Genomic DNA, 57,671 nt, shown 5'->3' with positions numbered 1-57,671 from the left:
AACCTCTGGAGATACGGCAAGACAGCATCCGATATAATGCCTGCATTAGTCGAAGGGTGCGATATCATCTTAGGAAATGAAGAAGATGCCGAAAAAGTATTCGGTATCAAACCCGAAGGTTTCGATGTAGCGCATACAGGCGGAGAAGTCGATGCAGCCGAATTCGAATCCGTATGTACGCAACTGATGAAGCGATTCCCCAGAGCGAAGAAAGTGATTATCACCCTTCGCGGCTCTATCAATGCCAATCACAACACTTGGGGCGGATGCTTGTATTCGGACAAGCTATACCAATCGAAACGCTATGACATCACACACATCGTAGACCGTGTAGGCGGTGGCGATTCCTTTATGGGCGGACTTATCTATGGCTTACTCACCTATCCGCAGGACGACCAGAAAGCGTTGGAATTTGCTGTGGCTGCCTCTTGCCTGAAGCATACAATCTATGGCGATTTCAATCTGGCGACCGTCTCCGAAGTCGAAAATCTGATGAAAGGAGACGGCTCGGGACGTGTATCGCGCTAAATAATAACAAATTAAAACATACGATATGGCTAAGTTCAGTAAAATACATACATACCAGGCAATCGCTCAAACAGCGATCGTACCAGTATTCTATCACAGCGACATCGAAGTAGCAAAGCAAGTCGTAAAAGCCTGTTATGATGGAGGAATAAGAGTATTCGAATTTACAAATCGCGGTGATTTTGCACACGAAGTATTTAGTGAATTAATCAAATGGAGCTCCCGGGAATGCCCACAAATGGTATTAGGTGTGGGATCTATTCTCGATGCAGGTACAGCTTCTTTGTACCTGCAAATGGGAGCCAATTTTATAGTAGGCCCTCTTTTGAATCCCGATATATTCAAGGTCTGCAACCGCCGGCTGATACCTTATATCCCCGGCTGTGCCACGGCTACCGAAGTGGGTTATGCACAGGAATTAGGCGCCGACATCATCAAAATATTCCCCGGTGATGTAGTCGGACCTCAATTCGTGAAAAGCATCAAAGCACCTATGCCTTGGTCGAATCTGATGGTAACGGGAGGTGTATCCCCGACGAGCGAAAACCTGCAAAGCTGGTTCAAAGCGGGGGTTATGTGTGTGGGAATGGGCTCGAACCTTTTCCCGAAAGAAGTAATAGCGGCGAAGGAATGGGATAAAATAACGCAATTGTGCCAAACAACGCTTGCCATAGTAGAAAAGGCAAGAGAATAAATAAAAAGCCTGAAATAATCCATGAAAACATCAAAGAATGTAATTGAGAAAATGACGAACTACCGCTGGACGATATGTGCCTTATTGTTCTTCGCTACTACCATCAACTACCTCGACCGGCAAGTATTGTCATTGTTACAACCAATATTGGAAAAAGACTTCCATTGGACCGACAGCGATTATGGAACGATAACTTCCATCTTCTCATTGGCATATGCCATATCCCTGTTGTTTGCCGGACGCTTTATCGATAAACTCGGCACAAAAAAAGGATACGCCATCGCTATTGCTGTATGGTCTTTTGCTGCCTGCCTTCATGCCCTGTGCGGAACTTTCACGGAGAGTATACTTGGAATCTCCGACACCGAAACGATGCGGAACACGACTGATGCCACATTGATAGCTTCGATAGCCGGAACAAGTATCCTGATGTTCGTCATAGCACGCTCTTTTCTTGCCTTTGGCGAGGCAGGAAACTTCCCCGCAGCCATCAAAGCGACAGCCGATTACTTTCCTAAGCGAGACCGGGCTTTCGCTACCGGTATATTCAACTCGGGATGTAATATCGGGGCAATACTTGCACCTCTTACCGTTCCTTTCATTGCTGCGGCATGGGGATGGGAGATGGCCTTTATCATTGTGGGCGCAACCGGGTTTATCTGGCTGTTCTTTTGGCTATTGCTATATAAATCGCCGGAAAAGAACAACAAAATGAATGATGCCGAACGGGCCTACATCAATCAGGACTATGAGGAAGAAGAACCAACAAAGAAAGAAGAGAAAGTCCCTTTTATCAAGTGTTTCAAATACCGACAGACATGGGCATTTGCACTCGGTAAGTTTATGACCGACGGTGTATGGTGGTTTTTCCTCTTCTGGACGCCTGCTTACTTGGGCGCCGAATATGGGATGGAAACAACCGATATGGCACTACCAATAGGTATTCTCTATACCATTACCGTATTCGGGTCGGTATTCGGAGGAAAGTTTCCGACCTATTTCATCAACAAAGGAATGAATCCTTACGCCGGACGGATGAAGGCAATGCTCATCATAGCCTTATTCCCTATACTGATATTATTGGCACAACCACTCGGACACCTCGCTATTTTGGGAGAGAGCGGCTATTGGATACCAATAATACTTATCGGTATCGGAGGCTCGGCACATCAGGCGTGGTCAGCCAATATCTTTTCTACTGTAGGCGACATGTTCCCAAAAAAAGCGATTGCAACCATTACGGGTATCGGCGGAATGGCCGGAGGACTCGGCTCCTTCTTCCTGCAAAAAGGTAGCGGAATGCTTTTCGATTACAGCTTTGTGGAATGGGGTACTAAATCGACCGGGTACAGTATTGTATTCACATTCTGCGCATTGGCCTATATAGTAGGCTGGCTGATAATGAGATTTCTGGTACCGGCATTCAAACCTATCGACGATTTATAAATATATAATTAACTGAGACAAATCACCAGTCCCTAATGAGTAAAATAAGTATTATTAACCTTAATCTATTTGATTATGAGTATTAAATTAAAACATTTATCCCTATTGCTGCTATGCAGTTTCCTATGCTTATCTGTAAATGCTCAAACCGTAACAAAAAGCATTTCGGGTATAGTATTGGACGAAAAAGAAGAGCCTGTGATTGGCGCTACTGTTGCCGTAAAAGGTACATCGACAGGCGTCATGACTGATCTGGACGGAAGATTCGAATTGGAAGTCCCTACTAAAGGTGTATTTACTGTTTCTTATCTCGGATACCGAACACAAGAGATAACTATCGGAAACACATCTGAATACAGAGTTGTATTGGAAGAGAATGAATTGAGCCTCGACGAAGTAGTTGTTATCGGATACGGTACAGCCAAAAAACGCGATCTGACAGGAGCAATTTCATCTCTGCGAACAGATAAATTGCAGACAGAAGCTCCGCGTTCGGTGCAGGATCTTTTGAGAGCAAACGTTGCCGGGCTTAACATCGGTGTCGATGGAAAAGCAAAAGGTGCATCCAGCCTCATGATTAGAGGAAAAGGGACACTAAAAGACGGTGGCGAACCCCTGATTGTTGTGGATGGAGTGATTTATGATGGTGACCTGAGCGACTTGAACCCGAATGATATCGCTTCGGTAGACGTACTCAAAGATGCCAGTTCGGCTGCCGTATACGGGGCAAAATCCGGATATGGTGTTATTGTGATTATGACTCAAAAAGGGAAAAACACAGGAAAGCCTGTTGTAAACTTCAATGCCAGCATGGGATGGGTTACAATGGCAGACCAACGAAAAGTGCTTAGTCCTGAAGGTTATATAAAAATGCGTCAGGATTTAAAGAACGGCTCGCAATCGGATGCCGATAAACAACGGTTCCCGCAAATGTATACCGATCCGCGAAAACTGGATGGTGTAAGCCAATTAGATTGGTACAACTACAACCAGGGAACACCTGTGCCATCAGTAACAGAAGAAGAACTACTTTTGGCATGGGTAACCCGACTTGATTTTTCAACTCCGGAACAAGAAAACTTTTTAGCCGGAAAAACAACTAATTGGGAAAATCAGGTATTCCACACAGGAGTACAACAAGACTATTCGGCAAGTATTTCGAACCGGAATGAACAGGGTTCTTATTATTGGTCGGTAGGCTGGCAAGACAGAGAAAGCCTTTATGTAGGCGACCGTTTCACAAGATTGACAAGCCGCTTAAACCTGGAGTCTAATATCAATAAGTATATTACAATAGGAATGAACATGAACTTCGCCATGAGAAATGAAGGCTATCTTACTGCCGATTGGGGACAAGCAAGAAGATTGTCGCCATACGCAGCCAATACGATAGGCATCGACGGCGACCCATATCAGCTTTATCCTACTGGTGATACAGCGTCAAAGAACCCGTTCTACGACAATCTGTACACCGACAGGAAAGAAAAAATAACCACTCTCAATGGAACGATGTTCGGAAGGCTGAATTTGCCATATGGGTTCGAATATCAAGTGAACTTTACGCCACACCTCAGATGGAAAGAGTTCTTCAACCACAACTCGACTGAACATATCGGACGAAAAGAGGCTGATGCCGAAAGAACACACGAAAAATGGAGCAACTGGCAAGTAGACAACGTATTCCGCTGGAAGATGGAATTTGACAAGAAACACAATGTAGAATTCACAGGATTGATAAACGCCGAGAAAAATCAATTCTGGAGAACAGAATCCCGTACCAGCCAATTCAGGCCGAACGACCAATTAGGTTATCACCACATGGGAGCCGGAACAATACCAAAAGCTTACAGCAACGATACATACAACACGCGTGATGCATTAATGGGACGCTTGTTCTATTCTTACATGAACAAGTATATGCTCACAACTTCCGTTCGCCGCGACGGGTATTCGGCTTTCGGAAAAGATAATCCGCATGCAACATTCCCGGCTGTAGCCTTAGGTTGGGTTTTCACGGGTGAAAAATTCGGAGAAAAACTTGCTCCTTGGATGACGTATGGTAAATTACGTTTCTCGTGGGGAGAAAACGGTAACAGTGATATCGGCTCATATGCCGCATTAGCCGACTTGACTTCCGGACTGACTCCTATTATCGATACAAACGGAAACATAGAACTGATCTCTCAATTATATGTAAAAAAAATGGCAAACTATAGCCTGAAATGGGAAAATACCGAATCGTATAACTTAGGTCTCGATTTTTCCATATTCCATGATATTCTTGGAGGTTCGATTGATATTTACAAGAAGGAAACAAATGACCTGTTGGTAACACGCGAACTACCAAGAGTTTCAGGTTACCAAAATATTGAAGCAAACTTGGGTAAAATCGATAATAAAGGAATTGAGATTTCATTGAATGCAAAAATTATGAAAATCGATAATTTCGAATGGCATGCTACCGGTACTTTCTCTCTGAACAGACGTAAGCTAACCAAATTGTATGGTGACAAGATTGACATCGTCGACGAGTTCGGGAACGTCATCGGACAACGAGAGGCCGACGACACCAAAAACAGTTGGTTTATAGGACGCGACCCGGATCAGATATACGGCTATGTGCGCGATGGAGTATGGCAGATAGGAGAAGAAACTGAAGCAGCCAAATATGGATTACAACCAGGTGATTTCAAATACGTCGATCAAGATGGAGATGGCTTATTAACAGACAAAGACAAACGCTTCCAAAAGTACAAGACGCCTCGTTTCCGTTGGTCACTTCGCAACAACTTCAGGATATATAATGATTTTGAGCTTTCATTCATGGTATATTCATTATGGGGACAACATAATACCTTTAACGATGCAGCAAACAACTGGTTGGCCGAACGCGAAAGCAATTATGACTACCCACGCTGGACACCGGAAAATCCGATAAACGATTATGCACGTATCAAATCGAATAATAAAGGAACAAACTGGGTAAACAGATCATTCATCCGTCTGGATAATATAACATTATCTTACTATGTTCCTCAGAAATTCCTTAGTAGGTTCCTTGTCAAGGACATGCGATTGACTGGTTCTATTCGCAATGTTGCTGTTTTTGCTCCGGACTGGAAAAATAACTGGGATGCTGAAACAGGTGAACCATACGGAAGGACTTTCACGATTGGAGTTAATTTCACTTTGTAATTTCTAACTAAAAAAATGAGTAATATGAAAATAAATAACATACACAAATGCATAATCGCATCTATTACATTCATAGCCGTATTGGCTGGTTGTAGCGATTCGTGGCTCGATCCGAAACCTCTATCTCTTTATACGCCTGAAAATTCCTTTACAAATGCCGAAGGCTTGTATGCAGGATTGGCCGCTGCCGAAAGGAATATGCGGCACGAATACACCGGCGAAGCAGCGCCGATACAAACCGAAATAATACATTCGGATATTGCTGTGAATGGTTGTACGGATAGAAGTTCGCCACAAAAAAATATGGATATTGCCATTTTACCAGACGCGAACCTCGATGGTACTGACCATACCAGAATAGGTTGGTACTGGAACGAAGGATACAGTGCCATTAAATATGCGAACTTAGTCATTTCAAGACTCGACGATGCCGAATTTAAAGATCAGAATGAAAAAAATGCTGTATTAGGTGCAGCCTATTTCCAACGCGCCTACCGCTATTACAAACTGACACACCAATTCGGAGATGTTCCTTATATCGACTGGGAAATTACCGGCCCAGTTGTAAACCTTCGCACCTATGACAGATGGAGTATCTTGGAAAGGATGAAAAAAGACCTTGAATTTGCTTACGAGTGGGTTCCTCAGAATGTGCTCAGAGGAAAAACATCTAAAGGTGCCTGTGGTATGCTGTTGATGAAAATATGCATCGAATTGGGCGATTACGACAGAGCTATACAAGTAGGACAGGAAGTAACTGCTGCTTATCCGCTGATGACTCAACGATTCACAGCCAATAAGACGAAGCCGAATACCAACCTGATGCACGACCTGCACAGTGTGGAAGCTAAGACAGATCCTGCCAATACCGAAGGTATCATGTATGTAGTATCTTACACAGGTATCGAAGGTTCGACCAAAATGGATATTATGCGCGGTTGCGTACCTTTCTGGAATAGTTCGGCTATAAAAACCCCGACCGGGAAAACAGGTACAACTGAAGGTAAACTTGCTGATGGCGAAACAAATCCGTTAATGAACCTCAACCAGACATACGGACGAGGAATCGGTCGCGTGCGTACTTCCGACTATTTTGCCTATGACATATGGGGACTGAAAGAAGCAAACGACCTGCGAGGTATTTATAACAACGACAGTTGGAAACATACCAGCGACTTGCAATATAACGAGCCTTCGCTGAAAAGAAACAACGACCCTTGGTATGGACAAAATATCCAGTTGCCCGTAAGTATATCCAAACTCGACTCTATGCGCGTATGGTATGCATGGCCTCACTACAAGACATTCGTGCCCGATCCGTTGAGAACAAGATGGGACGGTGGCGATAGCCCTTGGTATATCTATCGTAGCGCCGAAGCCTGGTTATTACTTGCCGAAGCTCATTACTGGAAAGGCGAATTAGGCCCTGCCGCCACAGCTATCAATAATGTGCGCACACGTGCCGGAGCAGATCCGTTGACTGCTGCCGATATCAATATCGGGGAAATACTGAACGAACGTGCCCGCGAGTTATTCTACGAAGAAGCCCGCCACACCGAAATCGTTCGTATAGCCTACACTTTTGCCAAATCAGGAAAATCATGCGAAGTTTTCGGCGGAAGAGTTTACTCTTTAACCGACTTCTCCGGACCGGGCGGAACTAATTCGAATATCAAACAAGAGGGTTACAACTTCTGGTGGGATTGGGTTAATTCACGCAACAACTTCTACAACAAAGTGAATTTTGGGAATAACGCCAACTACAAAATCAGTGTACACCATGTACTTTGGCCGATACCTGCGTCTGAAATATCATTGAATACACAAGGCGTAATCAACCAGAATATAGGCTATCCGGGTGCTGAAAATAATCAGCCACCATTAACGGTACCTCCTACAGGAACGGTTATGGGACCTGCCGGAGTCGACAGATAATTTTCTCATAATAAAAAGGTTAATTTCATTATAGACTGGCAGGTATAATGCCTGTCAGTCTATTAAAAAAAGATGAATACTATGGACGAAATTTCATTAGACAGACGTAATTTTCTGAAGAAAATAGGCTTAGTAAGCGCCGGAACACTCCTGCTCTCGAGCCCATGGCTATCCGCCTTTTCCGAAGAAAAACACACAGGAAATTCCGTCGTCCGCATAGGGATTATAGGTCCCGGTTCGCGCGGACGCCATCTGATGGGTTTCCTGCTCAATAATCCGAAAGCTGAAATTACAGCTATTTGCGATATATATCAGCCTTCGATTGATGAAGCATTGAAGAAAGTGCCTAAGGCTGCGGTTTATACGGATTACCGAAAACTACTGGAAGATAAAAGCATAGATGCCGTAGTGATAGCTACCCCGCTCTATACGCATTGCCAAATCGCATTGGATGCTTTCGATGCCGGAAAACATGTTTTGTGTGAAAAGACTATAGGCTTCAACATCGAAGAATGCTTCAAAATATATAACAAACACAAGTCAACCGGAAAGGTATTCTTCTCCGGCCAGCAACGCTTGTTCGATCCGCGCTATATCAAAGCTATGGAAATGATACATGCAGGCACGTTCGGCGAAATAGAGGCTATACGCACTTTCTGGTACAGGAACGGAGACTGGAGGCGGAATGTACCTTCGCCCGAACTGGAACGCCAAATCAACTGGCGCCTCTATCGCGAATATTCCAAAGGCCTGATGACCGAACTTGCTGGACATCAATTGCAAGTGGGAAGCTGGGCGATGCAATCCATCCCCGACAAAGTGATGGGACACGGCGCGATAACATACTGGCACGACGGACGCGAAGTATTCGACAATATAAGTTGTATCTACGTCTTCGACAATGGTGTGAAGATGACCTTCGATTCGGTTATCTCCAATAAATTCTACGGCCTCGAAGAACAGATATTGGGTAATCTGGGAACCATCGAACCCGAAAAAGGGAAATATTATTTCGAAACCACCCCTCCTGCCCCTGCATTCCTACGCATGGTAAACGATACCGAGCACAGCGTATTCGGCACATTGCCTTTTGCCGGAACAAGCTGGGCGCCCGAAACGGCACAGGAAAACAAAGGGGAATATATTCTGGGTGAAAAGCCGAAATCGGATGGTACAGACCTGTTGATGGATGCTTTTGTTGAAGCTGCTATAACCGGGCAACAACCGCCTAAGATTGCAGAGGAAGGATATTATGCAAGTGCCATGACGCTCTTAGGCGACCAAGCGCTTGTAGAGGAAAGAACACTCACTTTCCCTGATGAATTTAAACTCGATTATCTAAATCACAGAAGACAAACTGTTATCCCATGAAAGATACTATCATCTCAGCCAGACGTAAGAAAATAGAGATTATAACATTTATAATCTGCTTTGTCATTGCCAACCTTGCCAATGTATATGCTATAATGACGTATAGAAATACATCTTTCAGCGAACTATTCACGTCATTAGGCTATGTCACGGTGGCAGCTATTGTGCTATATATCATCTGGAGTATTATCCGTATTATCTTTTACGGAGTGAAATCGCTGGTTAAACCTAAAAAGGCAAGGTAACAAACGTGAAACGAATCGGTAACATATATAAGCAAATCGATACGGACAAGAGCATGCTGTACGCTTGGTTCAGCCTGATGAATACCCGTATCGATATCATATTATGCGACCGGGAGGAAAACGAACTCAAACAAATTGCCGAAACAATATACGACAGGCTGCATCAGTTGGAAAAGACTGCCAATTATTTCGACCCGTCGAGCGAGCTTTCGCTTGTCAATAATACGGCATATCAGCACCCAGTCGCTATAAGCGACGAACTTTTCGGTTTAGTTAGTCAATGCATATCATACAACAACCTGACAGCCGGATATTTCGACGTAACATTCGCTTCGGAGAACCATGCCGCAGACACAATAAAACATATAACCCTATCGGAACAGAATAGGACTATTTCCTTTCGCAAAGAAGGAATAAAAATCAATCTCTCGGGCTACCTCAAAGGGTATGCCATAGAAGCAACAAGAGATATTTTGTATAACCATAACATGGCTAATGCTCTTATAAATATAGGCAACAGCTCGGTATTGGGATTGGGCAACCACCCCCACGGGGTAGGATGGGAAGTCGGATTTGATTCATCTCATTCAGCCAAGAGTGTAAAGCTCGAGAATGAATGCCTCACCACATCGGGCAACAATACGACCGAACGGAAGCATATCGTATCGCCTTATTCGCACCAGTATGTCGAAGGAGCAAAAACGATTTCGGTGAAAACAAAAAAAGCGACCGACGGCGAAGCACTGTCTACCGGCTTGTTTGCCGCGCCCGACAGCTATCAGGAAGAGATATTAAAGAATTTTGAAGCAACAGTAATCAATCATATAAATATTCATTAATAATAAAGAATAAAAAAAATGGTAACACGTAGAAATTTTTTAAGGACAGCAGGATTAGCCGCTGCAGGGCTTACCGTAAACGGAGTAGGCGGTACATTGAAGGCTATGGATGCCGACAGTTATCGGAGAGTGAACGGTGCCAATAAAAAAGTCAATCTCGCTTGTGTAGGTATAGGCTACCGGGGCGGGGATATTATCAAGGAATTTGAAAAAACAGGCTTTGCCAATGTTGTTGCCTTGTGCGACGTAGATATGGGAGCCAAACATACACAGGAGATAATGAATAAGTACCCCAAAGCGAAGCGTTTCAAGGACTTCCGCGAGATGTTCGACAAGATGGGCAACGAAATCGAAGCAGTTTCCGTAGGAACGCCCGATCACTCGCACTTCCCTATCTGTATGATGGCGCTGGCATTGGGCAAGCATGTATACGTGGAAAAACCAATGGCTTGTACATTCTACGAAGTGGAACTGATGATGGAGGCTGCCAAAAAGCATCCGAATGTCGTAACTCAAGTGGGTAATCAAGGACACTCCGAGGCCAACTATTTCCAGTTCAAAGCATGGAAAGATGCCGGTATCATCAAGAACGTTACCGAAGTAGTAGCACACATGAATAACCCGCGCCGTTGGCACGGATGGGATACCAATATCTACAAAGCACCCGAAGGACAACCGATACCGCAAGGTATGGATTGGGATACCTGGCTAATGGCCAAACCTTACCATGATTATAGCAACAAGTATCACCACGGAAACTGGCGTTGCTGGTACGATTTCGGGATGGGCGCTCTGGGAGACTGGGGAGCACATATTATAGACACGGTGCACGAATTCCTCGAATTGGGATTACCATACGAAGTTATCCCGGTCAAACTGGAAGGGCACAACGATTACTTCTTTCCGATGTCCTCTACCATCCAGTTCCGCTTCCCCCGACGGGGCGATATGCCGGCAATGGACATCACGTGGTACGACGGGGTAAACAATATTCCTCCTGTTCCGGCAGGATATGGCGTATCGGAACTCGACCCGAATATTCCAACCGTCGCAGGCGGTAAAATACAACCGGCAAAACTGAATCCGGGTAAGATTATCTACAGCGACGAACTGATATTCAAAGGAGCGAGCCACGGCAGCACATTGTCTATCATCCCTGAAGAAAAAGCGAAAGAAATGGCATCGAAACTGCCTGAAGTACAGAAGAGTACATCCAATCACTTTGCCAACTTCTTGTTGGCCTGTCGCGGCGAAGAGAAAACACGCTCACCATTCGAGATACACGGACCATTGAGCCAGGTATTCTCTTTAGGCGTATTGGTACAACGCTTGAATGCGCCTATCAAATTCGACCGTGCCAGCAAACAGATAACAAACAACGAGTTTGGAAATGCGATGCTTGCCGGTGTTCCACCGCGTAAAGGATGGGAAGAATTTTACAAGATATAAGTTTAACTATTTAAAGGAATAAGACTAAAATGAAGAAACAATTATTATTGCTATTATTGCTACTCCCTTTTGCGGCAGGCGTAACTGCCCAGAATTTCGATAACCGACTCACCGAGCAGGAAATCCGCGAAGGATGGTCACTGCTATGGGACGGGAAAACAACCAACGGATGGCGAGGCGCCAAATTGAGCACATTCCCGCAAAAAGGATGGAGTATAAAAGACGGCGTGCTGAAAGTACACAAAAGTGGCGGCGGAGAATCGTCTAATGGCGGCGACATCGTTACAATTCAAAAGTATAAAAACTTTATACTGAAAGTCGATTTCAAAATCACACCGGGCGCTAACAGCGGCATTAAATATTTCGTCAATTCCGACCTGAACAAAGGCGAAGGCTCGGCTATCGGGTGCGAATTTCAGATATTGGATGACGAACGCCATCCGGATGCCAAAATGGGCGTAAAAGGGAACAGGACACTGGCATCGTTGTACGACCTGATTCCTTCGGAAAGAGGAGGAGCTTTCAAGTTCTATTTCAACGATTTCAATACGGCTATGGTTGTCGTTATGGGCAATAAGGTAGAACACTGGCTGAACGGTGTAAAGGTTGTAGAATACGAACGGAATACCCAGATGTTCAATTCGTTGGTAGCTTACAGCAAATATAAAAACTGGCCTAACTTCGGAAACCTGACCGAAGGGAATATCCTGTTGCAGGATCACGGCGACGAAGTATATTTCAAAAACATAAAAATCAAAGTGTTAGATTAGTTTAATTGTTAGTATTTCAACATAAACGGGGGAAGGTATTCAGAAGCCTTTCCCTGTTTTGTTTTCATGTCACTTTTTGCCTGAAACACAACAATACGAGTTCTGGATTGTTAACTTTGTAGTTCAATTATTAAATCCTGCAGGATGGCTCTCAAACGTTCTACAACTATAGCCCTGACGGTAGCAGTCGCATTTTTCATGCAAAACCTCGACACGACCGCTGTAAATACAGCTGTCCCTGCTATGGCACACTCGTTCGGGACAGACGTTATCCATCTAAGTGCCGGGATTACCTCCTATATGATTGCATTGGCTATATTTATCCCCGTCAGTGGATGGATAGCCGACCGCTTCGGCACAAGAAAGGTATTCTGTGCGGCAATCGTCTTCTTTATTATAGCATCCGTTTTGTGCGGGACATCGCAAAACCTCACGCAGTTTGTTATTTTCCGCGTTATGCAAGGGATGGCAGGCGCTATGATGACTCCCGTAGGGCGTCTGGCTGTATTGAAATCGACTTCTAAGGGGGAACTTGTTTCCGCCATGAATACGATAACCGTACCTGCCCTGATAGCGCCTATATTAGGGCCTCTTATCGGAGGATACCTGACAACTTACTGGTCGTGGCACTGGATATTCCTGCTCAATATTCCTATCAGTATCTTCTGTATTATACTGGCATGGAACAATATGCCTAAAGAAAAAGAAGAAAAAGACATCAAGAAGCGTTTCGATAAAGTCGGATTCATATTGAGCGGTTTGGGCTTTGCCGGATTTATGTATGGCGTAGAGATGTTCAGTCATACGGAAGTGCATTTCTGGATTCCGATAGTGATGATTATTGTCAGTGTATCGCTTATCTATCTGAATGTCAAATACTCGAAGCATACTTCCAACCCGTTGATAGACTATTCTATATTAAGAATCGACACCTATCGCATGACCATCACGATGGGTACTATCACACGCATGATAATAGGTGTAGCGCCTTATCTGGTACCGCTAATGTTTCAGATAGGATTCGGGCTAAGCCCTTTCGAATCGGGGCTATTATTCGTTGCCACAATGGCGGGCAACCTGAGTATGAAAACGGCTACGGTGTGGACAATCCGCCATTTTCCGTTCCGCAACATATTGATAGTGAACGGTATCCTGATGGCATTTTTCACCCTCTGCACAGCTTTCCTGTTACCAACGACGCCCGTCTGGCTGATAGTATTGGTAATGTTCTTGTCGGGGATGACACGTTCGATGCAGTTCACGAGTATTACAACACTGGCATTCAGCGATGTGCCTTCGGATAAAATGACGCCTGCCAACTCGTTATATAGCACCATACAGCAAATGTCGTCGGGGTTGGGTATTGCGATGGGAGCCGTACTCCTCCGGTTCTCAAACGTCCTCAACGGGGGCACTGCGGGGGATTATACCGTTCCCGATTTCCGGTTAGCATTCATATTTGTGTCTATATTGGCGGCAATACACCTTTATGGCTACAGCAAATTGAAACCTGATGACGGAAATTCGGTACGGAATAAAAAGTAAATTGTATTTTTGTCTATCTATATTTTGATAGTATATGCTTAAAACCAGAATAATCCCATATACCCTACAATTCAAACGTCCGGCAGGAACATCGCGGGGCGTTTACAACGAGCATAAAATTTGGTACATCGTCATCTATAACTCCGACGACAACGGCCATTACGGAATAGGCGAATGTGCTCCCCTATTCGATTTGAGTGCCGATTACAACGAGAACTATGAAGCAACCCTTGCCTCCTTTTGTGCGCAATTGGAGGAAAAGCAGGCATTAGATACAGAATCGCTACGAAACTATCCGTCTATACTTTTCGGGCTGGAAACGGCCATGTTACACTACAATCGTAAAAGTTTCGAACTGTTCGATACCCCCTTCACGAGAGGAGAAGCGGGAATACCCATCAACGGACTAATCTGGATGGGTGAATATACTTTCATGCTGGAACAGATAGAGCAGAAAATGCAGCAAGGATTCCAGTGTATCAAGCTGAAAATCGGTGCAATAGATTTCGAAAAAGAGTTGGATTTACTGCGCCACATCCGCAAGCATTTCTCTGCCAAAGAAATCACTTTACGGGTAGATGCTAACGGAGCTTTCGCTCCCAAAGATGCCTTAGAGAAACTGAAACGCCTCTCCGAGCTCGACCTCCATTCCATAGAGCAACCTATCCGCGCCGGACAATGGGAGGAGATGGCGAAACTAACCGCCCAAACACCTCTGCCCATTGCATTAGACGAGGAATTGATAGGCTGGAATAATCCGGCTGATAAAGAGCGACTATTAGACACGATAAAACCGCAATACATCATCCTCAAACCTACCTTGCACGGAGGGTTGAGCGGTGCAACCGAATGGATTAATCTGGCAGAAACGATGCAGATTGATTGGTGGATAACTTCCGCTTTGGAGTCGAATATCGGACTGAACTGTATTGCCCAATGGTGTTCGACCTTCGGCAATACACTGCCGCAAGGACTTGGAACGGGTATGTTATATACCAATAACATCGCTATGCCGCTGGAAATAAAAGGAGATAACTTATGGTTCGATCCGAAAGGGGACTTTCCTGATAATAAACTGTTTGCACTATGACAGGAAGTATAACCATAGAGGGGGTAAAATATACGGAAGAAGCTTTCTTAGGTAATGAACGACCGCCATTTGCCGATAAATCGGCTTTTCATGGCAAATTATATACCTTTCTGCACGAATGGTTCAGCGATTCCCCTACCCTCACCGTGCAAACATCAGGCTCGACGGGAACGCCTAAGCCGATGCAGGTATCGAAAGAACGCATGCTGAACAGCGCCCGATTGACATGTTCATTTCTTAATCTGCAAGCCGGAAACAAGGCCTTACTGTGTCTGCCATTGGACTATATCGCCGGAAAGATGGTGGTCGTTCGCGCGCTTTATGCGGAACTGGATTTATACCCCATCCAGCCGGATGGACACCCGTTAATAGACACTGATATATCTTTCGATTTTGCAGCGATGATTCCCTTGCAGGTGCAAAACTCATTAGAGAATGAAACAGAAAGAGAGCGGTTAGCAAAAATCAACTCCCTTATTATCGGAGGGGGAGCTATCGACGAAGGGTTGGCGACACAATTAGCAGGCATGCCGAACGATATTTACTCTACCTATGGCATGACCGAAACGCTCTCACATATCGCCCTGCGCAAATTAAGCGGGGAGGACAAAAGCGCGGCATATCGCTTATTCCCGTCCGTCACTATCTCATTAGATGCGGACAATGCGCTCATCATCGATGCACCTTTAGTAGCCGATGAACGATTGTATACGAACGACATAACCGAAATACACGAGGACGGTACATTCTCTATTATCGGGCGCAGGGATAATATTATTAATTCGGGGGGGATTAAGATTCAGGCGGAAATGATAGAAAACGAGCTGAAATCCATATTGAAAGATATTCCATTCGCAATCAGTTCGCTACCGGACAGCAAATTAGGCGAAATAATCGTATTGGCTACCGAAAAGGCGATAGACGAAGAAAAATTAGATGCGCTTCCCAAATATCACCGTCCACGGAAAGTGATGGTAACAACAATCCCACTCACCGAAACAGGTAAGATAAACCGAAAGAAACTGAAAGAATTAATCAGTAAAGGGTAAACCGTTCGGGGTGCTTTGCCGTAACGTCGGTGTAGTAGCTTTTTATCGTTTCTATATCCTTGTCGGCATCACCCGTAGGATAGAAAGTATCCATAAAATCCACCACCTTACGCTTATAGTCAATCGATGCTATGACAATAGGCACTTCGGCCGCCACAGCTATAAAGTAGAAACCACGCTTCCATTCGGCATTCGGTTTGCGGGTAGCTTCGGGAGTGATAGCAATCTGGAATTTATCGCGCTTCTTAAATTCCTCCGCAACCTGCTCGGTCAGCGATGTTTTCTTCGACCTGTCGACCGGTATTCCGCCTAACCATCTAAATATCAAATTCATCGGGAAGAAGAACCAATCTTTCTTAATAAAAAAGTACGAGCGGCGTCCCATCGCAGTATAGACCAGCAATCCCACAAACAAATCGAAATTACTCGTATGAGGAGCGACACAAATAACACACTTAGCCGGATAGTCAGTGTTTCCGGCTATCCTCCATCCTATCATACGCAGGATGAGCTTACATATAATTCTCATTTAAAGGGATGCGATTTCTTGGCCTATCTCATTTATCTTTTGGGCAAAATCAGATTTCAGCTTTTTGTAATATTGGCTTACGCGGCCTTTTACTTCTTTTCCTTCGTTGATAGAAACGCGTTTTGTAAATTCAGATTGCACTTCTAACAATTTATCTATAACAGTGTCGGCAGCCTGTTGGTCTGCATCCACAACGTAGAGTTTGTATATCAAACAGTCAGCAAATAAAATACCGATTGTTTTATTTATGTTTTTTTTCAAATTTCGTCTGCTACTCATATCAAAAAATAGTTGTAATTTTACCGGTTCATTAAGAGCCGTTTTTAGAACATTCATATACAAAGATACGAAAAAGACATTGGTCTTCCTCTTTTTATGGAAGATTAACTACAAAAACTTAAAATAGACAAATAAAAAACTATGTCAGATAATAATTACAAGATTGATTATATATTCGAAACCAGTTGGGAAGTTTGCAATAAAGTAGGGGGAATATATACTGTCTTATCGACAAGAGCAAAAGTTATGCAGGACACATACACAGACAAGGTCATATTTATAGGGCCGGATGTATGGAAAGATAAAAAATGCCCTTGGTTCAAAGAAGATAAATCCTTATTGGAAGGATGGAAAAAAACAGCCACACAAAAAGATAACCTGAAAATAAAAATCGGCCGCTGGGATGTACCCGGAGCACCGATTACCGTATTGGTCGATTTCGAGCAATTCTATGCAAAGAAAAATGACATCTATGGCGAGATGTGGAATAAATACCATGTCGATTCATTAGACGCATACGGCGATTACGACGAAGCCTGTATGTTCGCCTATGCCACAGGCGTGGTGATGGAGAGTTTCTACAAACACTTCAAGCTTTCCAAAAAGAATGTCATCGCCCACTTCAACGAGTGGATGCTGGGAATGGGACTATTATATGTAAAATCGCATCTGCCCAAAGTAGGTACGCTTTTCACAACCCATGCCACAACCGTGGGACGCTCCATTGCAGGCAACGGCAAACCGTTGTATAACTACCTCCATTCGTACGACGGCGACCAGATGGCACGCGAACTCAATGTCGTAAGTAAACACTCGGTAGAAAAAGCTGCTGCTCAGAATGCCGATTGCTTCACTACGGTGAGCGAGATTACCGCCCGCGAATGCAAGCAATTGCTGCAACGCGAACCGGTAGTCACTCCTAACGGATTCGAGAAAGACTTCATCCCCGTAGGGAAAGAACATGAGAAGAAACGCAAAGCTGCCCGCAAGACGTTGATTAACGTTGCCGAGAAGCTGTTGGGATATAGTATTGATCCCGATGTGTTGCTGGTAGCTACAAGCGGACGCTACGAATACCGCAACAAGGGATTGGACGTTTTTGTCGATTCCATGGGACGCTTGAACCACATAGAGCAACTGAACAAGGACGTTATTGCCTTTATTATGGTTCCGGCATGGATTGATTCGCCACGGCAGGATTTGCAGGAGGAACTGCGCTCGAAGAAAAAGCCGGAAACACCCCTCATTCATCCCAATATTACGCACTGGCTCAAGAATATGAATCACGATTCTATTCTGAATCAGCTCAGCTACCTGAATATAAATAACAGGAAAGAAGATAAGGTAAAGGTTATTTTTGTCCCTTCCTACCTGAATGGAAATGACGGAATATTCAACAAAACATATTACGACTTACTTATCGGTATGGATGTTACCGTATTCCCGTCCTATTACGAGCCGTGGGGCTATACTCCACACGAAAGTATTGCCTTCTCCGTGCCGACCATCACTACTACCCTTGCCGGATTCGGCTTGTGGATGAAACGCTTGGGCGACAAACGGGGCATGAACGATGGCGCCGAAGTTATTACCCGCGACGACTATAATTTCATCGAAATATCGGAAGATATATGCAATCGCGTATTCGAAATGACAACCAAAAGCGAACAAGATGAAGCCCTCCTGCGTCAGGCCGCCCTCGAACGGGCTGCGTTAGCCGATTGGGCACACTTCTTCAGCTATTATCAGGATGCCTACAATATAGCATTAAACAATCTTCAGAAAGCATAATTACATTAACTATTATACAATTAAAAGATTATGAGAATCAAAACAAGTTCAGCCAATTCACCTACATGGCGCAATGTCTACACACAGGTCAACTTGCCCGACGAGTTGATAAAACTCGAGAAGTTGGCACACAATTTATGGTGGGTATGGAATTACGAGGCAACAGACCTCTTTTATAAACTTGATCCCGAATTATGGAAAAAGACCGAACATAATCCGGTTGTACTGCTTCAGAAATTGTCGTACGACCGCGTACAAGAAATATTGAAAGACAGCGAACTTATGGCGTTGACCAAAAAGGTCGTAAAGAGTTTCGATAAATATATGAGCGAAGAATTCGATACATCCAAGCCATCCGTAGCCTATTTCAGTATGGAATACGGGTTTACGAATGTATTGAAAATATATTCAGGAGGTCTCGGTGTTTTAGCAGGCGACTACCTCAAAGAAGCCAGCGACAGCCATGTCGACCTGGTAGGGGTAGGATTCCTTTATCGTTATGGCTATTTCACTCAAACGATTTCGCCTGACGGACAACAGGTAGCGAACTATATCCCGCAGGACTTCGGCGAACTTCCGATAGAACAGGTATTAAACGAGGACGGAAAACAGATGATTCTGGCAGTGCCTTATCCCGATCGTTCGGTTTATGCCAATGTATGGGTAGTGAATGTGGGACGTATAAAACTATACCTCTTGGATACCGACATCGACCTCAATAGCGAATTCGACCGCTCTATCACGCACCAATTATATGGCGGCGACTGGGAAAACCGTTTGAAACAGGAATACCTGCTCGGTATAGGCGGTATGCATTTGCTCAATAAGTTAGATATAAAGAAAGATATATATCACTGCAACGAGGGACACGCTGCCCTTATCAACGTTCAGCGATTGGTAGACCTTATCGAACACGAAGGGTTGACATTCAATCAGGCACTGGAAGTTGTACGCGCCTCCGGATTATATACTGTACACACACCTGTACCTGCCGGACACGACTATTTCGACGAAGGCCTGTTAGGCAAATATTTAGGCAGCTATCCGGCACGCCTTGGTATTTCATGGCAGGATTTCGTAGATATGGGACGTACAGTACCCGGATCGGGCGAGAAATTCTGTATGAGTACTTTTGCCTTGAATACTTGTCTCGAAGCAAATGGCGTAAGTAAGTTACATGGCGAAGTTTCGCAACACATGTTTGCACCTATGTGGCCGGGCTATTTCCCTGAAGAAGTTTATGTGGGATACGTTACGAATGGTGTACACATGCCTACATGGACTGCTAAAGATATGAAGTTGCTATACGAAAAGAATTTCGACAAAAACTTCTACAACGACCAGTCGAATCACGACATCTGGAGCAAAATTTACGATGTTTCGGATGAAGAAATATGGAAAGTACGTTCTTCCCTGAAAAAACGCTTGATCGATTACGTAAAAGCGGAAGTACAATCCGGATGGATCAAAAACCAGAAAGAACCTTCCAAAATCATGGATTTGGCAGAGCACATCAATCCTGATGCCCTGTTGATAGGTTTTGGACGCCGCTTTGCTACTTACAAACGTGCACACTTGCTGTTTACCGATCTTGCCCGCTTAGCTAAGATTGTAAACAACGAAAAATATCCGATACAATTCCTCTATACCGGAAAGGCTCACCCTGCCGACGGAGCCGGACAAGGCTTGATCAAGCAAATTGTTGAGATCTCGCGCCGTCCTGAGTTCTTAGGAAAAATCATTTTCCTCGAAAACTACGATATGCGTCTGGCTAAACGCTTGATTTCGGGAGTAGATGTATGGTTGAACACCCCTACCCGTCCGTTGGAAGCATCGGGTACGTCGGGTGAGAAAGCCGAAATGAACGGTGTATTGAACTTCTCCGTTCTCGACGGATGGTGGTACGAAGGATATCGCGAGAATGCCGGATGGTGTTTGACTGACAAACGTACGTACGAAAATCAGCAGTATCAGGACGAATTGGATGCATCGAAAATATATTCGATTCTCGAGAACAAGATTATTCCGTTGTATTATGCCCGCAACTCAAAAGGATATTCTCCTGAGTGGATACAATACATCAAAAATTCGATTGCTCAAATCGCTCCGGAATATACAACAAAAAGAATGATCGATGATTATATCAACCGTTTCTACAAGCCTTTGACAGAACGTCACAACCTTGTTATGGCCGATAACTTCAAGGTAGCAAAAGAGTTGGCGGCATGGAAAGAAGACACGGCTGCCAAATGGGATCATATCAAAGTAGATATGATAGAAACCATCGGTAAGAACTCTGCTTCTCAGCCTGTTACCTCTATCTATTTTGCTAAAGGCGACAAGGTTATATCCAAAGTAATTGTCGACAAAAAAGATATAATAGGCGATTTAGGTGTAGACCTCGTTATGGTTCAGCATGATGCGGATAAACAAATCGACAAGTTCATCGAAGCTACTCCTTTCAAATTAGTGAAGAAGGAAGGCACGAAGCTCTATTTCGAATTGGAGCAGGAAGCCAAAGTGGCCGGTGCAAGCAAGATTGCTTATCGTATCTACCCTGTCAATAAATACATGGCACATAAGCAGGATTTTGCCTACATCCATTGGTGCTAATCCTCAATCGATAACTATAATCAGAAGAAATTGCTCTTTTTGGGCAATTTCTTCTTTGTTTTGTGTGACTTATCCAAAAGTTATTCCTATCTTTGCGCCGCATTAATAACAATTATGTATTAATTAACATTAATTTTTAAAGAAAATGGCAACTAAAATTCGCTTACAAAGAAAAGGTCGTAAAGACTATCCGTTCTACCACATAGTAGCTGCTGACAGCAGAGCTCCACGTGATGGTAAATTCATCGAAAAATTGGGTACATACAACCCAAACACCGAGCCTGCAACAGTATCTCTCAATTTCGACAGAGCATTGTATTGGCTGACTGTTGGTGCGCAACCAACCGATACAGCACGTACTATCCTTTCTAAAGAAGGTGTATTGTTGAAAAAACACCTCCTCGGTGGTGTTAGAAAAGGTGCTTTCAACGAAACTGAAGCTGAAAAGAAATTTGAAGCATGGAAAGCAGATAAAGAAAAAGGCTTAGAAGCATTTGCCAATAAAAAGGCTGCTGAAACTAAAGCTGCTGAAAAAGCACGTTTAGATGCAGAAAAAGCTGCAAACAAAGCGAAAGCAGAAGCTGTAGCGCAAAAGAAAGCGGAAGCTAATGTAGTAGAAGCAGAGGCAGAGGCCGCAGTAGAAGCTGCTCCGGCTGAAGAGGCTCCTGTTGTTGAAGAAACTGCCGCTCCGGAAGCAGAAGCTGCAACAGAAACTCCTGAGGCTGCTGCTGAATAAGGATAGAACTAAAACAAGATATGGAAAGGACGAGACTTTGGTTTCGTCCTTTTCTTTTGTATTTTATTATGGAAACTTTATCTATGTTTTAAACATAGTTACAAGTTACTTCGTGCTTCGCACAGTTACAAGTTACGAGAAAAAGTAACTCGACAAAAACGTTCGAAACAAGTAGAGATATGTTACTTTTTGGGGAGTTTTGTCATCCCGAGCAAATGCGAGGGATTTCTTGCTGATAGTGTGAGAAAAAAAAGATGACACTGAGTTTCACTGAGAAGGCTATGAGGCACACTGAAAAAAAGTAACTCAATGAAAAATGCTGAAATTGAGTAGAGGTATGTTACTTTTTTATTCGAGGTACTCCGTGAAGAACTCTGTGATACTCCGTGGTTAAATTTGTTTCTTTGTGAACTTTGTGTAGAACCCTCATGCCCTTCATGGTTAAGTAATAAAAAGTAACTTAACGAAAAACATCGAAAATAAGTAGAGGTATGTTACTTTTTTGGAAGAGCTCATTGGGAAATATGCGATAATTCCGAAATAATCTTGTAAATTTGCTCCGCAACTTATGGAAGAATCATTCGACATACGGAGAGAACATATTAACGATAGCGAGAAGGACTTCGAAAATGCCCTTCGTCCGCTCACATTCGGCAGTTTCAGCGGACAAAGCAAGGTAGTAGAAAACTTGCAGGTCTTTGTCACGGCTGCCCGCATGCGCGGCGAATCGCTCGACCACACCCTGCTTCATGGCCCTCCGGGATTGGGTAAGACTACCCTGTCCAACATTATTGCCAACGAACTGGGCGTAGGATTCAAGGTGACTTCCGGCCCTGTGTTGGATAAACCGGGAGATTTAGCCGGATTGTTGACTTCGCTCGAACCGAACGATGTCTTGTTTATCGACGAGATACACCGCTTGTCGCCCGTAGTAGAAGAATACCTCTACAGCGCGATGGAGGATTACCGCATCGACATTATGATAGATAAAGGTCCAAGTGCCCGTTCCGTCCAGATAGAACTGAATCCGTTTACCTTGGTAGGTGCAACAACACGTAGTGGTCTATTAACGAGCCCGTTACGAGCACGCTTCGGCATCAATATGCACCTCGAGTATTACGATATAGATACACTGACGAATATTATCCTCCGCTCGGCCAATATATTGGATGTGCCTTGCAGCACCGAAGCTGCCGGAGAGATTGCTTCACGCAGCCGGGGAACGCCCCGCATCGCGAATGCCTTGCTTCGCCGTGTGCGCGACTTTGCACAGGTGAAAGGGACAGGAAAGATAGACCGCGAGATTGCCCGCTTCTCCCTCGAAGCGCTGAATATAGACAAATACGGCTTAGATGAAGTCGACAACAAGATACTGACTATCATCATCGACAAGTTCAAAGGAGGGCCTGTTGGCATTTCGACCATTGCCACAGCATTGGGCGAAGATAGCGGAACGATAGAGGAAGTGTACGAGCCATTCCTTATCAAAGAGGGATTTATGAAGCGTACCCCCCGCGGACGCGAAGTTACCGAACTGGCATACAAACATCTGGGAAGAACCAGAGATAGCGAACAAGGATTTTTATTCTGAACCTAACTAATAAACGACTATTTTGAATCTCGAATTATTCATAGCTAAACGAATCTACTTCAGCCGGCAAAAGGGCGAGAAGCGTGTCTCCTCCCCTGCCATCAAAATTGCCATTGCAGGAGTAGCCATCGGCTTAGCTGCTATGACGCTGGCGCTGTCTATCGTCATCGGATTCAAAAAGGAAGTCCGCAATAAAGTCATCGGTTTCGGCTCGCACATACAGATTTCGAGCCTGAGTGACAATGGCACGCTCGATTATGGAGCAATATGCGTCACGCCCGGAATAATCGATACCATCCAGCAATTTCCCGGAGTAAAGCATACCGAGCTATACGCCAATATGTCGGGCATCATCAAAACGGATAACGACTTTCAAGGGGTGATGTTCAAAGGCGTAGGCGCTGACTACGACTGGGATTTCTTCCGAAAGAACATGGTGGAAGGCGATATTCTCGCCCCCAACGATACCACAGGGAACAAAGCCATTATATCGAAATACATAGCTGATAAACTGGAACTTAGTCTGGGAGACACCTTTATATCCTATTTCATTCAGGAATCGAGTGCCCGCCCCCGAAAGTTTACCATCTCGGGGATATACAGTACCAACTTCGAAGAGTATGACAAACTTTACCTGATAACCGATATCAGCATCATTCAACGCCTTCAGGGCTGGGAGAAGGACAAAGTCAGCGGCATAGAAATTCTGGTAGAGGACTATGATGAGTTAGACAGCATAAGGGATGAACTCTTCTTCGAAATGCTGGGACATCGCGACCGCGAAGGCAATGCCTTTTACACCCGCTCCATCAAGGAGATGAATCCGAATATCTTCGGCTGGCTCGATTTGCTGGATATGAATGTGGTTGTCATCATCCTGCTGATGCTGGCTATCTCGGGCTTCACAATGACGTCGGGCTTATTGATTATCATCCTCGAAAATACCAACCTTATCGGAACGCTGAAAACAATGGGTATGCGCAACGGCAGCATCCGCAAGACATTCTTGTATGTAGCTTCGTTTTTGGTTATAAAAGGAATGATATGGGGAAATATAATTGCTGTAGCCATCATCGTAATACAGAAGTACACTGGGATACTCAAACTCGACCCTAACAACTACTATGTCACGCAAGTACCGGTAGAAACAAATATACTGTACTGGATACTACTGAATATCGGCACGTTAGTCGTAACGGTGGCAACGATGATAATCCCTTCCTACCTCATATCCAAGATTTCGCCTGCCAAATCGATACGATACGAATAGCCGTCACTCGTGATGATAGGGCTCGTTGTTAAGAATAGTCATCGCCCTATAAAGCTGCTCGACAAATATCAACCGGACCATCTGGTGCGAAAAGGTCATCCGCGAAAGGGTAAGCTTCTCATTCGCTTTGTCATACACCGCCTGCGAAAAGCCATAAGGCCCTCCGATAGCAAATATCAGCCGCTTGGCAACCGTATGCGTTTTGCGTTCGATGTATTCGGCAAACTTCATGGAAGTATATTCCTTGCCTTTATCGTCGAGCAATACCAGATAGTCTCCTGCCTGAAAGCTTTTGAGAATCAGCTCCCCTTCCCTATCCTTTTGCTGTTCGACAGTGAGATTTTTGGTATTCTTGATATCGGGGATTACCTGTATCTCGAACGGGATATAATGCTCGAGGCGTTTACGATATTCGTCTATCGCATCGATGAAGTAGCGGGCATCGGTCTTACCTATGGCTAACAAAACGATTTTCATTTATCTATCATAATGGTTAGGTATCCGGCAAAGATAGGAAATTATCAGGGTGATTTTCCCTGTCCCGAAGCTTTTTATTGTATGAATGATTCTGTATCTTTGTAATTGATCAAAGATATTTTTAAGACTATGAGAATAATACCCGATTCCGAACTGATAATCAACGACGATGGCAGTGTCTTTCACCTACACATCAAGCCGGAACAGTTGTCCGATAAAATCATTATGATGGGTGACCCCGAAAGGGTGACACTGACGGCTTCATTCTTCGACAGCATCGAGTGCGAGGTGCAAAGCCGCGAGTTTCATACCATCACCGGAACATACAAAGGAAAGCGAATCACTGCTTTGTCGCATGGCATAGGCCCTGACAATATGGATATTGTCATCACGGAATTGGATGCATTGGCCAATGTCGATTTCAATACCCGCGAGATAAAAAAAGACTTTAAACAGCTGACAATGGTTCGGGTAGGTACATCGGGAGGATTACAGCCCCACTGCCCTATCGGTTCGTATGTTGTTGCCGCCCATTCTATCGGTTTCGACGGTGTACTCAACTATTACGAAGGACGCAACACTGTTACCGATGCGGCTTTCGAAGAAGCTTTCAAAAAGCATGTAAACTGGTCGCCACTCCATTGCGCACCATACGTCGTTAAAGCTGACGAGGAACTGGTAGACCGCATAGGCTACGATATGATAAAAGGCGTTACGATATCCGCTATCGGCTTCTATGGCCCTCAGGGGAGATATGTGCGTCTTCCGTTAGCCAATCCCGACTTAAACAGTAAAATCGAATCGTTCCGCTTCGGCGAAGACAGCATAACCAATTACGAGATGGAAAGCGCACCGTTAGCCGGATTAGGCAGATTAATGGGACATCGAGCGATGACTATCTGCACCATCATTGCCAACCGTATTGCTGGAGACTCCAATGCCAACTACAAAGGTTCGATAGAAGGCTTAATCAAAACCGTTCTGGAACGCATCTGATTGAATGGAGAGAAACATTAAACGACGAGCTAAGAAAATAGTCCGCTATAGCCTCTATGCCATAGCTTTTGGGGTATTATCTGTCGCTTTTATGCTATTCTTTTCCAATTCGCAGATCAACAAGACTACGGAATCCTATATATACGACAATGCCGATAGCATCCCCCCGCAAAAGGTCGGACTGGTATTAGGTACAGCCCGTTATTTGCGCCGTGGCACTCCTAACGGCTATTTCACCTACCGTATTCAGGCGGCAAAGGAACTTTACGATGCCGGCAAAGTGAAAGCTTTTATAGTCAGCGGTGACAACGGGCATGCTTCGTACAACGAACCGCGCGACATGTATAATGCGTTGGTTGAAAAGGGAATCCCCGACAGTATTATCCATTTCGATTATGCCGGATTCCGCACATTGGATTCGGTAGTGAGAATGAAAAAAGTTTTCGGGCAGGATTCGATTATTATTATCTCCCAAGAGTTTCATAATCAACGGGCAATATACATCGCACAGCATCATGGCATCACTGCTTACGGGTACAATGCAAAAGATATAAGCCTGAACCGGAAGTCACTGAAAACCAAAATAAGGGAACGGTTTGCCCGTGTCAAAGTCTTTGTCGATATAGTCACAGGGAAACAGCCTAAATTTCTGGGCGAACCCATTGAAATCAAAACAGATTAAAAACAGTATATATTAAATGAAGAAGCTATTATTCATTCTGATCTTAATTCTATTCACGTCAACTATTTATGCCCAAAACGATGTAAACAGCGGGCTATTGCAAAAGCTGGTCGAAAAACAAGTACTCACACAGGAAGAAGCAGACGAGCTATTGAAGGAAAGCGCTGCCAAACCAGACAATAACAAGATAGAGGAAGCAGCCGCCAAAGTGCGCTCCATCTTCAACAACACCCCTTATCTGCAAATAGGCGGTTACGGGCTATTCCTGCACACCTATGACAATACCAAAGCAGTCAAACACAATACCCGGACAAGAGTGGTCTATCTTCACGCCCGGGGACAGTTGACCGACAAGCTCAGCTATTTCTTTATGAGCGAATTCGTTAACCCGATGGTCTACGAGTACTACATAGACTGGACACCCATAAAAGAAGCCAATATCCGCTTAGGGCAGTTCAAAGTACCTTATACAATCGAAAATCCTTATTCGGCTACTGCGCTCGAAACCGTTTTCAATACCCGTTCGGTGTCTGCCTTGGCCGGTATGGGAGACGATGTTATGCAATACCAGAATGGCATCAATAACAGCGGAAGGGATTTGGGTGTACAAGTATCGGGTAATGCACTTAACGATTTGATAGACTATAAAATCGGGCTCTTTCAAGGGGCTGGAATGAATACTTCGGACAAAGACAATTCGAAGAATCTCGCCGGAACAATTCTCTTTCAACCCATAAAGGGACTGAAAGTCGGCGGGAGCGCCATTTGGGGAGAAGCAACTTACAAGCTGCCTCACGAGGCTGTAGAAGATACGCATGTCCGCAATCGGTGGTCTATCGGTGGAGAATATCGTTCGGATCGGTTATATGTCCGTTCGGAATGGCTTCGGGGTAAAGATGGAAAAACAGACAAGGAAGGTTTGTACGGAACGGCAAAATATTATATCTTGCCAACGAAACTGAATCTGGTAGGTAAAGTGGATTATTTCAATCAGGATAAAGAAAGTAATAGCGAAGTGCTTGATTATCTTATCGGTGCCGATTACTATTTCTACACAAATTGCCGTATACAGCTAAATTACCTCTATTCGGACTATTCGGAGAAATGGGATCAGAAAAACAGTCATCAGGTAATGGCGCAACTACAAATCGTCTTTTAAACAGGCATTGATAATGTCGAATTAAAACTAAAATGGATCATGAAACATGAATTAACAATCGAGACGTGGAACCGTAAGGAACATTACCTGTTCTTTAAGGATTTTGACGAGCCTTTTTTCGGGGTATGTGTCGATATCGATTGTACTAAAGCATATCAGAAATGTAAAGAAGAAAATTATTCCTTCTTTTTATATTATCTGCATAAATCACTTATGGCAGCGAACCGAACGGAGCCATTCAGATATATCATCGAGAATGATAAAGTTTACATTTACGATGTAATCGATGCCGCGCCAACTATCGGCAGGGCTGACGGGACATTCGGTTTCGCCTATATGAAATATCATGAAGATATGGCATTATTTATGAAAGAAGCCAAGCAGGAAGTTGAGAATGTACAAAATAGCACCCATCTTATCCGGGGTGTTTACAACGAAAATGTGATACATTATTCATCGCTCCCTTGGGTCGATTTCACCAGTTTCTCGCATGCAAGGATGTTAAGCAGGAAAGACAGCTGTCCCAAAATAACATTCGGGAAGATGAAAGAAAAGGACGGTAAAATGACGATGCCTGTAGCTATACATGTTCATCATGCATTGATGGATGGCTTCCACGTAGGGCAATTTATTGCTTTATTTCAAGACTTAATAAATGAATAATTAGTAACTTTACAGAAAGTATTAAGGACTTAAAGACCATAAAGAATGGAATTACCCAATCATATCATTGCTGCCGTATCTACCGCCCAAGGTGTTGGCGGGATAGCTATTATCAGGTTATCGGGTGAAGGTTGTATCGAGTTGGTCGACAAAGTATTTGTCTCTCCGGCAGATAAGATGTTAAGTAGGCAACATGCCAATACAGTGCATTTTGGCTCGATAGTCAACAATGGAGAAGTCATTGATGATGTTTTAGTGACCATCTTCAAAGCACCTCATTCCTTTACGGGTGAAGATAGCGTAGAGATTTCCTGCCACGGTTCGACATATATACAACAACGGATTTTGCAATTGCTCTTACAAAAAGGCGCTGTGTTAGCCCGTCCGGGGGAATTTACCCAACGAGCATTCACAAATGGCAAGATGGACCTATCGCAAGCAGAATCGGTTGCCGACCTTATAGCATCCAACTCGGCTTCAACGCATCGTTTAGCGATGAATCAGATGCGGGGAGGTATCAGCAACAGGCTTTTGCAGTTAAGAAACGAGTTGCTGGATTTCACGTCGTTGATAGAATTAGAATTGGACTTCTCGGAAGAAGATGTCGAATTTGCTAACCGTCTGCGATTGAAGGAGCTTGCGAATGATATTGAGTCTCACATAAAAAAGCTGGCTGAATCTTTTAATTTAGGTAATGCCGTCAAAAACGGGATTCCGGTTGCCATTGTGGGAGAAACAAATACAGGGAAGTCTACCCTGCTCAATTGCCTGCTACATGAGGAGAAAGCCATTGTTTCGGATATACATGGTACAACGCGCGATGTCATCGAAGACACCATCAATATACAAGGGGTGCTTTTCCGTCTGATAGATACGGCCGGAATACGGGACACTTCGGACGAAATAGAGAATATAGGGATCAACCTTACATACAAAAAACTGGAGCAGGCATCTATTGTCCTTTGGCTGGTCGATGCTGTGACCGATAACGAATACATTTTGTCCTTGTCCGAAAAGATTCTACCGCTGGTGAAGGATAAGAAACTGATATTGGTATTCAACAAAGTGGATGCCGTTTCGGCTGAAAGAAAGGCCATTAAGGATAGCCTGCTGAAAGACGAGGTATCCGACAGGGTATTTATCTCGGCTAAATACAATGATGGAATAAGCCAATTAGAGCATAAACTGATCGAAGCCGCTAATATTCCTGAAATTGGCGAACAGGATGTAATCATCACCAATCTTCGTCACTACGAGGCTCTAGATAAGGCTCTTCAAGCAATACAGCGCGTACAGGAAGGGTTAGACCTGAATATCTCGGGTGACTTTCTTTCGCAAGACATCCGCGAATGTATGCACTATTTAGGTGAGATAACAGGGCAGATTTCTACGGATGAGGTTTTGGGCAATATCTTTGAGAAGTTCTGTATCGGCAAATAGGCAACGAAAAAAGATAAAAACAACCTCTATATTTTAATACTCACTTATGAAAAAAAGCATTCTATCCCTACTACTACTCTCGATGAGTTGTGCAGTGATTTCACAAAACAAAGCATCGTACGTTAAACCCATGATCGGTACCGTAAAAATGGGGCACACATTCCCGGGAGCATGCGTACCTCATGGAGGTGTACAATTAAGTCCCGACACCGACACAATCCCGCAAAACATCAATGGTGTATATAATAAAGATACCTATAAATACTGTGCAGGATATCAATACGACGATAAAACGATTGTTGGGTTCAGCCATACCCACTTTAGCGGGACAGGGCACTCCGATTTGGGCGACATACTGATTATGCCTGTAACCGGCAAATTGAAGTTTAATCCGGGCACAGCTCAAGATCCCGATTCGGGCTACAGGTCTCGTTTTTCGCATGATACAGAGAAAGCATCGGCAGGATATTACGAAGTAACACTCGACGATTATAAGGTGAAAGCCCAATTGACTGCCACTGAAAGGGTTGGTGTTCATAAATATACTTATCCGGAACGGGAGGAACAGAAGCTCTTGTTAGACCTCGTTCATGGTATTTACAATTATGACGGAAAAGTCCTCTGGGCAAGCCTTCGCGTCGAGAATGATACCCTGATAACCGGTTACCGCATAACCAACGGATGGGCAAGGGAGAATTATACTTACTTTGCGATTTCGCTGTCGAAACCGATTCTGAATTATGGTTATGTGGATAGGGAAAAGCCCAAGTACATGGGCTTCTGGCGAAAATTCGATTTGCAAAACAATTTCCCCGAAATAGCCGGAAGAAAGATTGTATGCCATTTTGAATTTGGAGACGCCCCCTTGCCGCTCGTCGTGAAAGTCGCCTTATCGGCTGTCAGCACACAGGGAGCCATCAAAAACCTCGAAGCTGAAGCACAAAATAAGTCATTCGAACAATTGGCACAGGAAGCATCCGCCAAATGGGAAAAGGAATTGGATGTGATAGAGGTGAAAGGCAACGAAGATAACAAAGCAATGCTTTATACATCCCTCTATCACACAATGATAAACCCTTCGGTCTATATGGACGTAGATGGAGAATACAGAGGCATTGACCACAATATTCACCAAGCTGACGGCTTCACGAATTATACCGTATTCTCCGTATGGGACACATACAGAGCGCTTCATCCGCTATTTAATATTATCAACAGGGAAAGAAGCCGGGATATCACCAACTCCATGCTGGCTCACTACAGCCAGAGTGTGCACAAAGCATTGCCTGTATGGTCGCACATGGGGAACGAAAACTGGTGTATGATAGGCTACCATTCGGTATCGGTATTGGCGGATGCTATAGACAAAAATATTGCAATAGATAGGGAAAAAGCGTTGGAAGCCATGATCAACAGTTCGAATGTCAACTATTACGATGGCATTGCCGAATACAAACAATTGGGTTATGTACCTTTCGATAGAAATGCAAGCGGCTCATCCATCACGCTCGAATATGCTTATGACGACTGGACAATATACAATACAGCCAAGCGTATGGGTTACAAGACCGGTGCTATTGCCGAAGCATATAAAAAGCGGGCACAAAACTACCGGAATGTATTCGATCCCGAACTGCAGTTTGTACGCGCTAAGTTGAAAGATGGCAGCTGGAAAACGTCTTTCAGCTTATTAGATACACACGGGCAAGGATTTATAGAAGGTAATTCGTGGAATTATTCGTTTTATGTTCCGCATGATGTCAAAGGACTTATGCAGCAGATGGGAGGAGAAAAACAATTCACCGGGCGCCTCGATTCTATCTTTACCATGCACTTGCCCGATGAATTTTTCGAACATACGGAAGACGTAACCCGCGAAGGGATATTAGGAAACTACGTTCACGGAAACGAACCCAGCCACCATATAGCTTACCTGTATGCATGGACGTCACAACCGTGGAAAACGCAATACTGGGTACGCGAAATCATGAATCGCATGTACCTGAACGCTATCGACGGATTATGCGGAAACGACGACTGTGGCCAAATGTCGGCATGGTATATATTCTCGGCAATGGGCTTTTATCCGGTATGCCCGGGTACAAACCAATATGTCTTGGGAGCACCTTATTTTCCTTATATGAAAGTCAACGTCGGGGATGGCAAATATCTGACCATAAAAGCTGATAAAGTAAGCGACAAAATGCGCTACGTAAAATCGGTAAAGCTAAACGGGAAGCCTTATACCAAAGCATATATTACCTACGAAGATATACGCAACGGAGCTGAGCTCGAGTTTGAAATGACTTCTAAACCGAATACAAAACGATTATTTACGGATCAGGAAAAACCTTATTCTTTATCGGATGAAATATAAGCGATTAGCATAAAAACAGAAAAAATAGTATCTTAGCTTGTGGAAATTTCATTTACAGCACCTCTATAATAGAGAACAAAACTATTTCAACTATGAAAATGCAATCGTACAAGATACTATTCCGCTTGTTTTCGTTCTTGTCTGATAAGACAAACGGCTCTTCGTTATTCGTAAAATACAAGTTGATGTTGGGCACGCTGATTATCGGGCTATCTGCTACATCGTGCCATAAGTCCAGAGCTATAGTAACCTGTTACGAGATAGAACCAGTGAATGTCGATACCATCGAGGTGTTATCTGCTAAAGATACAACCGTCTCGGCAACAAAAGACACGATCGGCAAACATACATCTCCCAAACCTGTTCCTGTAGAAGCTCCTGAAACGACTTTTATTATTAGCTGTTATGAGATAACAATACCCGAACCGACATGCTATATGCCAGCCTACCCTGATCCGGTTGTACCAGATCCCAAGCAGGACGAAATATTCCCATACGAAGGAATGGAAACCCCTCCTGTATCTCCTGTCGGAAACCTGGAGGAATTTTTTAAGTGGATAGGTGAAAATATCGAATATCCCGAAAGCATGCTGAAAAATGGAGAACAAGGGCGGGTTATGGTACGTTTCATCATAGACAAAGAAGGAAAAATAACCGATATAAATATCCTCCGTACTTTCTCGCCCGATGCCGACAAAGAGGTAATAAGAGTATTAAAGTTGTCTCCAGACTGGACGCCGGGAAAACATAGAGGGCATAAAGTGAAAACCAAAATCACCATACCGATTATTTTTAGATTACCAAAAGACGACGTTTCACCATCGGCAGAAACGGAAAAACTACCCATATAATATCCCTCCGTACCTTCTCGCCGGATGCCGATAAAGAAGTGATGAGATTACAAACCACATAAATAGAGGCAAAATCATGAAAACCAAGACATATCATACCCTATTTCGCTTTTTTCCCTTTCTGTCAGACAAGACGAACGGAGCACCTTCCATGATAAAATACAAGTTGATGTTGGGGATGCTGATTATCGGATTATCCGCTACTTCGTGCCATAAGCCCAAAGCTGTAGCAACCTGTAACGAGGTAGTACCCAAGCCCGAACAAGTCGATACATGTTATAATATATACGTTTCTCCTGATGTGAGCGAAAATGAGGTACTCCCATACGGAGTAATCGAAACCCCTCCTGTATCTCCTGTAGGGGACATAGATAAATTTACCGAATGGATGCGCGAAAATATCGAATATCCCGAAAGTATGATCGCAAACGAAGAACAAGGACGGGTTACAGTACGCTTCATTATCGATAAAAAAGGGAAAATCACCAATATAAATATCCTCCGTACTTTTTCGCCCGATGCCGACAAAGAGGTAATGAGATTGTTGAAGTTGTCTAAAGCCTGGAGGCCGGGAGAACATAGAGGGTATAGGATGAATACCGAAGTTACAATACCGGTTGTTTTTAGGTTACCACAAGACTAAAATGTATATCTTCGTAGTTATCGAACCACATAAATAGAGGCAAAGCTATGAAAATCAAAACATGCCATATCCTGTTCCGCTTTTTCTCTTTCCTTTCGGATAAGACGAACGGAGCGCCTTTCGTGGTAAAATACAAGTTGATGTTGGGCACACTGATCTTGGGATTATCCGCCACTTCGTGCCATAAGCCCAAAGCTGTAGCAACCTGCAACGAGGAAGAACCGGCGAAGGCCAATACCATCAAGGTATTATCCAATGATACAACCGTTTCGGCAACAAAAGACACCATCGGGGAACATATATCTCCCAAGCTTGTTTCTGCAAAAGTTCCGAAGATTCCTCCTCCGGCGATTATTACCTGCTATGATACGATAGCCTCCCAACCTGAACAAATCGAAACATGCTATATGCCAGCTTTTTCTGATATGGAGCGGGACAAAATATACGAATACGAAGAACTAAAGAAAACTCCTGTCTCCCCTGTAGGCAATCTGAAAAAATTTACCGAATGGATATGTGAAAATATCGAATATCCCGAAAGTATGATAGTAAACGAAGAACAAGGACGGGTTACAATACGCTTCATTATTGATAAAAAAGGGAAAATCACCAATATAAATATCCTTCGTACTTTCTCGCCCGATGCCGACAAAGAGGTAATGAGATTATTGAAACTGTCTCCAGACTGGACTCCGGGAGAATATAAAGGGTTTAAAGTGAAAACCAAAGTTACAATACCGGTTGTTTTTAGGTTACCACAAGACTAAAATGTATATCTTCGTAATTATCAAACCACATAAATAGAGGCAAAGCTATGAAAATCAAAACATGCCATATCCTGTTCCGCTTTTTCTCTTTCCTTTCGGATAAGACGGACGGAGCACCATTCTTTGTTAAATACAAATTATTGCTGGGCACATTGATCTTGGGATTAGTAACCACTGCGAGCTGCAAATCGTCGGGGAAGGGAGTAACATACGACAATCCAATTACTGCATCAGGCATTGTAGACGAAAAAACTATCAATGGAACTATTATAGACAAAAATGAAGAACCTGTAATAGGGGCATCCGTTGTCATTAAAGAGAAAGAAGAGTATAATACAATGGCAGATGTGTCGGGAAAATTCACTATACAAGCACAAAAAAATGATACGCTTATATTCTCTCTAATAGGGATGAAAACAAAAGAAATTTCAGTTTCAGATATTATCAGCAATAATACTCCGATAATAATGGAAGAAGACACAGCCGCTGTCTCCGGTGATTTTCTTATTACGTGCTATGTTGTTGTAACTAAAAATAAATGAAAAATGAAAATCAAGACGTATCATATCCTGTTCCGCTTTTTCTCTTTCCTTTCGGATAAGACGAACGGAGCACCATTTGTTGTTAAATACAAATTATTGCTGGGCACATTAATCTTGGGATTAGTAGCATCAGCGGGTTGCAAATCTTCAAAAAAGGAAGCCGTAGACCCCAATGTAATACCACACAAACCAATAACTGATGTCACCTGTTACATCATAGCCATAGAGCCCTTAGAGGGAGAAAATTCTGATACATTGACCATCAGGGGAAATATAAAAGATAACCTTAACCAACCTATCCCGGGCGCAAGAATCAGCATCAAAGATAAACCGAACGATATAGCCACTGCTGATATAAATGGGAATTTCAGCCTGCAGGTGAACAGGAACGATTCGCTCGTATTTTCGTATCCCGGCTTTGTATCGAAAGAAATTGCCATAACAGAGATTCAGAATAAGCCGATAATATTAGAAGAAGAACCGTTTGAAGATTCAGTCGTAAATATCCATCCCCGTGTAACATGTTATAAAATTACCGTTTCCCCAAGCATTGCAGAGGAAATAGAAGTAAAAGGACAGGTAGTAGATGAAAGAAGTGAACCGATCGCGTACCTTTCTATTTCAATAAAAGGAGGAACAACTGGAGTATTGACGGACGTAGACGGAAAATTCGTTCTGAAAGCCAAAAGGAATGATATACTTATCTTTTCGTATGTCGGATTCGAGACACAAGAAATCAGAACTCCGAACATAATAGGCAGTAGTAAGCCCATCGTAATGATGGAAAAAGAAATGATTCTATGTTATGATGTAGTTATTGTTCCATCAACTCCCTACCAGCCAAAAAAAATAACAAAGTTCGCATACAACGAAGTGCAAATAGCTCCCGCGTCGCCGGAGGGAGACCTTGATCGCTTCCGGGCATGGATGGAAAGCAACATTCAGTACAACGAGCGTATGCTAAAAGATAAAGTCGAAGGCGAAGTTATCCTTAGCTTTGCCATAGACAAAAAAGGAAAAATAGTAAACAAAAAGGTGCTGACTAAACTCTCGCCCGACGCAGATAAGGAAGCACTCAGAGTACTCTCCACCTCCGGCAAATGGGAGCCGGGCATGCACAACAGCGAAGCTGTCAAAACTGTAATAACCCTTGCGGTTGAGTTCAAACTACCTTAATTGTATTATCTGATGAAACTCCAATTACCGAATATAGCGTTAGAATTGACGGACAAATGCAACCTTGCCTGCCGTTACTGCTACAATGTATGGAAAATTCCCGGTGCCGAACGGAAAACTTTCGATTCGTACCCGAAAGCGATAAAAGCATTGAGGCAGCTTTTCGCACAAATCGAGGTACAGAATGTAACCCTCACAGGCGGAGAACCTTTTGTCGCCCAGCGATTGAAAGAGATAGCCCTTTTCTGCCGCATGGAGGGGAAAACTGTTACCGTTATCAGCAACGGCTTCAAAGGCACGGAAAGCGATTACCAAAGCCTCATCAAAATGGGCATAACCCTTTTCGAGTTTCCGATACACTCGGCAGAGGAGGCAATACACGACAATATCACGCAAGTAAAAGGTAGCTGGCGAAAATCTATCGCTTCTATCCGCGCCGTACAACAGCTGAAAGGCTACCCCGTACCCGTTATCGTCCTCACCAAATACAACATCGAAGTGCTGGGCGACACGCTCGATTTTATCGATGCGCTCGGCCTGCGACGTATAATGATGAACCGATACAATATCGGCGGTTGCGGAACGGCTGAACCGGCTTCGGTATCGGCTACGCATTCGCAGCTGCGGAAGGCTTTTGAAATCGCCAACCAAAAGGCGGAGGAATTGGATTTGGTTATATCGTCGAATGTATGTTCGCCGGATTGCCTGCTCGATCCTTCGGACTATTACAATATTATGTTCGGGCACTGCTCGGACAATGTTTTATGGAAGCCTATCACGATGGATATCAACGGAAACATACGCCTGTGCAATCATTCTCCGGTAGTTGCAGGGAACATATTCGAACAGTCTATCGAAGAAATATTGTATTCGCCGTATGCAAACTCATGGAACGAAATTGTGCCCGAATACTGTGCGCAATGCAGTAAATGGGAAAAATGTCGCGGGGGTTGCCGCGCTGCTTCGGAGCAATGTGGCTTGGGATTGGGGCATGTAGACCCGATAATGACGGAAAAAGAAATCTTACAATAATTAACTGCAAAGAGATAACTTTATCTGTATTTATTTATAAGTATACAAGTTGACAAGTAAACGAGTATACAAGTTTATTAGTTACGAGTTTATAAGAGAGAAAGAAAAGTAACCCGATAAAAAACATCGAAAATGAGTAGAGAAATGTTACTTTTTTTGTCATCCCGAGCAGAGGCGAGGGATCTCTTCCAAATAATAATGAGGAAGAAAAGGTGACACTGAGTTCCACGAAGAAGGCACTGAGGCACACTGAGGAAAAGTAACATCAACAAAAAACGTTCGAAATAAATAAAGTTTTGCTACTTTTTTGTCACTTCGAACGAAGGTGAGAAGTCTCTTCCCAATTGCGCGGTGAGATGTTTCGTTTCACTCAACATGACAAAAGCAAGAAAAAGTAACTCGGTAAAAACATCGAAAATGAGTAGAGGAATGTTACTTTTTTTGTCATCCCGAAGGAAGGTGAGGGATCTCTTCCAAATAATAATGAGGAAGAAAAGGCGACACTGAGTTCCACGAAGAAGGCACTGAGGCACACTGAGGAAAAGTAACATCAACAAAAAACGTTCGAAATAAATAAAGTTTTGCTACTTTTTTGTCACTTCGAACGAAGGTGAGAAGTCTCTTCCCAATTGCGCGGTGAGATGTTTCGTTTCACTCAACATGACAAAAGCAAGAAAAAGTAACTCGGTAAAAACATCGAAAATGAGTAGAGGAATGTTACTTTTTTTGTCATCCCGAAGGAAGGTGAGGGATCTCTTCCAAATAATAATGAGGAAGAAAAGGCGACACTGAGTTCCACGAAGAAGGCACTGAGGCACACTGAGGAAAAGTAACATCAACAAAAAACGTTCGAAATAAATAAAGTTTTGCTACTTTTTTGTCACTTCGAACGAAGGTGAGAAGTCTCTTCCCAATTGCGCGGTGAGATGTTTCGTTTCACTCAACATGACAAAAGCAAGAAAAAGTAACTCGGTAAAAACATCGAAAATGAGTAGAGAAATGTTACTTTTTGTTGTCATCCCGAACGGAGGCGAGGGATCTCTTCTCTAAAAAGACTACATTTTGTTCTGCTTGAAAACAGATATATACGGGCAAATGTTTATTTGCCCCTACACAAGAATGAGATGAGATACTTGAGTCGCCTGCGCTCCTCGATTGTTAATTCGCTTCGCTCAGTATGACAGTGACAAATAACCCTCCCCTTGGGGGAGGCCGGGGGCTAAAAGTAACTCAATGAAAAATACAACAATAGATATATACTTTTTTTACATAAAAACACACTAACTACCTCATAATAAACGAATAAAACCCTACACAAAAGTAACAATAGGGTGACAAGAAAGTGACACGGTTGTAACTTTTTTGGGGAGGATATTTTGCCAGATATATATTATGCGCTTTTATGCATCTTTCGTATATTTGTACATACCATATAACCCCAAATACATGTTGGACAAGATAATCGACTTCAAAACAGCTACTTCCGGCTCGATGCCCCTCAGCAGGCGTAGCCAGAATCCTATAATAGGCCTTTCGGTCAATATAGACGAACAGACATCGCGGCTTCATGAAGCATATATACAGGCAGTGCTCGAGGCAGGAGGCATACCAATCCTCATCCCTGCCACGGACGACATAGACGCCCTGCGCGAGATTGCCGACCGCATAGACGGGCTATTGCTCACAGGAGGCTCGGATATAGATGCCCGCTATTTCGGCGAAGACAACCTCGAAGGTCTGACCGACGTTAACCATGAGCGGGATACATATGACTTTCTGCTGTTAAAAGTAGCTTCGGACAGGCAACTGCCCATCTTCGGCATCTGCCGGGGAATGCAGGTGATGAATGTAGCTTTCGGAGGAGGGATGTGGCAGGATATACCCTCGCAATATCCCGGTGAACCGCTGGCGCATAGCATCCTCACCGACAAGGAGAAACCGGTGCATACCGCACGTATCGAGAGCGGCTCGGTATTATCAGAGATATTCGGGAAAGAAGAAATAAGCGTCAACTCACGGCATCATCAGGCACTCAAGCAGATAGCCCCGGGCTTCAAAGTAACCGCTACCGCCCCTGACGGAATAGTGGAAGCAATAGAAGCCTTTCCTCAACGCAGGATATTGGGCGTACAATGGCATCCCGAGAATATGGCCTCGGAAGGTGGTGACGAAGGGATGAAAAGGTTCTTTCGCCGCCTTGTGGACGAAGCGATACTCTTCCGCCAAGCCAAGGAGATACACAGGGATAACCTGACTGTCGATTCCCATTGCGATACGCCCATGCTCTTTGCCGAACATACCATCGACATCGGACGCCGCGAGCCGCTGGCTTGTGTAGACCTGGTGAAGATGTACGAAGGGAGGTTGGACAGCGTATTTGTTGTAGCGTACCTACCGCAAAGCTATCCGTCTGATAAGGCAACAGCTCAAGCCAAAAACCTGCTGACGGCCATGCAAAAGCAAATAGAGAAGAACCATCTATTTGTGGGACAGGCACGTACATTCGCCGAAGCAGATAAGCTGAAAAAGGAAGGGCGAAAAGCTATCTTCCTCGGCATAGAAAACGGGCATGCCCTCGAAGGGAATCTCGATAATCTCGACCTTTTCCGGAAGATGGGTGTCGTGTACCTAACACTCTGCCACAACGGGGCAAACGATATATGCGATTCTGCCATAGGAGAACCTCTACACGCGGGATTGAGCCAATTCGGCGAAAAGGTTGTAGAACGTATGAACGCGATTGGGATGGTCATCGACCTTTCGCATGCTTCGGAATCGACATTCTACGATGTGATAGGGAATAGTTCAGTCCCTGTCGTAGCTTCACATTCTTCGGCGCGTGCACTTTGCGATCACCCGCGTAACCTGACCGACGACCAGATACGGGCTATCGCTTCGGCAGGAGGAGTCGTGCAGGTCTGCCTGTACAGCGACTTTCTGGTGAAAGAAGGTAAAGCAACTTTAATGGATGCTGTAGACCACATCGAGCATATTATCCGCATCGGTGGCATAGAGGCTGTAGGTATAGGTTCGGACTTCGACGGTGGTGGCGGCATAGAAGGCTGCGAAGGGGCTAACGAGCTTATCAACATAACGGTAGAACTATTGCGCAGAGGTTACACAGAAGAACAGATAGCCGCCATATGGGGAGGCAATCTCCGCCGTGCTGTGACCGCTGTTCAAAACATTAACAGATAGGAATAATGACACTCAATTATATTTGGATAGGGTTCTTCCTGGTTGCTCTCATCGTGGCTTTAGCAAAGCTGCTCTTCATGGGCGATACCCAAGTCTTTACCGACATCATAAATGCAACCTTTTCGTCTGCCCGCACAGGATTCGAAGTATCAATCGGCCTGACGGGTGTCCTTGCCCTCTGGCTGGGCATTATGCGAATCGGGGAACAGGGAGGTGTCATCAATGCCTTCGCCCGCATAGCGGCGCCTGTCTTTGGCAAGCTATTCCCTGAGATACCGAAGAACCATCCTGTTATCGGCAGGATGTTTATGAACTTCTCGGCAAACCTGTTGGGGCTGGATAATGCTGCTACGCCGATAGGGCTGAATGTGATGAAGGAACTGCAAGAGCTGAATACACAGAAAGATACAGCCAGCAACTCGATGATTATGTTTATGGTTATCAATGCATCGGGATTGACGCTTATCCCTGTAACCATACTGATGTACCGCGCCCAATTGGGTGCAGTCGCCCCTGCCGATGTATTCATACCCATCCTGCTCGCCACATTGGTGTCTACGCTGACGGCTATAACACTTGTCGCCGTGAGACAAAAGATACAATTGTGGAACCGGGCTATCCTTATCCCTTTCGGGGCGATATTGGCCTTTGTTGCCGGTATGATAAGCCTCTTTCTCACCATGGACAGAGAGGTAGTAGCAGCCTATGCCACCACGGCAGCAAACATACTGTTACTGCTGGTTATATGCGGCTTTATCGTGGCCGGTATGCGTAAGAAGATAAACGTTTACGATGCCTTTATCGATGGGGCAAAGGATGGTTTCAAAACAGCTATAAAGATAATCCCCTACCTCATTGCCATCCTCGTAGCCATAGGTGTATTCAGAGCTTCGGGGGCTATGGATTACCTTATCGACGGCATCAAGGCGGCTATTGCTCTCCTTGAGTTAGATACGGCCTGGGTAGATGCTTTGCCGACTATGCTAATGAAACCGTTGAGCGGCAGCGGCGCACGCGGGATGATGGTGGATGCCATGCGAACGTATGGAGCGGATTCATTAGCCGGGCGGCTAAGTTGCATTGTGCAGGGTACGACAGATACGACATTTTATGTGGTAGTGCTCTATTTCGGGGCTGTTTCGATAAAGAAGATACGCTATGTCCTCTCCTACTCTCTTATTGCCGACTTGGCAGGGATAATAGCTGCTGTCTTTCTGGCCTATATCTTCTTTGGATAATCTTGATTATTAATATATTTTATCATTTCCCTTTGCAGCATTTTCAATAACTTCACCATCTAATATATAGATTAACAATACAAACATTAGAATTATGAAAGCAATAAAGTTCTTATTCATAGCCTTGGGGATTGCATGTCTTGGCATGACTTTCCAATCTTGCTTAGATGATGATGATAACACTTGGAGTGATAGATATCCCAACGCGCTTGTTACAGTAAAACCGGTCAGCGGAACTTCGTTCTACATGCAATTAGACGACAGCACTACCCTATTGCCGACCAATATAACTTCTTCTCCCTACGGAAATAAGGAAGTAAGGGCACTTGTCAACCTCAAAGAAGTTAACGAGTCCAGCGGTGGATACGATAAGGCAGTTTATATCAATTGGATAGATAGTATCCGCACAAAAGCTATTGCCCCCGACATGGGATTGAATAACGATAGCATATACGGAACTGATCCTGTAGAAATAATCAGGGACTGGGTTACCCTTGTGGAGGATGGATACCTGACACTTCGCTTCAGGACGATATATGGAGATTATGGCAAAGCTCATTTCGTCAATCTGTTAGCAAGTACAGACCCTGCCAATCCTTACGAAGTAGAAATGAGGCACAATGCCTACGGCGACACCTATGGAAGAGAAAAAGACGCTTTAATAGCCTTCGACCTGAGGAGCCTGCCGGATACAGGAGGAAGTACTGTCAAGCTGAAATTGAAGTGGAAATCATTCAGCGGGGACAAATCTTTCGAGTTTGATTATTGCACACCAAGGTAAATACAAGGTTCAACAATATGGGAAAAGCAAGAGGCACACTGTTTTCAGTGTGCCTCCTTTAATCTGATATCGTGTCTACTGGTAGTCAACCATCTTTGTCACCTCTTTAGGTTTGGCAACCGCCAGACGAGCAGCATTCTTCGCTATTTCTGCATGGATATCCGATATATGCGCCGGCTTATACGGATTCTCTTCGATATCCCCAAAAATCGTTTCATATAAAGTACAGGCAACTGTAAAACGCCCGATATTCACATCTAGGTGATAACCATCACGGCAGAAATTGTCACCTACAACACTTGTACGGCCGTTCTGGATAGCCGTTCCGGCAGGTATCACAAGTAGATTGGGAGTAACCAGTTCGCTGGCTTTATAAGCAGCGTTTGTCAGCGAATCGAGCATAACCAGCTGGTTATTTTTGTAATAATCATAATCCGAGTATCCATAATCATAAGCAAATGACCATGTCTGAAGTATCGCATATTCCGTCTTCGAACTGATCGACTTATCCTTAGCATATTTCACTAATTGAGGAATAGAATAATATGACTTTTCCTGCCCCGACAACCAGCTCTGCTGTTGGAAGCTGACATAGTCCCATTCTTCGGACTGAAGAATCTCTTTTACGGTTTTACCTCCTGCTCCAACAACATTTCCGGCCTCATCTCTTTTCCAATACTGATAAACAGGACTATCATGTTTCGCACGATCCAAATGGTCATCCAACTCAGCACCTCCTATTGTAAGGCGGGCAACAACCAGTTTCTTACCTCCGCCGGCTGCTAAATTGCTCAGATAGTCTTGCATGGCATCGTCCGTAAAGCTATTACCTATGCCCAAGATACGCACCACATCCTGAGGATTGTGTACGACCTGCACCTGGCAAGTTGCCGAAACGCTATGGTCTTCTGCCTCAATTTTAATTTCGACATTACCCTTTTTCAAGGCAGTCACCTTTATCGAGTTATCCTGATTGATAAAAATGCTCACAATATCTGTCGGCACGGCAGTCCATATAAAGCTTTTTTGCGAGACTGCTTCGCTCGAGAAGGTAGGAATAAGAATATCTTCCTCTCCGACTTCGAGCGTAATGGATTCTTTGTCTAAGGTTACATACTCTTCCGGAACGAGTGGTTCTTTATCATCGTCACTACTACATGATATCATCCCTGTAGACATAGTGACTAATAACAATAACACTAATGTTTTGATTGTTTGTTCTAATTTCTTCATAATTTCTAATAGTTTAAATATATTACTTTTTGTGTCAGGATAAAGGAAATATCAATGTTTAGCATCCGATATAGCCTTAGCTTTCGTAAGGGCTACTGCCCAATCCGGTTTGCCATAGCCATACGGTAAGGCCGGCGAAGCATACCTGTCGGACGATTCTTTGATAACTTGCAACAACTCTTTGCTGGTCAGCTTAGGATACGCCTGCCAGAGGCAAGCTGCCAAACCGCATGTAATAGGGGATGAAAAAGACGTACCACTGAAAGAAGAGGTTATATTTCCCGTACTGTTACCATCGGTACTTATAACCGGAACGGATACACCTAAAGCTACCACATCCGGCTTGATGCGCCCGTCAGAAGTCATACCCCGATTGCTCGATCCCCAGATAGCAGAAGAAGAATTGATACCTCCTACTGCCAATGCTCCCGGAGAATCGGAAGGCGGATCGACCCACGAACCATCGTTGCCCGCTGCTGTGACGACAAACATCCCTTTTTCTGCGGCCAGAGTAACTCCGCGCGAACTGTGAGCCATATAACCATCAGTCATACTGTTTGTGTAATCGTCAACTCCTGTCCCAAAGGCATGATAACCTAAAGAAATATTAAGCATATCCACCCCGATGCTGTCGGCATGCTCCATACCGGCAACCATATAATCTTCTTCGATAGGGTAATCGAAACCTCGAGGATCTTCGGTCATATAAAGGCGGTAAGATGCATTGGGGGCAGTACCCACAAATGTTCCCTTTTGGTTGCTACCCATAAGGGAGAGAATCTCGATTCCATGATAATAATCGGGGTTGGAATTGTCGATGGTAGTCAAACCATTTACAAGCGATCGTATCTCTTTTATATCAATATTGTTGAGGTATGCCACATTGTGCAAATCCTTATAACCCGCATCCAGCAAGGCTATTTCTATGCCTGTTCCGGTATAGCCGGATTGGTGCAATATCTGCCCGTTACTGGTGGCGATATTCACTTTGGCACTGCCGTAATCGTTGTCGCTGGTATAGACGAAAGGGGGCGAAAGGCGAGGATAAGATGTCGAAGGAGGATCGGCTGACGAAGCAGATTCCGTACCCCGCCAAACGATTTTAGCATCTTCGACAAAGGGAAGCGATAATATATCGTTTATCATTGCCGGGGAGGTAACATGCACAGCCATTGTGTTTATCCATTTGCTTTTGGCAACGACTACGCCACCCTTCCCCTGTACAGCTTTGACGTAGTCTACCGATACGGGCAGGTCTGAAAAGTCGACAGCTATGTTCTGACGTTGACGCCGGTCGATTGCCTTTTGCGTGAGAAAGGTAGTGGGATTGGTACTGACACCCGGTTTGCCCGAAAGATAGATACGGAACTTGTAGCTGAATGCCGGCATATCGGTGACAAATACTTTGCAAGTACCTTCGATTAGAGCATCATCCGATACTACTTTTACGAGTGCCGTTCCGATATTCTGGGCAGTCACCTGCCCAGATGCGTTTACCGAAGCGATAGACGATGCATCGGACGTCCATGTATAATTGCGGGTGACTCCGTCGTCATCCAATATAGAGAATGTTAAGGGGTGATTAGTTCCTTTGTTCAGCACCAGCAACGAATTGTCGAGTTGCATGCGCGCCGAACAGCTTCCATAAAGGCGATTCCATTCGGTACCCGACCAAACGTAAAGGCCGGGGCATACATCGTTAGCTTTGGCTACATTGTACACCACAAGCCCCGTGTGGTCTATGCCATTGGTGCCGTATGTTTCTTCGGCGCAAGGTTTCAGGGTAGTTGTCTTTTGCAGGCTGACACGGGGTAGCCCTAAGCCTTTGGTCGTAGCACCATCCATTTTCAGGTCGAGCAAAGCTCCGGAAACGGGAGGTGTAGTGCTACCGATAGTCACCTGTGCCTGTAGATTTCCTCCCGCTAATAATAGCAGCACTGATAGTGCCAGCGAAGAGAGTAGAGTATATTTCTTTTGCATATAGGTTGTATTATAATATAGTATCGTTGTGTACTTTTTAAGTATTTCGTAAGCCGCCACTGCTAATCATTTTTGCAAATATATCGAGGATAGTATTAACAAAAAATAGCCTTTTCGCTTTCACAATGCATTTGGCACTAAATGCAACAGATCTGGCACTATTCTGCAACTATCCATAACTGCATTATGGTTATCTTTGTAGTGAATAACAACTTAGCAATAAACAATAACTAAGCAATATCTTCACAGCCATGTTGAAACGATTATTATTCTTATTACTATCTCTTTTTTCTTCTTTTCTGTTGTTGCCTGTTCATGCATACAATCTCCGCAAGGCGCCTAATAGCGACTCGTCGGGTAAAAGTATACGTTCCATCGCTCAGGATAGCCAGGGGATGATTTGGTTAGGAACAAGTACGGGCGCTTATAGATATAATAGTAAATATATAATCCCCCTGAATACCATAAAAGGCGTGCGGCAGATACATGCAACGATAGGCGATCAGGTATTTATGGAAACCTTGTATGGGTTAAAAGAAGCTGAAGGACAGTTTTATCAGGAATTTAACGACATAGCTTTCTCAGCATCCGACAGTAAGGGCAATTACTTTCTTCTTCAAGATAATAACAATATCTATTATAAGATGAAGGAAAGTAAGGATTTCGCCAACATACGGCTAAGCGGATTGAGAGTGAAGGAAATCAAAACATTCTTTATCGATGATACAGACGTTGCCAGAGTCGTAATGCAGGACGGGAGACTAAGAAACTTCGATATTTTATATACAGCGAACGCTATTGCATTGGAAGAAAAGCCTGAAATAAAGCTGGCTCCGGCTATCATATTCAGCTTCACACAAGATAATCATCTCTACTTCATCGATAATAACTATATTCTACTTGAATTCAGATCGGCCGACAATCAACAAATCGTAATCCAAGATCTCGGTAAGGGACTATTGGACAAGGGCGATATTACATCGGCCGTATTTTTTAAGGAAGAGTTCTATTTCGGTACGGAAAAAGGACTTTATGTAATTATGGATGAAGGGGTTTCTCAAATCATGGTAAATAAACAGGTCAATTGTTTGTTGAAAGATAAATTTCAGGAATCGATATGGATAGGGACGGATACGGAGGGATTATATACATACTCATATGATAGGTATGCTATAAAAAACAACCTTCTATCAGGCCTACACAATCCTGTAACAAAGCCTGTGACTGCCATTTACATGGATGAGAAAAATACTCTCTGGTTAGGCACAGAAGGGGAAGGTATTATTAAGATACCGAATTACTCATTCCGAAAAGGAACAGATAATATATATAGCGAACATATTAGCGAGAGATTACCTGACGATACAATATATTCATTCCATGGCTCTGAACATGGTATATGGATTGGTTGCAAATCCGGACTGGCTTTCTATTCGAAAAAGCTGAACCGAATAATACCACTCGGCTCGGGGAACAATTATTTAAAGCACATCAAAGCTATCTACCAGCAAGGCTCTACCCTCTGGGTTGCCTGTTACGAAGCGGGAATAGCAAAGGTAGAAATCGCATCCACGGAGAACATTCCCGAGTTAAGCTCCATTCGTTTTTTTACCATTGACGAAAACAAAGTCTCGCGCAATCGTTTTTCTTCCATCTTTACTATGCATAACGAGGTCTGCTTCATAAATCGGAGCAATGGCATATATAAAATAGAGAATGACCGATTGATAGAGTTTCCAATACCACAAGAGATATCTCGAAGTGCAAACCGAATAATAGCTGCGAACGATAACTCTTATATTGCAGCCACAGACTTTGGTATAGCCGAATACAACCACAATTATGAGGTGAGTAGCAATTCCGTCCTTAACAATACTGATACGAAGGACATCCTGCCGGGATATGAGCACCATTATTGGCTAAGCACGTGCGATGGGTTATCGGTCTATAACCGAGAAGTGAATTCTTTTCAGCACTTCGACGAATCGTATGGGCTAAACAGTATAGAGTATCTTTCAAATTCTTCCTTTAAAGACGAGAGAAGCGGCTTGCTGTTTTTTGGTGGCATAAATGGCTTCACTACAATACTGTATGTTACTCACCCCGAAATAACGGAGTATATGCCGACACTGAAAATGGAGAAGCTTTCTTTGTTCGGTATAAACAGGAATATAAATGATTTCAGGAAGGAAAATACAAACGAACTGATATTCGGGTATAACCAAAACTTTTTCACTCTGACATTCTTGGCATTAGACTATTTGCACGGAAGCAATTATAACTATTATTACAAAATAGGGGATGACGGGCAATGGGTCAACAATAATAATGATGGTGCTATCTCATTTACCAATATGAATCCGGGGAGATATGAATTATATGTGAAATATCATAATAAGGATCTCCACAGAGATAGTGATCTGCAACGAATATCCATTATAATACTTCCCCCGTGGTACAGGTCGGGATTGGCTTATTTTGCCTATTTTCTCATTCTTGCATTCGTATCAGTCCTTTTCATTCGGGCGATATTAAAGCTCAGGCGTAGAAAAAAAGCAGAGGAATCGGCCAGAGCAATGCAACAAAAAAAGGAAGAAATATATGAGGCCAAATTAGACTTTTTCACTGATATAGCGCACGAATTCGCCACTCCTCTTACGCTTATCTCCGGACCTTGTAACCGTATACTCGAACAAAAAGGTGTCAGTCCATTAATAGCGGAATACATAAACGTAATTAATCTGAATGCCAAGCGTATGAATTCATTAATAAAGGACTTAATGGATTTTAAACAGATAGATGCGGGATATAAAAAACCTCAGATAAGGAAATTGGATGTTTCGAATATAGCAAACAACGTAATCGACTCTTTCAAGGTCGGTATCTCGACGACTGCACCCGAAATAGAAAAGAGTTATGACAGGGAGATCGTATGGAATTCGGATGAAAAATTCTTAACTACCATATTTATCAATCTCCTCTCTAATGCAGTAAAGTATTCGGAGGGAGAGGTTATAAAATTTGAGGTATTATCTAACGATAAAGAATTAAAAATCAGAACCTCGAACAGAAGCAAAACAATCCACAAAGAAGATATTAAAAACATTTTCGACAGATACACAGTTTTCAGTAAACAAAAAAATAAATCATGGCAACAAAACGGGCTCGGGCTTGCTATAACTGCGGGGCTGGTCAGATTATTGTCCGGAAAGATTACAGCAGAAATACTCCCGGATAATATAATTGCTTTCACTATCACATTACCTTTTCTAAAAGGAGAGGAAAGTATTTATCCGGAAGTATATTCTCCACCGGCAATGAATACGAATACATTTAAGTTGGCAGCTCCACAATATGAATACAAAAATGAGCGCCCAACAGTAACAATTATAGATGATGATGAACAGGTATTATGGCTGATAGGTGACATCTTAAAAGATGATTTTAATATATTCCCTGTAAATGATCCTCTAAAGGCACTCAACCTTCTGAGTACTAACCATACAGATATTATCATTTGCGACATGATGATGAAGGGTATTGACGGTATTGATTTAACCAAAGTGCTGAAGTCGGATAAAATGATGTCTCACATCCCGTTGATTATCGTTTCAGCCGTACATGAAGCCGAGAAGCAGATAGAAGTTATAGATTCAGGAGCTGATGTCTTTATTACTAAACCTTTTGACAATGATTATCTGAAATCGGTTGTATTCCGGTTACTCATGCGTAAAACAGATCTAAAAGAATATTTTACATCGCCTTTGAGTGAATATAAGCTGGATATGGGGAAATTGCAACATGCCGATGATAGAAAATTAGTAAAACAACTACATAAAATAATCAACAAAAACATTCATGACGAGAACCTCTCATCTGATTTTATAGCCACCAGTTTGGGTATGAGTACACGAAGCCTGTACCGCAGACTTAAAGAAATAAATATCAGTTTGCACGAGATGATCCGCAATGGGAGGCTCCTTATGGCTAAGAACTTGTTGTTAAAATCGAAGCTAACGATTGATGAAATAGTTACCAGATCAGGCTTTTCTAACAAAAGTAGCTTTTATCGGGCTTTTAGTCAAAGATATGGTTGCAAGCCAACCGAGTTTAGAAAAAATAATGGTCAGGAATAAAGTATGAATCCTTTCATACCTTTCCTTCGCCAGCCTGAACTTACAAGCGATGAAACAAAAATCCCTGTAAACATTTGAATTTACAGAGATAATCTACATTTTTCTATAAGTGAGATTTAATAGTATTATCATAATAGTAGGCTGAACACGCCCTTGCTTCTGCTACACAACATACCATACCTCGTGCGGTAGATGTTGCTCTTGTCCCGGTGCGATATGAATATCTGTGTCTTGTGCATAAGCAAGAGCTTGTAATTGTGCAGGCTTAGCAGAATTATAGTGTACTCGTACATCATCCATCGAATAACCTGATAATGCTTCTATGCCGTTCTTTAATCACTAAAAAAATCTCACCGCCATTTCACCTCAATGCGTTTTTCCATCCATGGCATTTTTATCATACGGAAATTCCACGGAACCGAATCGAGAAGCATGTCATAAGCTTTCTCTTCTACTCTCAGATGAATAGCATCTTCTTTCATTTCAACTTTACCCGGACGCATAAGAAATGCTTCACGTAAAGCCATTATCGAAGTATTTCTCAATTTATCCCAATTTTGCAATACTGCTTTCAGTAGAGATTCACAGACCTCTTTATCTTCTTTTGTCAGTTCGGGTAATTGAGGTATCGGCTTTGAAATATCCATCCCAACTAATAGCTTATTTATGATATATTGTTCTTTGGGGGATCTATCATTTCCTGTAACAAGATAGTATGTAGTTGCAAGTGCTCTCAGCTGTTCTGCTTCTCCTTTAAATTTACGGTCTTCGGTAAGTGACATCAGAGAAAATAAACGAGGAAAATATGGAGTAAGTAATACTATTCCTGCATTGTCTACATAGATTGGTTCATTTTGAGGGATGTTTAGATTTTGCTTTTCCATAATAATTTCGTTTTTATGATTAATAATATTTGAATAGCTTTTTAATAATTTATTTGTTTGAAAGAAACTTTCTATTTTTTCAAAAAATAATGGTTGTTTAGATGTATCTATATCCCGTGCTATCAGATCGACAATCCGAGATAAAATATCTTCCTGACTCAGATATCTGTATTCGGCAGATAATTTGAGAAGAAGGTTCAGTATCTTCTTTCTGTTTATAGTAATATTCAACTCTGAACTAATAAATCGATACAGTAAATTTTCGATTTGCAGTATTTCATCTATAAATTTTATAAAATCAGTTTCCTCTGATAATCGTAATATAATGTCTGAAAAATTGGCTTCTTTCCCGAAATATTTTTCCAATGTTTTTTTTGCATTCTCTTGAAGCTTTTCATCTCTTGTTTCAGGAATGGGTTGGTCTTTCTGCGAAGTAAGCTTGTAGTCTTGTTTGAGTTGTTCAAAGACTTGAATCAAATCGAATGGAAGACGTACATTTTCCAATACGTTATTTTGATAAAAAAGAATTAATAAATAATCGTATGTCAGATTGTACTTCTTTGCCAGTCCGTTTATAGTAGAAATTATAAAACTTTTTTTATTGAAAAAGGAACTTCGGTTTGTCAGCAGATAAGAGTAAACAACCAGATAGACAGTATTTCTATAATTCGATTGTTGAATGTAAGCTTTATCGAGGGTAATATATTTTTCTTTCAGAAAATGAATGTATGAGCAAATAAAAGCACTTTCGTCCGGAGCTAATAAATATATGCCTTTTTCTAATAAAGGTTCATCGAGCTGATATACCAAACGTTCTTGTAAGCTGGTATAATGTCCATAAGTTAATAAAAAGGTTTTCAGTCTTTCGCTATTATCTTTTAGGACAACAAGAAATAACTCGCAAATATTTTTATACTTATCTTCGATATGCCAAGGTAAATAACCATGCAAAAGGAAATGACATAAAATAGTGAATAAGTAATCTTTTTCTGTTTGTTGATTCGATTGTTTATTATTTGTATTATTGAGATATTGCAACAACGCTTCTTCAAGCCTTTCCCGCAACAAAAGAGGAAAATGTTCATCAAAATTCTCTTCCTCTATCTGTTCCAAATCCAATTCGATACGGCTAATTTCTATTACCGAGTCTTTCTTGTCATATTTTTCTAATACACTATCAATTATTTTCTCAACATTCAGGGCAAAGAAATTATCCCAACGCTCATATAATGAACGGGTAAATTCCTCGTTTTCAGTTTTGAAATCAAATGCTATTTTACCGATTGTATTCATCTTTGAGTCGTTTTCGTTAAATCCAATATATTCAATAATTGCTTCGAAAAAATCTCCGTTTGCTTATTATCCTTTCGGGACAATAAACAAATTCTACACATATATGTGCCGGTAAACGGTCTTCTATTTTATGCTGATATTTTTCTCTATCAAACTTATTTGCCAATAAGGAAATACGAATGAAACAGGGAATCCCCATCCTGTACCCAGATATGGTTTGTCTTCAATCATAATACTATCCGCCAATCATTACTGTCGGACAACCTACCACAATACTTCCCCCATGCGCGCATGTATCACCCATACGCGCCGCGGGCTTTCCGCCTATCATCACTGTTGACGAACCTTTGACAATACTATCGGGAGGTCCTACACATACACAGTTATCTCCCATTACCGCTGCCGGTAACCTCCCTATTAATACTGTTGGTACACCCGGCCCTATAATAGGCCCTCCGACATGAGGAATCGGAGAAGGAAAAGCGGGCGTTTGCGTGGGACATGTATGCATATCTGTTATTCTTGCTGCAGGAGGCATATCTTTTTCTTTTTTAGTTAATTAATCATTACCATTGCACCTTTTACTACGGTCTGTCCGCTCGCAGAAAACTCTGCGGACGCTGTTCCCTTTGCAGTCAATTGAGCCTTAGCTTTTGCTTCGACATTCAATCCTTCAATTTTGAGATTCGATTTAGCTTTTATATCGAGATTAGCACCTGCGTCTATAAGTATATTTGTCTTTGCCTTCAACTGAATCTCTTTAGCCGAATCGAACAATATTCCGTTCGAAGTCATTTCTATTTTGTTTTTATGTTGGTCTGTCAGCTTGATAGACCTCGAATCATCGCTTATCTCAATGATATTCTTTTCCGGAGTTTGTATGGTGATAATCTTTTTCTCTTCTTCAAATTCGATTTTAAGCTTTGATTTAGATACAATCGCTTTTATCTTGTTTTCTTTTTCTATTTCGTATGGCGGTTTTTGCTTACTGCTATACAGACTTCCCAATATGACAGGATAGGTTGGGTCATTATTGAAGAAACCAAGTACAACCTCATCCCCTATTTCGGGAATAAAGAAAGAACCAAAGCCTGTACTTGCCCATAGATTGGACAAGCGCGCCCAAAGCATATTTTTCTCACCGTTTAATAAAGGAAACTCAACTTGTATTTTGTTTTCTGCCAACGGGTCATCATGTATTTTTGTGACCTTACCGACATGCAATCCGTTGATTCCCGGCAGCAATCCCGATGCTAAAGGAGCGACAACATTCTGTTGCTCGGTAATCTGTAACGGAGAAATTCCCATACCTGCCGTTGTAATCCAGTTACCGTCTTTTATCTCATGTTCTACGCTTCCTATATAGGCATTACCATTGAATCGTTTACCCAAGCCATCAATTTCGATTATACAGCCGGGCACTGCTTTAGCACTGCCTTGAAATTTAAAATCGCCTCGGATTTTTGATAATCCTGCACGAAGTAAAACTGCGTTTGCCCAAGAACGTAAGGCATTTTCATCTGTTACGGCTTCTGTTTGTAGACTCTGTTCTTCGGTTGTTATTGCCTGAGCCAATTTTCGGGCACTGCTATCGCCTTGCCGATTCAGGCTTGCTGGATTGCCATTCGTTTTTACAATTTTCTGAGTGGCACTATCCCAAGCCCATGCATTGATAGTATCAATCTGAGATGAAGCTTGTAAACGTCCGGTGAACTCCATAATATCAACTCCATAAGTTACTTTCAATACCGCAGACGCTGATACTTCTGGCCTTTTTATTGAAATATCTTTACCATCGGTTATTACGATCAAACCGTTGGCTTCGGCACGTGAAAGGATAAAATCCCAATCGGTACAATAATACTGTACAAGTTCGGGATGCTTCGTTTGAGTAGTATCTACGGAGGTTGACAAAGGAGAGTAATTACCCAATACCTGAGAAATAATATCGCTATCCTTCAATTTCTCGAAAAGACAATTTTTCCTGTTCAATGTGGCAGGAAAAGCATAATCGCGACATTCTATTTCGAGCATCGCGTTTTCATCCTTAGGAACAACAATATTATGCGAGATGACCATCCCTTCAAATATCACGTCCTCCGTGTTGTCATATCCTGCCTCAATACGGATATTGCTTCCTATATCAAACGTACTATCTTCACTTTCCTCCACGTTTTGAGTGGCTGCGTTGCCTGCTTCAAATACTAAAGTAGCTTTTCCTATCCGGTTCACTTCTTTTCGAATCCATACGGATATAAGACCGAAACTACTGTTGATTTTATCTCCATCTTTATAGATGGTGCATGTTACAAGTCCTTGACTATTTTTTGTCGGTGATTCTGCCATTTCTATTTAGTTGTGGAATATCAATGATACTCCGGGTTTTAACATCTCTGATACTATTCAATCTGTTATATTCGGCGGCGTAACAGAATGATGAATCATTATATACTTTATAGCACCATTTGGCTATACTCTCCCCTGCTTTCAAGGTTGTATTACCATTTTTTCGAGTTCAGCTATCAACGTTCATTTATTCGTCTTACTTCCTGACGTACAATCTCTTTTATTTCCTGCAATAATTCTTTCTTTAGCTGATACTTATCATTTGCATCCATGCTTTTTCGGTTTAATGTACGTTCTACCGTTGTCCGAACATTTATTTCTTTGATTACAATTGCCATATTATTTTACAGATTAATCCATACATTTTAATGTAGCATAAGCGAACTCAATAGATTCTATCAATACAGAACTCTTCTCCGAATCGAGTGCATCTACCTCCCATTTTACCGGGAAAGCATTCGTACATTCCCATTTATTGACAGGAGTAGTGCGGCTTTCTGTCCTTATAACTTTCCCCTTTTCCTGAATATCTACAGATTCAACATACAGTAGGGTTATCTGAATCGTTCTGGTCAATGGAAATGTACGTCCTTCGATATTATAAAAAGAGCCCTTTTCCAGTATTTCACTTATCCATTTCACAACATTATTATTGGTTATAGGCATAAGAGCTCTTTTCAGCACCAAATTTCCATGCTTGATTTGTTTCGGAAGGCGGTGTTCATATTCATTGACACCACCCTCCTGTATGGTTTCCAACTCCATTTCGGCAGATAAACCCGATACTTCTTTGAATGCAATTTCATCGGTACCGATATTCACCTGAAAATAAAAGGATAATGGAATCTTCCAACCTGTGTCTATTGTATCAGTCATTATTTTTTATTCTCAATAGTCAATCCTTCATGGGCAACTTCAAGCGTTTCTACTGCTACTTCATTACCATCCGATTTCATATCCGTTCCTGTAATTTTCGTAGGCCATGCATTTTTGAGAGTCCATACCATTGTGGGATTTCCTTCTTCATCCAATAATTTGATAGTCATTGGCTGACGTTCGATGGTATTCATTTTTATTTTATTGAACCAGTCCCAGAATTTATTGTCTCCCTTGAATATCCCTTTTTTCAACGTCACATTTCCGTATTTCTTAATTCCAGGCATCTTGATTGTCGAGAATTCAGGACTATTACCATGACGATACTCTATTATCTGTGCTTCCACATCTAATCCCGAAACTTCCTGAAAGGTGGCTTCCGCTAAATCTGCAACTTCTACTGTAAAGTAAAACTTCGGCAAAGGCCATACATTATCTTGTGCTTCTCCTGCCATGATTTTTGCATTTTAGATTAATATTTGTTGTTAGCTTTTTTGCATTTGCTGTTGGAATGTAAATTCAATGAACTCAGCCGGACGGGTAATGGCAACCAATACTGTTATACGCATTATGCCTTCCAATATATCTTCGGGCGTCATCGTTTCTCCCAATCCTACATGTACACTGTAAGCATCTTCAGGCACAGCACCTGCCAATCCGCCACGTTTCCATATACCATTGAGGAAATTGGATATCATGCTCTTTACATTAATCCAAGTATTGGCTTCATTCGGGTCAAAGACGTATGCACGAGCGGCATTTTTCACCGATTCCTGCAACATAATCATTGTCCGCCTTACGTTGATATATCTCCAATCGAGGGAATTTCCATCCAATGTACGCGCTCCCCACACTTTTATGCCTTCTCCTGTGAATGTGCGAATAGCATTGACCGACTTTCCACTTAACGGCACATTCAAATCTTCTTGTTCTTCGTGCGAAATATTGACAGCAGGACTGATTGCAGTTGCAATTCCTACATTTGCAGGAGCTTTCCAAACACCTTTGGTATTATCGACCATTGTGTACACACCTGCCATAGCCGCCGATACAGGAAGGAGATTCAATACAGTCCGCATTTCTTTCATTATATCTCTGTATAATGGGCTTAATTGGGATAATACTTTATGAAGAGTACTTCGTTCTAAATCTGTAAGTCCTTCCTTTAATCCATCAATATATGCTTCTATCTGGGCTTTCTTATCTTCATCATACGAAGTCAACTCCAATTCTTCTTTGAGAAGAGTCTGCAAATTAGCCATATCGAGATTCTCGAAATCCAACTCGCTTTCTTGCACAATAGATGTATTGATCCAAGGATAATAGGCTGCCCCGAAGTCAAGAAATTCGCTGCCTATATTTTCTCTGAATTGATTGACGACATCACCGTCCGCATCTTTTCGGTCTTTATATCCGTTGTGGACATCAAGTATGGCAAAGCGGTTTTTCATTTCGTATCCGCAATGCTGCAATGCTGCAACTTGTAATGCATAGCAATTTTCTGCTTCGAGAACTACAGCTTCGGGCATAATTACCATTGTTGGCTCTTGTTCTTTGACTAAAGGTGCTATACCTTGCTCCAATTTTTCTTTCTCAATATCTGTCGTATAGTCACCAACCGACACGATGTAGCATGGTCCGCCTCCGTTTGCATAGAAAAGTAACATACTGTAATACAGTATATATTTATCCGTACGATTTAGTGTGTAATTTTTTCCGTTAAAGGTAATAGCCGGAGCATTTGCATCCTCCGCCAGTTCAAATTTAGGCTTTGGAGCCTCACCGAAATATGCTCTGAATTCTGCCATAGAGGTTATTCGCCATGGTTTATTCAGCAACGATTTATTTCCATTCATTGCTTTCTCGGTATAGCCTATAAAAGCAGGGACTGCTGTAGCTACTTCAACGACCGAATTGGGGAATGCATTTTTTTCTA

At 42.9% G+C, this 57,671-nt stretch carries 46 protein-coding genes and 1 pseudogene (2 of these 47 running past the window's edge); 34 read left to right on the top strand and 13 right to left on the bottom strand.

Translation table 11 applies throughout. The features are described from left to right. From D0T66_RS00705 to D0T66_RS00645, 13 genes and pseudogenes are all read left to right on the top strand, one after another. A protein-coding gene (locus D0T66_RS00705; protein WP_163355111.1) for a sugar kinase crosses the window boundary here: on the top strand, positions 1 to 528 show its 3' portion. It extends 510 nt beyond the left edge of the window; 528 of the gene's 1,038 nt are visible here — the last part of the coding sequence; its start codon lies beyond the left edge, outside the window; the stop codon is at positions 526 to 528. A 25-nt stretch (positions 529 to 553) separates the two neighbouring features. Further along, positions 554 to 1,222 (top strand): bifunctional 4-hydroxy-2-oxoglutarate aldolase/2-dehydro-3-deoxy-phosphogluconate aldolase, encoded by a 669-nt coding sequence (locus D0T66_RS00700; protein WP_163355110.1) that lies wholly within the window; start codon positions 554 to 556, stop codon positions 1,220 to 1,222. A gap of 21 nt (positions 1,223 to 1,243) precedes the next feature. After that, entirely contained in the window at positions 1,244 to 2,668 is a 1,425-nt protein-coding gene (locus D0T66_RS00695) for an MFS transporter (protein ID WP_163355109.1), read from the top strand. A gap of 75 nt (positions 2,669 to 2,743) precedes the next feature. After that, positions 2,744 to 5,863, top strand: coding sequence for a SusC/RagA family TonB-linked outer membrane protein (locus tag D0T66_RS00690; protein WP_163355108.1), 3,120 nt, complete (start codon positions 2,744 to 2,746; stop codon positions 5,861 to 5,863). A gap of 24 nt (positions 5,864 to 5,887) precedes the next feature. Beyond that, positions 5,888 to 7,798 carry a RagB/SusD family nutrient uptake outer membrane protein gene (locus tag D0T66_RS00685; protein ID WP_163355107.1) on the top strand — a complete coding sequence of 637 codons (1,911 nt, stop codon included), beginning with the start codon at positions 5,888 to 5,890 and terminating at the stop codon, positions 7,796 to 7,798. Positions 7,799 to 7,879: 81 nt separating this feature from the next. Beyond that, entirely contained in the window at positions 7,880 to 9,169 is a 1,290-nt protein-coding gene (locus D0T66_RS00680; protein WP_163355106.1) for a Gfo/Idh/MocA family protein, read from the top strand. Next, the gene (locus tag D0T66_RS00675) at positions 9,166 to 9,414 is read left to right on the top strand and encodes a hypothetical protein (RefSeq protein WP_163355105.1); all 249 of its coding nucleotides are present in this window, start codon (positions 9,166 to 9,168) and stop codon (positions 9,412 to 9,414) included. The genes D0T66_RS00680 and D0T66_RS00675 overlap by 4 nt, the downstream gene beginning before the upstream one ends. A gap of 5 nt (positions 9,415 to 9,419) precedes the next feature. Beyond that, positions 9,420 to 10,253, top strand: coding sequence for an FAD:protein FMN transferase (locus D0T66_RS00670; protein ID WP_370520750.1), 834 nt, complete (start codon positions 9,420 to 9,422; stop codon positions 10,251 to 10,253). 18 nt (positions 10,254 to 10,271) lie between these two features. Then, a complete protein-coding gene (locus D0T66_RS00665) occupies positions 10,272 to 11,702 on the top strand; it encodes a Gfo/Idh/MocA family oxidoreductase (RefSeq protein WP_163355104.1) in 1,431 nt (476 codons plus the stop codon). A 119-nt stretch (positions 11,703 to 11,821) separates the two neighbouring features. Beyond that, positions 11,822 to 12,472, top strand: a pseudogene (locus D0T66_RS00660) (DUF1080 domain-containing protein); the annotation flags it as partial. Between the two features lie 144 nt (positions 12,473 to 12,616). After that, positions 12,617 to 14,017: a DHA2 family efflux MFS transporter permease subunit gene (locus tag D0T66_RS00655; RefSeq protein WP_163355102.1), complete on the top strand. Its 1,401-nt coding sequence runs from the start codon at positions 12,617 to 12,619 to the stop codon at positions 14,015 to 14,017. 34 nt (positions 14,018 to 14,051) lie between these two features. Next, entirely contained in the window at positions 14,052 to 15,107 is a 1,056-nt protein-coding gene (locus D0T66_RS00650; protein WP_163355101.1) for an o-succinylbenzoate synthase, read from the top strand. Next, on the top strand, positions 15,104 to 16,156 hold the full coding sequence (locus D0T66_RS00645) for an AMP-binding protein (RefSeq protein ID WP_163355100.1): 1,053 nt from the start codon (positions 15,104 to 15,106) through the stop codon (positions 16,154 to 16,156). Before D0T66_RS00650 ends, D0T66_RS00645 begins: the two co-directional genes overlap by 4 nt. Here the strand turns inward: D0T66_RS00645 and D0T66_RS00640 are convergent. Together D0T66_RS00640 and D0T66_RS00635 are read right to left on the bottom strand one after the other, a co-directional pair. Next, complete coding sequence (locus D0T66_RS00640) at positions 16,143 to 16,685, bottom strand: 1-acyl-sn-glycerol-3-phosphate acyltransferase (RefSeq protein ID WP_163355099.1); 543 nt, start codon at positions 16,683 to 16,685, stop codon at positions 16,143 to 16,145. The two genes, D0T66_RS00645 and D0T66_RS00640, sit on opposite strands and share 14 nt — an antisense overlap. After that, on the bottom strand, positions 16,686 to 17,021 hold the full coding sequence (locus D0T66_RS00635) for a hypothetical protein (RefSeq protein WP_255489670.1): 336 nt from the start codon (positions 17,019 to 17,021) through the stop codon (positions 16,686 to 16,688). 84 nt (positions 17,022 to 17,105) lie between these two features. Here D0T66_RS00635 and D0T66_RS00630 point away from each other — a divergent pair, with 84 nt between their 5' ends. From D0T66_RS00630 to D0T66_RS00610, 5 genes are all read left to right on the top strand, one after another. After that, a complete protein-coding gene (locus D0T66_RS00630; RefSeq protein WP_163355098.1) occupies positions 17,106 to 18,755 on the top strand; it encodes a glycogen/starch synthase in 1,650 nt (549 codons plus the stop codon). 30 nt (positions 18,756 to 18,785) lie between these two features. Then, entirely contained in the window at positions 18,786 to 21,368 is a 2,583-nt protein-coding gene (glgP, locus tag D0T66_RS00625) for an alpha-glucan family phosphorylase (protein WP_163355097.1), read from the top strand. A gap of 145 nt (positions 21,369 to 21,513) precedes the next feature. Further along, the gene (locus D0T66_RS00620) at positions 21,514 to 22,104 is read left to right on the top strand and encodes a 30S ribosomal protein S16 (RefSeq protein ID WP_163355096.1); all 591 of its coding nucleotides are present in this window, start codon (positions 21,514 to 21,516) and stop codon (positions 22,102 to 22,104) included. Positions 22,105 to 22,672: 568 nt separating this feature from the next. Continuing rightward, positions 22,673 to 23,695, top strand: a complete 1,023-nt coding sequence (gene ruvB / locus D0T66_RS00615) for a Holliday junction branch migration DNA helicase RuvB (RefSeq protein ID WP_163355095.1) — start codon at positions 22,673 to 22,675, stop codon at positions 23,693 to 23,695. Between the two features lie 22 nt (positions 23,696 to 23,717). Then, on the top strand, positions 23,718 to 24,965 hold the full coding sequence (locus D0T66_RS00610; protein ID WP_163355094.1) for an ABC transporter permease: 1,248 nt from the start codon (positions 23,718 to 23,720) through the stop codon (positions 24,963 to 24,965). A 3-nt stretch (positions 24,966 to 24,968) separates the two neighbouring features. Here the strand turns inward: D0T66_RS00610 and rlmH are convergent, their stop codons facing one another. After that, complete coding sequence (gene rlmH / locus D0T66_RS00605; RefSeq protein ID WP_163355093.1) at positions 24,969 to 25,442, bottom strand: 23S rRNA (pseudouridine(1915)-N(3))-methyltransferase RlmH; 474 nt, start codon at positions 25,440 to 25,442, stop codon at positions 24,969 to 24,971. Between the two features lie 129 nt (positions 25,443 to 25,571). On the opposite strand from rlmH, the gene D0T66_RS00600 reads away from it, so the two are divergent. From D0T66_RS00600 to D0T66_RS00530, 15 genes are all read left to right on the top strand, one after another. After that, positions 25,572 to 26,438 carry a nucleoside phosphorylase gene (locus tag D0T66_RS00600; protein ID WP_163355092.1) on the top strand — a complete coding sequence of 289 codons (867 nt, stop codon included), beginning with the start codon at positions 25,572 to 25,574 and terminating at the stop codon, positions 26,436 to 26,438. A gap of 4 nt (positions 26,439 to 26,442) precedes the next feature. Next, on the top strand, positions 26,443 to 27,120 hold the full coding sequence (locus D0T66_RS00595) for a vancomycin high temperature exclusion protein (RefSeq protein WP_185154798.1): 678 nt from the start codon (positions 26,443 to 26,445) through the stop codon (positions 27,118 to 27,120). Positions 27,121 to 27,136: 16 nt separating this feature from the next. Next, positions 27,137 to 28,279: a porin gene (locus D0T66_RS00590; protein ID WP_163355091.1), complete on the top strand. Its 1,143-nt coding sequence runs from the start codon at positions 27,137 to 27,139 to the stop codon at positions 28,277 to 28,279. A gap of 39 nt (positions 28,280 to 28,318) precedes the next feature. After that, complete coding sequence (locus D0T66_RS00585) at positions 28,319 to 28,942, top strand: chloramphenicol acetyltransferase (protein ID WP_163355090.1); 624 nt, start codon at positions 28,319 to 28,321, stop codon at positions 28,940 to 28,942. Positions 28,943 to 28,987: 45 nt separating this feature from the next. Next, entirely contained in the window at positions 28,988 to 30,382 is a 1,395-nt protein-coding gene (mnmE, locus tag D0T66_RS00580) for a tRNA uridine-5-carboxymethylaminomethyl(34) synthesis GTPase MnmE (RefSeq protein ID WP_163355089.1), read from the top strand. A 46-nt stretch (positions 30,383 to 30,428) separates the two neighbouring features. Next, positions 30,429 to 32,759, top strand: a complete 2,331-nt coding sequence (locus D0T66_RS00575; RefSeq protein WP_163355088.1) for a GH92 family glycosyl hydrolase — start codon at positions 30,429 to 30,431, stop codon at positions 32,757 to 32,759. A 92-nt stretch (positions 32,760 to 32,851) separates the two neighbouring features. Next, entirely contained in the window at positions 32,852 to 33,610 is a 759-nt protein-coding gene (locus D0T66_RS00570; RefSeq protein ID WP_163355087.1) for an energy transducer TonB, read from the top strand. 76 nt (positions 33,611 to 33,686) lie between these two features. Then, positions 33,687 to 34,253: an energy transducer TonB gene (locus tag D0T66_RS00565; protein WP_163355086.1), complete on the top strand. Its 567-nt coding sequence runs from the start codon at positions 33,687 to 33,689 to the stop codon at positions 34,251 to 34,253. Between the two features lie 47 nt (positions 34,254 to 34,300). Further along, positions 34,301 to 35,020, top strand: a complete 720-nt coding sequence (locus tag D0T66_RS00560; RefSeq protein WP_163355085.1) for an energy transducer TonB — start codon at positions 34,301 to 34,303, stop codon at positions 35,018 to 35,020. Positions 35,021 to 35,067: 47 nt separating this feature from the next. Continuing rightward, positions 35,068 to 35,562, top strand: a complete 495-nt coding sequence (locus D0T66_RS00555) for a carboxypeptidase-like regulatory domain-containing protein (protein ID WP_163355084.1) — start codon at positions 35,068 to 35,070, stop codon at positions 35,560 to 35,562. 3 nt (positions 35,563 to 35,565) lie between these two features. Further along, complete coding sequence (locus D0T66_RS00550; protein WP_163355083.1) at positions 35,566 to 36,738, top strand: carboxypeptidase-like regulatory domain-containing protein; 1,173 nt, start codon at positions 35,566 to 35,568, stop codon at positions 36,736 to 36,738. A 12-nt stretch (positions 36,739 to 36,750) separates the two neighbouring features. Further along, entirely contained in the window at positions 36,751 to 37,770 is a 1,020-nt protein-coding gene (locus tag D0T66_RS00545; RefSeq protein WP_163355082.1) for a radical SAM/SPASM domain-containing protein, read from the top strand. A gap of 1,446 nt (positions 37,771 to 39,216) precedes the next feature. Beyond that, complete coding sequence (locus D0T66_RS00540; RefSeq protein ID WP_163355081.1) at positions 39,217 to 40,968, top strand: membrane dipeptidase; 1,752 nt, start codon at positions 39,217 to 39,219, stop codon at positions 40,966 to 40,968. A gap of 5 nt (positions 40,969 to 40,973) precedes the next feature. Then, positions 40,974 to 42,206, top strand: a complete 1,233-nt coding sequence (locus D0T66_RS00535) for a nucleoside recognition domain-containing protein (protein ID WP_163355080.1) — start codon at positions 40,974 to 40,976, stop codon at positions 42,204 to 42,206. Positions 42,207 to 42,300: 94 nt separating this feature from the next. Continuing rightward, positions 42,301 to 42,987, top strand: a complete 687-nt coding sequence (locus tag D0T66_RS00530; RefSeq protein ID WP_163355079.1) for a NigD-like protein — start codon at positions 42,301 to 42,303, stop codon at positions 42,985 to 42,987. Between the two features lie 75 nt (positions 42,988 to 43,062). Here D0T66_RS00530 and D0T66_RS00525 read toward each other — a convergent pair whose 3' ends face one another. Both D0T66_RS00525 and D0T66_RS00520 read right to left on the bottom strand, forming a co-directional pair. Then, the gene (locus tag D0T66_RS00525) at positions 43,063 to 44,220 is read right to left on the bottom strand and encodes a DUF4886 domain-containing protein (protein ID WP_163355078.1); all 1,158 of its coding nucleotides are present in this window, start codon (positions 44,218 to 44,220) and stop codon (positions 43,063 to 43,065) included. 51 nt (positions 44,221 to 44,271) lie between these two features. Beyond that, positions 44,272 to 46,200: a S8 family serine peptidase gene (locus D0T66_RS00520; protein WP_163355077.1), complete on the bottom strand. Its 1,929-nt coding sequence runs from the start codon at positions 46,198 to 46,200 to the stop codon at positions 44,272 to 44,274. A 251-nt stretch (positions 46,201 to 46,451) separates the two neighbouring features. On the opposite strand from D0T66_RS00520, the gene D0T66_RS00515 reads away from it, so the two are divergent. Further along, positions 46,452 to 50,336 carry a hybrid sensor histidine kinase/response regulator transcription factor gene (locus D0T66_RS00515; RefSeq protein WP_163355076.1) on the top strand — a complete coding sequence of 1,295 codons (3,885 nt, stop codon included), beginning with the start codon at positions 46,452 to 46,454 and terminating at the stop codon, positions 50,334 to 50,336. A 162-nt stretch (positions 50,337 to 50,498) separates the two neighbouring features. On the opposite strand, the gene D0T66_RS00510 is transcribed toward D0T66_RS00515, so the two are convergent. The 8 genes from D0T66_RS00510 to D0T66_RS00475 form a co-directional block, all read right to left on the bottom strand. Then, a complete protein-coding gene (locus tag D0T66_RS00510) occupies positions 50,499 to 50,660 on the bottom strand; it encodes a DUF4157 domain-containing protein (protein ID WP_370520757.1) in 162 nt (53 codons plus the stop codon). Between the two features lie 26 nt (positions 50,661 to 50,686). After that, positions 50,687 to 52,513 carry a contractile injection system tape measure protein gene (locus D0T66_RS00505; protein WP_163355074.1) on the bottom strand — a complete coding sequence of 609 codons (1,827 nt, stop codon included), beginning with the start codon at positions 52,511 to 52,513 and terminating at the stop codon, positions 50,687 to 50,689. A gap of 235 nt (positions 52,514 to 52,748) precedes the next feature. Next, positions 52,749 to 53,051: a PAAR domain-containing protein gene (locus D0T66_RS00500; RefSeq protein ID WP_163355073.1), complete on the bottom strand. Its 303-nt coding sequence runs from the start codon at positions 53,049 to 53,051 to the stop codon at positions 52,749 to 52,751. Between the two features lie 17 nt (positions 53,052 to 53,068). Further along, complete coding sequence (gene vgrG, locus D0T66_RS00495) at positions 53,069 to 54,859, bottom strand: type VI secretion system tip protein VgrG (protein WP_163355072.1); 1,791 nt, start codon at positions 54,857 to 54,859, stop codon at positions 53,069 to 53,071. Positions 54,860 to 55,035: 176 nt separating this feature from the next. Beyond that, positions 55,036 to 55,197, bottom strand: coding sequence for a hypothetical protein (locus D0T66_RS00490; RefSeq protein ID WP_163355071.1), 162 nt, complete (start codon positions 55,195 to 55,197; stop codon positions 55,036 to 55,038). Between the two features lie 13 nt (positions 55,198 to 55,210). Then, a complete protein-coding gene (locus tag D0T66_RS00485) occupies positions 55,211 to 55,735 on the bottom strand; it encodes a phage tail protein (RefSeq protein WP_163355070.1) in 525 nt (174 codons plus the stop codon). Beyond that, positions 55,735 to 56,190 carry a phage tail protein gene (locus tag D0T66_RS00480; RefSeq protein WP_163355069.1) on the bottom strand — a complete coding sequence of 152 codons (456 nt, stop codon included), beginning with the start codon at positions 56,188 to 56,190 and terminating at the stop codon, positions 55,735 to 55,737. The genes D0T66_RS00485 and D0T66_RS00480 overlap by 1 nt, the downstream gene beginning before the upstream one ends. Before the next feature lie 30 nt (positions 56,191 to 56,220). Further along, positions 56,221 to 57,671, bottom strand: the 3' portion of a protein-coding gene (locus D0T66_RS00475) for a phage tail sheath C-terminal domain-containing protein (RefSeq protein ID WP_163355068.1). 34 nt of this gene lie beyond the right edge of the window; the window shows 1,451 of its 1,485 coding nt (coding positions 35-1,485); its start codon lies beyond the right edge, outside the window — the gene reads right to left on this strand; the stop codon is at positions 56,221 to 56,223.

Origin of the sequence: Dysgonomonas sp. 25, assembly GCF_010501075.1 — a bacterium.
Classification (GTDB): Bacteria; Bacteroidota; Bacteroidia; order Bacteroidales; family Dysgonomonadaceae; genus Dysgonomonas.
Note: the sequence above shows the minus strand (reverse complement) of the source record. Positions and strands in the feature narration are given on the sequence as shown.

What these genes read in the sequence shown, in the direction of transcription:
- D0T66_RS00540 (WP_163355081.1), top strand. Translation starts at nt 39,217, where the DNA reads ATGTTGGACAAGATAATCGACTTCAAAACAGCTACTTCCGGCTCGATG.
- D0T66_RS00650 (WP_163355101.1), top strand. Translation starts at nt 14,052, where the DNA reads ATGCTTAAAACCAGAATAATCCCATATACCCTACAATTCAAACGTCCG.
- D0T66_RS00515 (WP_163355076.1), top strand. Translation starts at nt 46,452, where the DNA reads ATGTTGAAACGATTATTATTCTTATTACTATCTCTTTTTTCTTCTTTT.
- mnmE (WP_163355089.1), top strand. Translation starts at nt 28,988, where the DNA reads ATGGAATTACCCAATCATATCATTGCTGCCGTATCTACCGCCCAAGGT.
- D0T66_RS00675 (WP_163355105.1), top strand. Translation starts at nt 9,166, where the DNA reads ATGAAAGATACTATCATCTCAGCCAGACGTAAGAAAATAGAGATTATA.
- D0T66_RS00535 (WP_163355080.1), top strand. Translation starts at nt 40,974, where the DNA reads ATGACACTCAATTATATTTGGATAGGGTTCTTCCTGGTTGCTCTCATC.
- D0T66_RS00505 (WP_163355074.1), bottom strand. Translation starts at nt 52,513, where the DNA reads ATGAATACAATCGGTAAAATAGCATTTGATTTCAAAACTGAAAACGAG.
- D0T66_RS00680 (WP_163355106.1), top strand. Translation starts at nt 7,880, where the DNA reads ATGGACGAAATTTCATTAGACAGACGTAATTTTCTGAAGAAAATAGGC.
- D0T66_RS00555 (WP_163355084.1), top strand. Translation starts at nt 35,068, where the DNA reads ATGAAAATCAAAACATGCCATATCCTGTTCCGCTTTTTCTCTTTCCTT.
- D0T66_RS00630 (WP_163355098.1), top strand. Translation starts at nt 17,106, where the DNA reads ATGTCAGATAATAATTACAAGATTGATTATATATTCGAAACCAGTTGG.
- D0T66_RS00520 (WP_163355077.1), bottom strand. Translation starts at nt 46,200, where the DNA reads ATGCAAAAGAAATATACTCTACTCTCTTCGCTGGCACTATCAGTGCTG.
- D0T66_RS00695 (WP_163355109.1), top strand. Translation starts at nt 1,244, where the DNA reads ATGAAAACATCAAAGAATGTAATTGAGAAAATGACGAACTACCGCTGG.
- D0T66_RS00620 (WP_163355096.1), top strand. Translation starts at nt 21,514, where the DNA reads ATGGCAACTAAAATTCGCTTACAAAGAAAAGGTCGTAAAGACTATCCG.
- ruvB (WP_163355095.1), top strand. Translation starts at nt 22,673, where the DNA reads ATGGAAGAATCATTCGACATACGGAGAGAACATATTAACGATAGCGAG.
- D0T66_RS00485 (WP_163355070.1), bottom strand. Translation starts at nt 55,735, where the DNA reads ATGACTGATACAATAGACACAGGTTGGAAGATTCCATTATCCTTTTAT.
- rlmH (WP_163355093.1), bottom strand. Translation starts at nt 25,442, where the DNA reads ATGAAAATCGTTTTGTTAGCCATAGGTAAGACCGATGCCCGCTACTTC.
- D0T66_RS00500 (WP_163355073.1), bottom strand. Translation starts at nt 53,051, where the DNA reads ATGCCTCCTGCAGCAAGAATAACAGATATGCATACATGTCCCACGCAA.
- D0T66_RS00585 (WP_163355090.1), top strand. Translation starts at nt 28,319, where the DNA reads ATGAAACATGAATTAACAATCGAGACGTGGAACCGTAAGGAACATTAC.
- D0T66_RS00590 (WP_163355091.1), top strand. Translation starts at nt 27,137, where the DNA reads ATGAAGAAGCTATTATTCATTCTGATCTTAATTCTATTCACGTCAACT.
- D0T66_RS00545 (WP_163355082.1), top strand. Translation starts at nt 36,751, where the DNA reads ATGAAACTCCAATTACCGAATATAGCGTTAGAATTGACGGACAAATGC.
- D0T66_RS00600 (WP_163355092.1), top strand. Translation starts at nt 25,572, where the DNA reads ATGAGAATAATACCCGATTCCGAACTGATAATCAACGACGATGGCAGT.
- D0T66_RS00690 (WP_163355108.1), top strand. Translation starts at nt 2,744, where the DNA reads ATGAGTATTAAATTAAAACATTTATCCCTATTGCTGCTATGCAGTTTC.
- D0T66_RS00480 (WP_163355069.1), bottom strand. Translation starts at nt 56,190, where the DNA reads ATGGCAGGAGAAGCACAAGATAATGTATGGCCTTTGCCGAAGTTTTAC.
- D0T66_RS00635 (WP_255489670.1), bottom strand. Translation starts at nt 17,021, where the DNA reads ATGAATGTTCTAAAAACGGCTCTTAATGAACCGGTAAAATTACAACTA.
- D0T66_RS00595 (WP_185154798.1), top strand. Translation starts at nt 26,443, where the DNA reads ATGGAGAGAAACATTAAACGACGAGCTAAGAAAATAGTCCGCTATAGC.
- D0T66_RS00655 (WP_163355102.1), top strand. Translation starts at nt 12,617, where the DNA reads ATGGCTCTCAAACGTTCTACAACTATAGCCCTGACGGTAGCAGTCGCA.
- D0T66_RS00665 (WP_163355104.1), top strand. Translation starts at nt 10,272, where the DNA reads ATGGTAACACGTAGAAATTTTTTAAGGACAGCAGGATTAGCCGCTGCA.
- D0T66_RS00700 (WP_163355110.1), top strand. Translation starts at nt 554, where the DNA reads ATGGCTAAGTTCAGTAAAATACATACATACCAGGCAATCGCTCAAACA.
- D0T66_RS00550 (WP_163355083.1), top strand. Translation starts at nt 35,566, where the DNA reads ATGAAAATCAAGACGTATCATATCCTGTTCCGCTTTTTCTCTTTCCTT.
- glgP (WP_163355097.1), top strand. Translation starts at nt 18,786, where the DNA reads ATGAGAATCAAAACAAGTTCAGCCAATTCACCTACATGGCGCAATGTC.
- D0T66_RS00525 (WP_163355078.1), bottom strand. Translation starts at nt 44,220, where the DNA reads ATGAAGAAATTAGAACAAACAATCAAAACATTAGTGTTATTGTTATTA.
- D0T66_RS00530 (WP_163355079.1), top strand. Translation starts at nt 42,301, where the DNA reads ATGAAAGCAATAAAGTTCTTATTCATAGCCTTGGGGATTGCATGTCTT.
- D0T66_RS00565 (WP_163355086.1), top strand. Translation starts at nt 33,687, where the DNA reads ATGAAAACCAAGACATATCATACCCTATTTCGCTTTTTTCCCTTTCTG.
- D0T66_RS00640 (WP_163355099.1), bottom strand. Translation starts at nt 16,685, where the DNA reads ATGAGAATTATATGTAAGCTCATCCTGCGTATGATAGGATGGAGGATA.
- D0T66_RS00570 (WP_163355087.1), top strand. Translation starts at nt 32,852, where the DNA reads ATGAAAATGCAATCGTACAAGATACTATTCCGCTTGTTTTCGTTCTTG.
- D0T66_RS00685 (WP_163355107.1), top strand. Translation starts at nt 5,888, where the DNA reads ATGAAAATAAATAACATACACAAATGCATAATCGCATCTATTACATTC.
- D0T66_RS00575 (WP_163355088.1), top strand. Translation starts at nt 30,429, where the DNA reads ATGAAAAAAAGCATTCTATCCCTACTACTACTCTCGATGAGTTGTGCA.
- D0T66_RS00490 (WP_163355071.1), bottom strand. Translation starts at nt 55,197, where the DNA reads ATGGCAATTGTAATCAAAGAAATAAATGTTCGGACAACGGTAGAACGT.
- D0T66_RS00560 (WP_163355085.1), top strand. Translation starts at nt 34,301, where the DNA reads ATGAAAATCAAAACATGCCATATCCTGTTCCGCTTTTTCTCTTTCCTT.
- vgrG (WP_163355072.1), bottom strand. Translation starts at nt 54,859, where the DNA reads ATGGCAGAATCACCGACAAAAAATAGTCAAGGACTTGTAACATGCACC.
- D0T66_RS00645 (WP_163355100.1), top strand. Translation starts at nt 15,104, where the DNA reads ATGACAGGAAGTATAACCATAGAGGGGGTAAAATATACGGAAGAAGCT.